The following is a 57671-nucleotide window of genomic DNA, read 5'->3' as shown; positions in this document are numbered from 1 at the left end:
ATTCGTGCACTAGGTAAGATCGCAGACAAAGGCCACCTACTAAAAGGCTTTAAACCAGTTCACTGGTGTACAGACTGTGGCTCGGCACTTGCTGAAGCAGAAGTTGAGTACAAAGATAAAGTTTCTCCTTCTATCGACGTACGCTTTAAAGCGGCCGACGAAGCTGCGCTTTTGTCTAAATTTGAGCTAAGCGAAGGTCATGAAGGCCAGGGCGATATCTCAATTGTTATCTGGACAACAACACCGTGGACACTACCTGCTAACCGTGCGGTATGTCTACGTGACGATCTTGAGTACGTACTTATCCAAACTGAAGGCGACAACCCAGAGCGTATTATCGTGGCTTCTGAGCTAGCGAAAGACGTGATGGATCGTGCTGGTATCGAGCACTTCCACAACCTTGGTTTTGCGAAAGGTGCCGATCTAGAGCTTTCTCAGTTCAACCACCCATTCTACGACTTCACCGTTCCGGCGATCCTAGGCGATCACGTAACGACTGAATCAGGTACTGGTGTGGTTCATACAGCACCTGGCCATGGTCAAGAAGACTTCGCGGTCGGTCAAAAATACGATCTAGAAGTCGCTAACCCAGTAGGTTCAAACGGCGTTTACTTGCCTGATACTGAGCTATTCGCGGGTCAGCACGTATTTAAAGCTAACGATGCCGTTGTAGAAGTACTGAAAGAAAAAGGTGCGCTACTTCATCATCACGCTTACGAGCACAGCTACCCACACTGCTGGCGCCATAAGACGCCAATCATCTTCCGTGCAACACCTCAGTGGTTCGTATCTATGGATCAAGCGGGACTACGTGCTAAAGCACTAGAGTCAATCAAGGGTGTTGAGTGGATGCCTGAGTGGGGTCAAAGCCGTATCGAAGGTATGATTGAAGGTCGCCCTGAGTGGTGTATCTCTCGTCAACGTACTTGGGGTGTGCCAATCGCTCTGTTTGTTCACAAAGAGACGGCAGAACTTCATCCAAACTCGCTAGAGCTGATTGAAAAAGTGGCTCAGCTAGTAGAAGAGAAAGGCATTCAAGCTTGGTGGGATGTAGAAACTGCAGACCTACTGGGCGACGAAGCTGGCCAGTACGAGAAAGTTCTGGATACACTAGATGTTTGGTTCGATTCTGGTGTGACCCACTACTCTGTTGTTGATTCTCGTGAAGAGTTCAATGGCAACAGTGCAGACCTTTATCTAGAAGGTTCTGACCAACACCGTGGTTGGTTCCAGTCTTCGCTAATTTCATCTATCGCGATGAAAGACGAAGCACCATACAAGCAAGTGCTAACGCACGGCTTCGTGGTTGATGGTCACGGCCGTAAGATGTCTAAGTCAATCGGTAACGTTGTTGCGCCAAAAGATGTGACTAACAAGCTAGGTGCAGACATTCTGCGTCTATGGGTAGCATCGACTGACTACACAGGTGAAGTCGCGGTTTCTGATGAAATCCTTAAGCGCTCTGCAGATGCTTACCGTCGTATCCGTAACACAGCTCGCTTCTTCCTGGCAAACCTAAACGGTTTCAACCCAGAAACTGACCTGGTACCAGCAGAAGAAATGGTGGCATTGGATCGTTGGGCGGTAGGTCGTGCACTAGCGGCTCAAGAAGAGATTGTAAAAGCGTACGAAGAGTACAACACGCACGGCGTGACTCAGCGTCTAATGCAGTTCTGCTCTATCGAAATGGGCTCATTCTATCTAGACGTTATCAAAGACCGTCAGTACACAGCGAAACTGGGCGGCCATGCACAGCGCAGCTGTCAGACAGCGCTTTACTACATCGTTGAAGCACTTGTTCGTTGGATGGCACCTATCATGTCGTTCACTGCTGACGAAATCTGGAACGAAATGCCAGCTTCTCTTCCAAATGGAGAAAGCCGTGATAAGTTTGTCTTCACGGGTGAATGGTTCGAAGGTCTATTCGGTCTTGCTGAAGGCGAAGAGCTAAACAACGAGTTCTGGGCTGAAATCCAAACGGTTCGTGATGCAGTGAACAAGCAGCTAGAAGCGGCGCGTAGTGAGAAAACCATTGGTGGTGCACTACAGGCTGAAATCACACTGTTTGCTGATGATGCGCTAATTGCGAAGCTTGGCAAGCTAGAAGATGAGCTACGTTTTGTTCTTATTACGTCTGCAGCAATGGTTAAGCCAATGTCTGAGAAGACAGATACAGCGAAAGCGACAGAGCTAGAAGGCCTATTCGTTGAAGTAGCCGCTACTGAAAACGAGAAGTGTGACCGTTGTTGGCACCACACTCCGGACGTTGGTACGATTGCTGGTCACGAAAAGATTTGTGGTCGCTGCGTATCGAACGTAGACGGTGAAGGCGAAGTTCGTAAGTTCGCTTAATGGTAAGCTAACCGGAACTTTTGAAAGATTTAACAGCCCCAGTTTTTACTGGGGTTGTTTTTATCAGCTAACTGATTGAATATATAATTCATTGAATGTTTGCTACCAAAGGTAGCGAGAAAGGAAACAGATGAGCGAAACGGCAATCACATTTCGACAATCAGGTGTGCGCTGGCTATGGCTAGCGGTAGTGATTTTTATTGCTGATATCAGCATCAAACTCGTGGTCATGGATAACATGGGCTACGGCTGGGCGAATCGAATTGAGATCTTGCCATTTTTCAATCTGCTTTATGTCCATAATTACGGTGCCGCATTCAGCTTTTTGAGTGACCAAGCAGGCTGGCAGCGCTGGCTGTTTACCGGTATCGCGTTTGTCGTCACTGGCATGCTAACGTATTGGATGAGCAAGCTTCCGGCAAAAGAGAAGTGGAACAACATTGCTTACGCGATGATCATTGGCGGCGCAGTGGGTAATGTCTTTGATCGCGTTGTTCATGGCTTTGTTGTCGACTACTTGGATTTCTACTGGGGTAACTATCATTGGCCCGCCTTCAACCTAGCAGACATGGCGATCTGTATTGGTGCGGCGATGATTATTATCGATAGCTTTCGCAATAAAGAGCAAAAGTAGCGCAGATAACGAATAACCTTAAGCGCTGTGCGTTGATATGCACGGCGCTTTTTTATATAACAAGCTAAATGATAAAGAGCTACTGTGCGTAATCAATCAACACAGACTCAATAACACAAGGAAGCCGTAACGTGAGCATCATTTCCAAAGATAGCGCTGTCACCCTACATTTCACCATCAAGCTGAGCGATGGCTCGGTCGCAGATAGCACCCACAATATGGGTAAGCCTGCGAAATTTATTATTGGTGACGGCAGTTTAAGTGAGAATTTCGAAAAGTGCTTGGTGGGTTTGTCATCCGGTGACAACAAAGCGATTGAGTTAAAGGCCGCGGATGCGTTCGGTATGCCAAACCCTGACAATGTTCACCATATGGATCGCGCAAAGTTTGTGGGTGACTCTGAAGTTGAAGTCGGTACAATAATGGCCTTCTCAGGTCCTGATGGCATGGAGATCCCGGGTATCATCACAGACATTGCGGGTGATTCGGTAACGGTAGACTTTAATCACCCGTTGGCAGGGCAAGATGTCACCTTTGAAGTTGAAATTCTCGAAGTAGAATAACGACAAGACAGACCTAGATTAATACGATAAGTAATAGCGGTTCCTCAATGAGTAATGAAATGAAAATTAAACTAGCTAACCCACGTGGCTTTTGTGCGGGTGTAGACCGAGCGATCAGTATTGTTGAGCGCGCGCTTGAGATGTATCAACCGCCAATCTATGTTCGTCATGAAGTGGTACATAACCGTTTTGTGGTTGAAGGTCTTAAGCAGCGTGGTGCGATCTTTGTTGAGGAACTGAGTGAAGTGCCTGATGACAACATTGTGATCTTTTCAGCTCACGGTGTGTCTCAAGCGGTTCGTAAAGAAGCGAAAGCGCGTGAACTGACGGTATTTGATGCCACTTGTCCGCTGGTAACCAAAGTACATATGGAAGTGGCTCGTGCGAGTCGCCGTAATATGGAAGTGGTACTTATCGGTCATGCGGGTCACCCAGAGGTGGAAGGGACAATGGGTCAGTACTCAAGTGAGACTGGTGGCATGTACCTTGTTGAGCGTCCAGAAGATGTTCTAACGCTTGAGGTCAAAGATCCAAGTAATCTTCATTACGTGAGTCAAACCACGCTATCTGTGGATGAAACCGCTGATGTGATTGATAAGCTTCGCGAAGTGTTCCCTGAGATCCAAGGTCCTCGTAAAGACGATATCTGCTATGCAACGCAAAACCGCCAAGATGCGGTTCGTGAACTGGCCGGTGCCGTGGATGTTATGGTTGTCGTCGGCTCAACCAACTCTTCGAATTCAACGCGCCTTAAAGAGCTTGCGGAAAAGCTGGGCACACCGGCATACCTGACAGACACGCCTGATTTGATTGAAGCCGAGTGGTTTGAAGGAAAAGGTTTGGTTGGCGTGACAGCCGGTGCATCCGCGCCAGAAGAGCTAGTCAATCAAATCATAGATAGAATCAAAGCGCTGGGCGCTGATGATGTTGAGGAAGTGTTAGGCCGAGAAGAAAACATGTTCTTTGAGGTACCAAGAGAGCTTCAAGTTAAAGTGGTGGATTAACCCTGAATCCAATCGATTGAATAAAAACGCCGCGTTTTAATCGCGGCGTTTTTGATCGATACTCATTATTGAGTTTCTAGCTATTTGGTTTGCTGGGACAGCAGTGCTTCTGTGGTAGCTAAGCGCCAGGTATTACCCTTATCGGAGCTGACCAGCAATACTGGGTGGTGCTGGAATTGTTGACTGTAACGACTTGGACTACCGGCCAGTATTTCGTTAGGCCAGCGGCGATAGTGCTCGCTAACCACATGAATGCAATCCTTGGCATCAGACAGCAGCTCACACTCTTGTTGACTTGATTTTGAAACACGCAGCATCTGGTTAAACCAAGTATCATCGTTAAAGTTTTGGATCTCATAGGTATACAACAGGTATAGATTCCCGCGTTTATCCTGATGCAGTTTTTGAGTGTAGTTTGAATACTGCTGCCAGTTTGGCATCACGATGACACCTTTGTCTTGCCACTGGTATTGACCATTTGTTTGTGGCGTACCGGCTATCCATTCAAGTCGATAGCCGCTTGGTGCACTTGCAGCGGGCGCTGTGTTGCGCATAACGAGTAAAATGCTGTCATCGCTTTGGATAACTGCGTGTACATAGGTATAGCGCCCTATTGGCTGACCGACGTAATTCACGTTGTTATCGCTGGATGTCTCTTCTGGATAGCGGCCAACGGGCGTTTCTCGTCCGTATGAAAATTTGTCGTTTGCTGTTACGTTGCCCCATAAATTATTTCCATTGTTCCAATCGTTATTGGTTACTGGCTCTAACGAGTAGCGGTGCCAGATCTGGTGGTTGTGAGCACCAGAAATAAAGTGCAATCGTTTTTGGCTGTCGAGCAAAAGGATAGGTTGGTTGTGACCGTCCGGTGTTGCCTCTGAGGTTGAGCCGCTCCAGCCCATAAACAGGACGTCTGCTTGCTCAGTGCCAAGTTGATAGCGGACGTAGTATTGCCCCGTGTTGTAATCAAGACGATTCAGTGCACTCTCATCGTAGCTAATGGCTGCGATATGTAGGGTATTGCCTTCCCAAATGACGGGCTTGCTACCTCGATACAAGCCTAAGTGAATTGGCAGTGATAGCGTCTCTTCTTGCCAATCGAGTTCATCATTACCAATGTCGATTAAGCGAGAGATGGCGTATTCGCTGTTGTTGTTCGATGTGCGGATGAATAGCGGTGCCTGGCTACCATTCCCCACCATTTCAGTTTGTGCTAACCAGTTCTTTTTATAGCCCTGCCAAGTTTGGGTTTGTGCCTGATAGCGGATAGCACCATGGTCGAGTTTGAAAAAGACATCACCATTGTCTTGAAAATACACCTGTTCAATATAACGGTAGCGATAGCCATCTAGCCCATCGGCGTTTTGCCTAAACCCAAACTCTTGCTCCATAGCTCTTAGCGATGTGCTGATCCATTCACCGTTTGGTGTCAATCTCACTAAGTATGAGTCACAGTCGGTACATGGATTGGCGTCGCTATATAGAGATGAATAGACACGGTCATCGTAAGTCAGTGCGTGTAGCGGCTTATTGGTTTTCTCTAGAGTCACCGGATCTTGATGATAGCCAGGCTGACCGTCGCCGACGTTGAACTGATTCATGTTGTTGACGATCATCCATGGTAGGTTATTGGCATCAAAATAGGGACGACCGGGGATGAATCTTGGATTGTAACCATAGCGCTCACGCTCACCATCAAAAATATTCGCGTAGTGAACCGAGGATGAGGCGTCCGAACTTGTCGTGAACTGCGGCGCAGGTTGCGCTGTTTCATCACAATGGTGATCGTATTGGGAGCGAGTCCAGTCTCGGTTGAGATCGGTGAAACTTTGTTGCCAATCGACATCACAACGATTGGTACTTGGTGGCTGCGAAGGCGAATTTCCTGCGCTATTTGATGAATCACAGCCAGAGAGCAAAACACCGGCGCATAGCATTAAAGAGGATGCTAAAAGAGTAGAACGAGACATGTGATATGACACTTATATGAACAAACGTAAAAAATGATTTCCATAGGGGAAAATGGGCTTTACTCATGGGCGTATTTTGGTATCCTACGCCGCGCTACCAGTAGGGTAGTTTTTTCGGAGATAACTATGAACAATACCGACCATCCTCCTAGTATGAAAGGAGAAAAATAGCCTCGCGTCGGTAATTGCGATCTTCGTTCCTACCGTTGAGGTAGGTGTGTTTCCTTTCTATAACATCCTGATATTTTTCTCCTTTACTACTATTGAGTCACTCAATGAGTATGCCTTTTGATGCGTGTTTTGGCTGTGTACATGGCCTGACCTTGGTGCGCCTAGACTATGTCTTCGTACTTAGCATCTGGTCATGCTTTTGGCATTATTTTGTCAATTAGTGAGCCGACTTTCTGATGGTCGTTACCAACGCTAATCGGGAGATTCGCCATGACGGTAATGAGCAATACATATATTGAAAATACAGCACCTCGCTTCTCTGAAGAGGAGATCAGTGCTGCAACGAAAGCATTTCTGCAATACGAAACAGATCAGCAGTTAAACCTGCTTACGGTAATGCCGATCGATGAAGCGGTAGGTGTGCTGCAACACTGTGCCTTAGGACAAGTTCAGTTCTTGATTGAAGAGCTTGATTTGCAAGGGCACGATAAACGCGCAAGACTTTACGCTCACCATTTGGGGTTGATCCACTCAGAAGCGGAGACCACAGGTGGTTACTTGACGACGGGTGTACTCGAACACGTCAAGCAGCGCATAGGATGGATTGTTACCCTAGCACTGCTAGGCATCGTTTCTGGGCTTATCATTGCACAGTACGAAGATACCTTGAGCCAATTAGTACTATTGGCCGTTTACATGCCAGTGATTGCCGCCGCTGGTGGTAATACCGGTACCCAGGCCGCAACTCTTGTGATACGCGCACTGGCAACCGGTGAGCTTCGAAAGAGGCAGTGGTTAGAGGTGCTCTGGAAGGAGAGCCGTGTCGCGGTATGTCTGGCTGCCGCAGTAGCTCTGGTGATGGTTGGGCGTATTCTCGTCTTTGGTGATGTGAATTCTGCTGGCGGCTTTGATATCAACCTTATCGCGATAGCGATAGCGGTGGCGCTGTTTATTCAGGTCACGGTATCGACAACGTTAGGCGGCGTTCTGCCTATCATCGCTCGTGTGTTTAAACTCGATCCTGCAGTACTGGTGAGTCCAGTATTGGCATCGATTGTCGATATCTCAGGTATGTGGATTTACTTTACTGTGGTCAATCATTTCCTAGGTTTATCTTAATTGACCACAACCTACTAAGTCGATATTACGATAATAAAGCGCAGCTACGGCTGCGCTTTATTGTTTGAGCGCTCCAATGAATAACTGTAATCAACTACTTGGCGATAATAGGCCTTCTCAAACTGTGTTAACGGTGACTCCACGGGTTTGCTGTTGGTCGCTTTCTTTGGATGGTAGTCAGTGACAAATTGGACAAACAAACTTTCACGCTCCCCTTTACTGCCAAGACCAAATCCCATCATGTTATAGGTGCCAAATAGAGAGCCGCTTTTTGCCACTAATGCGCCTTTAATCGGTGCCTTTCGCATACTTGAACGATACTTTAACGTGCCATTGTTGCCAGAAACAGGCATGAGTCGAGCTAGCTTGAGTGTGCTGTCGTTGTTGTGGATGTAGCTGAGTACCTCGTGCATTTGACTCGCGGTGACGCGGTTATTACGTGATAGTCCAGAGCCATCTTCCAGCACTGCCAGATCAAGGTTGATACCAGCCTTTTGCTTAATAATGGCTTTTATCGCTTCAGTGCCATTAATAAAGGAGCCTGGCTGGTTAAAATAGCGCATTCCAAGGGTTTTAGTGATGTTATCGGCATACAGGTTATTGGAGTCTTGTAACATCACAGCGAGCAAGTCATTGAGAGGCCGTGAGCGCTGAATAAACAGCGGCTTTTGTCCCTTGATGTTTGGCGTACCCACTTTGACTTCACCGGATAGACTCACGCCGATGCGCGAAAGCTCTGATTTGATGACATCGACGGTAAATTGCTCAGGTGACGAAACGGCAAACTTGAGTGGTATTGGCGACTTTCGCTCAACAGCGCAGCCACTAAGCGAGTATTGATTGTTAGGGCTTACTTCAAGCTGCAGATCGCAATAACTCTGCTCTTGGTAGTCCTTAGAGACGCTCTTAGCGGAGGTCGACGCACTAATAGGTTGATGTGAAGGCACATTGATGCGTGTCGTACCATTCTTATTAGTGTATAACGCGCCTTGAACACAGTTGCCATCAAGCGTAATCGCAGAGGCTGGTGCGCTATAGCAAACGCCAAGAATATCCCAAGGCCAGCCAACACCGCGCTGGTAACCCGTAAACACGCTGTCATCCAACCAAACATTATTAAATCGAGCTCCCACCTCTGATTTGGCCTGTTTTAGCATTGTGGTGAGTGAAGCACGGCTAAATGTTGGGTCACCCGAGTATTTGATAATGAGGTCATTGCCTGAGGTATAGAGTGTGGTCTCAAATCGAAAGCTATCAGGTAGCGCTAGCTTGGCTGCCAGCGCTGTAACGACTTTTAGTGTGCTGGCAGGGGGAAAAAACTGCTCAGTATTGTTCTCAATTAGCGCTTGTTGCGGAGCTGAGAGTGGCGCGATGAGCTGTGCACTGCGGCTTCCGTAAGGGAGGTGTTTGGTTGCATCGACACCGCCTGCAAACGTCGCAGTGGAGAAAATAAGTAAACAGGTGAGCGGGAGTTTGGCTGTCATAGCGAATTCATCAGGATGGGCTTAATTTTTAATGTAGGCTAACAACCTATTAAGTCGAGATAAAGCGTTAAATTTTCGCAAAAAGTCGCTTCGAATAGTCTTCGTACAGTGCAGCGAAACGGACGCAAGTTTGCTCACACTTTCATACTGTCGTCAGCGTGGTTTACCTTGCGAAATCAAAGCCAACTAGGCTATATTGTTGCGTTGCTCTAAAAGAATAACTCTGATTGTTATCAGAAAGAGCACCACAGCCAGTGCCAGCAATAAGTGTTTCCTTATTGGCTCAGAATCCGAATCACAGTGATTTGTATCCACGGATTGATTACACTAGGCTTAATCCAGTTTATTTTTCAAATTGTACTCAGGCTTGCTTGAGTAGGATTTTATTGTCCAAAGGGTGCTTTGGAAAAGAGGTTGTTATAATGGAAAAGGTTCCAATGACTGTACGTGGCGAACAGCAGCTACGTGAAGAGCTAGATCGTCTACTTAAACTTCGTCCACAGATTTCTGAAGCAATTGCAGAAGCTCGTGAACTTGGTGACCTAAAAGAAAACGCAGAGTACCACGCGGCTCGTGAAGAGCAGGGCATCTGTGAAGCGCAAATTCGTGATATCGAGTACAAGCTATCTGTCGCGCAAGTGATTGACGTGACTAAGCTAGACAACACAGGCAAGATCATCTTTGGTTCTACCGTTACTTTGATTGATATCGATACGGATGCTGAGCAAACTTACCAAATCGTGGGTGATGACGAAGCGAACATCAAAGCCGGCCGTATTTCAGTTAGCTCACCAATCGCTCGTGGCCTTATCGGTAAAATGGAAGGTGACGAAGTAACTATCGTGACCCCAGGCGGTCAAAAAGACTTCGAAATCGACAAAGTAGCTTACGTTTAAGCTGCGTTGTTGACTGAAAGGTTGTGAGAAAGTCGCCAAATTGGCGGCTTTTTTTGTGCCTGCATGTTGGTGGTGTTGTCCTCGTTTGGCAAACACACCTTGTCAGAAAAATGAAAAGGCCGCCTAAGCGACCTTTCCCACTTTGAAACAAATTGTTTCTATAAAACCAACTGCTGGGCTAATTACTTGCGTGGCAGTTCGATTTTTTTTTGCTCTGACTGACGGTAAAGAACAAGAGTCTTACCGATAACCTGAACTTTTTCTGCTTTTGTCTCGCGCACAATCGCGTCGATAATCAGCAGTTTAGTTTCACGGTCTTCTGACGCCACTTTCACTTTAATCAGTTCGTGGTGGTCAAGAGCGATTTCGATTTCCGCTAGTACAGCCTCTGTTAGTCCATTTGCGCCCATAAGCACAACGGGTTTAAGTGCGTGTGCTAGGCCTTTTAGGTGCTGCTTTTGTTTGGTGCTTAGGTTCATAACGCGGCCAAATTTATTTACTATTAGGGTTGAAAAGTCGTATTTTAACGCCATCTAATGACGAAGACTATACTTTATTCTAAGGGCATGCCCTTATTGAGTTGGAAATTGAATGAGTAAGCAAAAACATTCGGCCAGTTCGGGTCGTTGGCTAAAAGAGCATTTTGATGATAAATATGCCAATGAGGCCAGAAGAAAAGGCTATCGTTCACGTGCTATCTTTAAGATTGAAGAGATTCAAAACAAGGATAAGCTACTGAAACCTGGGATGACTGTGGTTGACCTTGGTGCTGCTCCTGGTGGGTGGTCTCAGTACGCTGCTAAAGTCGTTGGCGACGAGGGACAAGTGATTGCTTGTGACTTGCTGCCGATGGATCCTATCTCTGGTGTGAGCTTCCTTCAGGGCGATTTTCGTGAAGAAGCGGTGCTTGATGCACTACTAGAAAGAATCCAACCGGATATGGTCGACGTAGTAATGTCAGATATGGCTCCTAACATGGCTGGAAACTTATCTGTTGATCAACCTAGAGCTATGTATCTTGTTGAACTAGCATTAGATATGTGTCATCAAACTTTAGCCCCTGGCGGCAGTTTCGTAGTGAAAGTGTTCCAAGGCGAAGGGTTTGATGATTACGTAAAACAGGTGCGTGAAGCCTTCAAAGTGGTGAAGATTCGCAAGCCGGACTCATCTAGAGCTCGCTCTCGTGAGGTGTTTATTGTAGCTAATGGCTTCAAAGGCTGAACATTAGTTTACAAAGACAAAATTAACAATGTAGCTACAGCCTAAAAACTGTAGTACCCTACCTTTAATTACAATTAGTTATCGAGAGGCTGACACCTTGAGTGACATGGCAAAGAATTTAATTTTGTGGTTAGTCATCGCCGTTGTGTTGATGTCGGTATTCCAAAGCTTCGGACCGGGGGAAAGTAACGGTCGAGCGGTAGATTACACCACGTTCGTACAGGAAGTTGGCAATGGCCAGATTCAGGAAGCTCAATTCAAAGACAGCGAGATAACCTTTACTCGCCGTGGTGGTGGCAGTCGCTTTGTGACTTACATGCCGGTTTATGATCAAAAACTTCTTGATGACCTAATTAACCAAAACGTAAAAGTTTCGGGTACTCCACCAGAAGAGCAGAGCCTGCTAGGCACTATCTTCATCTCGTGGTTCCCAATGATTCTTCTTATCGGTGTCTGGATCTTCTTTATGCGCCAGATGCAAGGCGGCGGTGGCAAAGGCGCCATGTCGTTTGGTAAGAGTAAAGCTCGCATGATGAGCGAAGAACAGATTAAGACCACGTTTGCTGACGTTGCAGGTTGTGACGAAGCAAAAGAGGACGTTAAAGAGCTAGTAGACTATCTACGTGATCCAAGCCGATTCCAGAAACTGGGCGGTAAGATCCCAACGGGTGTTCTAATGGTTGGTCCTCCTGGTACAGGTAAAACGCTCCTTGCTAAAGCCATTGCTGGTGAAGCGAAGGTTCCGTTCTTTACTATCTCAGGTTCTGACTTCGTAGAAATGTTCGTGGGTGTGGGTGCATCTCGTGTGCGCGACATGTTCGAACAAGCGAAAAAAGCAGCACCTTGTATCATCTTCATCGATGAAATCGATGCGGTAGGCCGTCAGCGTGGCGCTGGTGTTGGTGGTGGTCACGATGAGCGTGAGCAAACCCTAAACCAAATGCTGGTTGAGATGGATGGTTTCGAAGGTAACGAAGGTATCATCGTTATTGCAGCAACCAACCGTCCTGACGTACTTGACCCAGCTCTACTTCGTCCTGGTCGTTTTGACCGTCAAGTCGTGGTTGGTCTACCTGATGTACGTGGCCGTGAGCAAATCTTGAAAGTACACATGCGTAAAGTACCTCTAGCGTCAGACGTAGAGCCATCATTGATCGCACGTGGTACACCAGGCTTCTCTGGTGCAGACCTTGCTAACTTAGTTAACGAAGCAGCACTATTTGCGGCTCGCGGTAACAAACGCAACGTATCTATGGTTGAGTTTGAGCTTGCGAAAGACAAGATCATGATGGGTGCAGAGCGCCGTTCTATGGTTCTGTCTGAAGAAACGAAAGAGTCAACGGCATACCACGAAGCGGGTCACGCTATCGTTGGTCGCTTGGTTCCTGAGCACGATCCTGTGTATAAGGTATCTATCATTCCACGTGGTCGTGCGCTGGGTGTAACTATGTACTTACCAGAGCAAGACCGTGTAAGCATGTCTCGCCAGCACCTAGAGTCAATGATCTCAAGTCTATATGGTGGCCGTCTAGCTGAAGAACTTATCTACGGTAAAGACAAAGTATCGACAGGCGCATCAAATGATATCGAACGTGCGACAGACATCGCTCGTAAGATGGTGACACAATGGGGCTTCTCTGAAAAACTGGGTCCTTTGTTGTACGCAGAAGATGAAGGTGAAGTATTCCTAGGTCGTAGCGTTACTCAAACGAAACACGTATCGGGTGAAACGGCTAAGCTGATTGACGAAGAAGTACGTCTCTTGATTGACCGTAACTACGATCGCGCTAGAAAGATCTTAGAAGACAACATGGATATTATGCATGCTATGAAAGATGCTCTCGTGAAATACGAGACCATCGATGCAGGTCAAATTGATGACCTGATGGAGCGTAAAACAGATATTCGTGAGCCAGCAGGTTGGGCTGACCAAGCCGCAGCCCAGCAAGAAAAGGCAGAGGCGAAGCCTGAGCCTAAAGCTGAAGAACCGAAAGTAGAAGAGCCAGCAGCGCCAGCCGCGGACTCAGAAACTAAGGCTGAAAATGTGTCTTCTGAGCCAACTAAGAAAGACTCAGAATAACCACTACTGATTAAGCCCCGAGCCTAGCTCGGGGCTTTTGTCGTTTAAAGCAGTTATGATTTTACAAGCAAACCAGAAAACTCTCTCTCTCGATACACCACAAGTGATGGGTATCGTCAATGTCACCCCTGACTCTTTTTCTGACGGTGGCAAATTCAATTCAGTGGATGCTGCGCTTGAGCAGGTTGTAGCGATGATCGCTTCAGGTGTGACGATTGTTGATATCGGTGGTGAATCAACGCGCCCAGGGGCTCCTGATGTTGAGCTGCAAGAAGAGTTGGCACGAGTTATCCCCGTGATTAGGTCAATACGTGAGCGATTTGGTGTTTGGATTTCCGTCGACACCAGTAAGGCAGAAGTCATGCGCCAAGCCGTAGAGGCCGGTGCAGATATCATCAACGACGTCCGTGCCCTGCAAGAGCCCGGCGCTCTGGAGGTCGCCGCAGCCGCGGGTGTGCCGATCTGTCTTATGCACATGCAGGGGCAGCCGCGCACGATGCAAGCCAACCCTACCTATGAAGATCTTCTGACAGACGTGGCGCAATTCTTACAGGAGCGTATCGCAGCCTGTGAAGCGGTAGGTATTACGCGCGAACAATTAATCTTGGATCCCGGCTTCGGATTTGGCAAAACACTGGAACACAATTATCATCTGCTAGCGCATTTGGACAAATTTCATCAGTTTGGACTGCCAGTGCTTGCCGGTATGTCGCGTAAATCAATGATTTTTAAGCTGCTTGATAAAGTACCTGCGGACTGTTTAGCAGGGAGCTTAGCTTGCGCTACTCTTGCTGCTGCGAAAGGGGCGCAAATCATCCGTGTTCATGACGCGGCTGAAACAGTCGAGGCGGTGAAGATCGTCCAGATGATGCAATCAAATCTATAAAAACGAATAAGGAAATAGAATGTCACAACGACGTTATTTTGGTACCGATGGTGTTCGAGGTAAAGTGGGCCAGTACCCAATCACACCGGATTTTGTACTTAAGCTAGGTTGGGCTGCTGGTCGAGTGCTTGCAAAGCAAGGCACTAAGAAAGTGATCATTGGTAAAGATACGCGTATCTCAGGCTACATGCTGGAATCGGCACTCGAAGCGGGTTTATCGGCAGCTGGGCTTAAAGCGATCTTCACCGGACCGCTGCCAACGCCGGCAGTAGCATATCTTACCCAGACGTTCCGTGCGGAAGCGGGTATCGTGATTTCTGCATCTCACAACCCCTACTACGACAACGGCATTAAGTTCTTCTCATCGGAAGGCACGAAACTGCCTGACGCTATTGAGCTTGCAATTGAAGAAGAGCTGGATAAAGACATCGAGTGTGTTGAATCTTCTGAGCTTGGTAAAGCGAGCCGTCTTAACGATGCTGCTGGTCGCTATATCGAGTTTTGTAAGAGTACTTTCCCACACAACCTAAGCCTTGCGGGTCTAAAAATTGTTATCGATTGTGCGCATGGCGCAACCTACAAAATCGCGCCTTCGGTATTTAAAGAGCTAGGTGCAGACGTTATCGCAATAGGGGTTGACCCAGACGGTACCAACATCAACGCGGAAGTAGGTGCGACAGATGTGCGTGCGCTACAAGCAAAAGTAGTTGAAGAGAATGCAGCTCTTGGTCTTGCTTTTGATGGCGACGGCGACCGCATCATTATGGTTGACCACTTGGGTAACAAAGTGGATGGCGACCAAATCGCTTACATTATTGCTCGTGACGCGCTTCGCTGTGGCGAGCTAAAAGGTGGCGTTGTTGGTACTCTAATGACCAACCTCGGTATGGAAAATGGCCTTAAGCAGCTTGGTATTCCATTTGTACGTGCCGCCGTTGGTGACCGCTACGTAATGGAGCAGTTGCTTGAGCGTGACTGGCGTATTGGCGCAGAAAACTCAGGCCACGTTATCCTACTGGACAAAGTGACGACGGGTGATGCCATTGTCGCTGCGCTGCAGGTACTGGCATCAGTGGTTGGCGCGAAGATGTCACTTAATGAGCTTGCCAGCGGTATGACCTTATACCCACAAGTGCTGATCAATGTTCGTTTCAGTGGCGATGCGAATCCGCTAGAAGCAGACGCTGTGAAGCAGGCGGTTGCAAAAGCAGAAGCCGATCTTGGCGATAAAGGTCGTGTGCTGCTTCGCAAATCGGGCACTGAGCCCTTGTTGCGAGTCATGGTTGAAGGCGAAGATGATGCGCTAGTGAATAAATCAGCACAATACATTGCTGATATCGTAAAAGAAAACTGCTAAGTCTCGACAATTTAGTATGAGCAAGAACCAAATTAGTTCTTTTGGTTCTTGCTTATTTTTTATATGATTACTCGCTTATTCTTATTGGTAATTGTTCTTTTGCCCTTTTTTTGAGCGGTCAGTTGCTCGGCGGAAGATTTTTGTCATTTTTCTCTTGTCAGTCAGTGCGGCATTCGCTAGTATTGCCACCGCCTTCGCTTAGGAGGTCATAGCCAGGTTTTCAATGCGTTCTGCAAGGAAAGCGGCGCTGGCTCAACAATTAGGAACATAGGTGGACACATGATTCAAGTTCTACTTGTGATTTACCTGTTGGCTGCGCTCGGTGTTATTGGCCTAGTGTTGATTCAACAAGGTAAAGGCGCAGATATGGGAGCCTCATTCGGTGCTGGCGCTTCAAACACAGTGTTTGGTGCTAGTGGCTCAGGAAATTTCCTAACCCGAATGACTGCAGTTTTTGCAATCGTATTTTTTGTTATCAGCTTAGTACTTGGCAACATGTACACTCACAAAGGTGAGTCTCAATGGGTTGACCCTACTCAAGGTCAAGTAATTGAGCAAGCAGCTGATACAGCGAGTGATGTTCCAGCTGAAAACAGCGACGAGATCCCTCAATAAGTCGATTGGTTCTAACGAATCAAGAAACTTAGATGCCGAGATGGTGAAATTGGTAGACACGCTAGCATGAGGTGCTAGTGCCTTTGGTGTGAGGGTTCGAGTCCCTCTCTCGGCACCATTATTTATAAACTTGTAATACAGTTTGGTGAGCGTATAATGCTCAGCAAGTCGGACGCGGGGTGGAGCAGCTTGGTAGCTCGTCGGGCTCATAACCCGAAGGTCGTCGGTTCAAATCCGGCCCCCGCAACCAATACTTTCCAAGTGTTGATGGATTGCAAGTTTAGCAGTGTGAAAAAATCACTGCACATCGAGAAAACACCAGCTATGTTTTTAGGGTGTTACTTTTTCTCGATGATCAGGGTCCAGCAACAAAAAACCCCGACTTTCGGGGTTTTTTGTTATTTGCGCTTTTTAAAAGGCAGCAAATACAAGTGCTTGGAATTTAAATTGGGCTATATGCCCTTTTTTTGTTTCTGGAGTGGTTAAATGACTGGTTTAGAAAGACAACTTACAGAATTGCTCGAAGCGCCTGTAGAGGCAATTGGCTACGAGCTTGTTGGTTTAGAGTTCATCCGTGCTGGTGAGCATTCTACCCTTCGAATCTATATCGACCATGAAAATGGTATTACTGTTGATGCTTGCGCAGAAGTAAGTCATCAGGTAAGTGCAGTAATGGACGTCGAAGACCCAATTACGGTGGCTTATAACCTAGAGGTGTCTTCACCAGGCCTAGAAAGACCACTTTTCAAAGCAGCACATTACCAACAGTTTATTGGTCACGAGGTCAGCATCGTGTTGAAAATGGCTGTCGGCAACCGTCGTAAGTGGAAAGGTGTAATCCAATCTATTGATGGCGAGACAGTGACCATCCTTGCCGATGGTACCGAAGAAGAAATGGCGCTAAGCAACATTTCCAAAGCTAACCTTATCCCTAAATTTTAGGTCCCTAATAATAAAAGCTTAGAGGCTAGATAAATGAGTAAAGAAATTTTAGCGGTAGTAGAAGCAGTTTCTAACGAGAAAGCTGTTCCTCGTGAGCGTATTTTTGAAGCGCTAGAGATTGCACTAGCAACCTCTTCTAAGAAAAAACACGAAATCGAAATCGATGTACGTGTTGCCATTGACCGCAAAACAGGTGAATTCGAAACCTTCCGTCGCTGGATGGCAGTAGAAGAAGTTGAATTCCCAACGAAAGAAATTTCTATTGAAGCGGCACAGTACGACGACGAGTCTGTTCAAATTGGTGACTTCGTTGAAGAACAGATCGAGTCAGTAACGTTTGACCGCATCACCACGCAAACGGCTAAGCAAGTTATCGTACAAAAAGTACGTGAAGCTGAGCGCGCGCAAATCGTTGAACAGTTCATCGACAACGAAGGCGATCTAGTGACCGGTGTGGTTAAGAAAGTTAACCGTGACACTATCATCCTAGACCTTGGTAACAACGCAGAAGCCGTTATCCTACGTGATGACCAGCTTCCTCGTGAAAACTTCCGTCCAGGTGACCGTGTACGTGGTCTTCTATACAAAGTGGCTCCAGAAGCTCGCGGCTTCCAGCTATTCATTACTCGTTCTAAGCCAGAAATGCTAGCTGAGCTATTCCGTGTGGAAGTGCCAGAGATTGCTGAAGAGCTTATCGAGCTGAAAGGCGCGGCACGTGATCCAGGTTCTCGCGCGAAGATCGCCGTGAAAACCAACGACAAGCGTATCGACCCTGTGGGTGCGTGTGTGGGTATGCGTGGTGCACGTGTACAAGCGGTTTCTGGTGAGCTTGGCGGCGAGCGTATCGATATCGTTCTTTGGGACGATAACCCAGCTCAGTTCGTTATCAACGCAATGGCGCCAGCAGACGTTGCTTCTATCATCGTTGATGAAGATGCACACGCAATGGACATCGCAGTTGAAGCTGACAACCTAGCGCAAGCTATCGGTCGTAGCGGTCAAAACGTACGTCTAGCCTCTCAACTAACGGGTTGGGAACTAAACGTTATGACGGTTGCAGACCTTCAGAAGAAACACCAAGAAGAAGCATCAGCTTCTATCGAAAACTTTATGAAGCACCTAGACATCGAGCAAGACTTTGCGGAAATGCTTGTTGAGGAAGGCTTCTCTACGCTAGAAGAAGTGGCATACGTGCCAGTTAATGAACTTCTAGAAGTCGACGGCTTAAACGAAGAGCTTGTAGAAGAGCTTCGTAGCCGTGCAAAAGATGCCCTAACAACACTTGCTCTTGCTCAAGAAGAGTCATTCGAAGGTGTTGAGCCAGCAGATGACCTACTAGCACTAGAAGGTCTAGAGCGTGAAATGGCATTCAAACTGGCTGCAAAAGGTGTAGCTACTCTTGAAGACCTTGCAGATCAAGGTGTCGATGAGCTAGAGGGCATTGAAGGGCTAACAGAAGAACGCGCAGGCGAGCTAATCATGGCTGCACGTAACATCTGTTGGTTCGGCGACGAAGAATAATAATCAGCAAGGAGGTAGTTGCATGACAAAACTTACGGTTAAAGCACTTAGCGAAGAGATTGGTACGCCAGTTGAACGCCTAATTGAACAACTTGCTGATGCTGGTCTGAAAAAATCAGAAAGCGATCAGGTGAATGATGAAGAGAAGCAAACGCTTCTTACTCACCTTAAGAAAGAACATGGTGATACATCTGGTGAGTCAGAGCCTACTCGTCTTACGCTTCAGCGTAAAACTCGTAGCACTCTGTCTGTTTCTGCCGGTGGCGGTAAGAGCAAAGATGTACAAGTAGAAGTGCGCAAGAAGCGCACTTATGTCAAGCGCAGTGCGATCGACGAGCAAGCAAAACGTGAAGCTGAGGATGCAGCAAATCGTGAGGCGGAAGAGCGTGCCCAACGTGAAGCCGAAGAGCTAGCCAAACGTGAAGCTGCAGAGAAAGCACAGCGTGAAGCAGAAGAGAAAGCTCAGCGCGAAGCCGAAGAAAAACGTCTAGCAGAGGAAAACGCTAAACGTGAGGCGGAGCAACCTGAAGCAGATACTGCTAAGCGCGAAGAAGCGGAAAAGGCTAAGAAAGAAATGAACGCAAAGAATGCTGAAGCGAAGAAAGAAGCAGACGAACTAAAACGTCGTCAAGAAGAAGAGGCGCAACGTAAGGCGGAAGCTGAAGCGGCTCGTCTAGCTGAAGAAGCTCGCAAACTAGCGGAAGAGAATGCCGCACGCTGGTCTGAAGAAGAGAAAAAATCTAAAGACAACGAAAAAGCAGACTACCACACGACAACCTCTACGTACGCTCGTGAAGCAGAAGATGCTCAAGACCGTAAAGAAGAGAAAGCGCCTCGTCGTCGTAAGAAGAAAGCAAGCCCACAAGAAGACAACCGCGGTGGTCGCGGTGGTCGTAACCAACGTGGTAGAAAAGGCAAACTGGCTAAGCCTACGTCTATGCAGCACGGCTTCGATAAGACCGCTCAAGTTGCTAAGCAAGACGTTGTGATTGGCGAGACTATCGTCCTTTCTGAGCTAGCAAACAAGATGTCTGTTAAAGCAACTGAAGTTATCAAGGTGATGATGAAGATGGGCGCGATGGCGACTATCAACCAAGTTATCGACCAAGAAACTGCACAGCTTGTTGCTGAAGAAATGGGTCACAAAGTTGTTCTACGTAAAGAGAACGAACTGGAAGAAGCGGTACTGTCTGACCGTGATGAAACATCAGAAGCAGTATCTCGTGCACCTGTTGTTACTATCATGGGTCACGTTGACCACGGTAAAACATCGACACTTGACTACATCCGTCGCACTCACGTTGCATCAGGCGAAGCAGGTGGTATTACCCAGCACATCGGTGCATACCACGTAGAAACTGACAACGGCATGATTACCTTCCTTGATACTCCTGGACACGCGGCGTTTACTGCAATGCGTGCTCGTGGTGCTCAAGCGACGGATATCGTTGTTCTAGTTGTTGCTGCGGACGATGGCGTAATGCCACAAACAATCGAAGCGATCCAACACGCGAAAGCGGCTGGCGTTCCTCTGATTGTTGCAGTGAACAAGATCGATAAAGAAGACGCAAACCCAGACAACGTTAAGAACGAACTGGCGCAATACGACGTTATCCCTGAAGAGTGGGGCGGTGAGAACATGTTTGTTCACATCTCTGCGAAACAAGGTACTAACATCGACGGTCTTCTAGAAGCTATCCTACTTCAATCAGAAGTACTTGAGCTAACAGCGGTTGCTGACGGTATGGCATCGGGTGTGGTTGTTGAATCATTCCTAGATAAAGGTCGTGGTCCAGTTGCTACTGTTCTTGTTCAATCTGGTACGCTGAACAAGGGTGACATCGTACTTTGTGGTCAAGAATACGGCCGTGTACGTGCGATGCGTGATGAACTAGGTAAAGAAGTGACGCAAGCTGGTCCATCTATCCCGGTTGAGATCCTTGGCCTATCTGGTGTTCCATCATCAGGTGACGAAGCAACAGTTGTACGTGATGAGCGTAAAGCTCGTGAAGTAGCAAACTACCGTCAAGGTAAATTCCGTGACGTGAAACTTGCGCGTCAGCAAAAAGCGAAACTAGAAAACATGTTCTCTAACATGACTGCTGGTGACGTTGCTGAGCTTAACGTAGTACTGAAAGCCGACGTACAGGGTTCTGTAGAAGCAATCTCTGATTCTCTACTGAAACTGTCTACTGAAGAAGTGAAAGTAAACATCGTTGGTTCTGGTGTTGGTGGTATCACAGAAACTGATGCAGTACTAGCAGCAGCTTCTAACGCTATCATCCTAGGCTTCAACGTACGTGCTGATGCTTCTGCTCGCCGTACTGTAGATACAGAAAACCTAGACCTACGCTACTACTCAATCATCTACCAGTTGATTGACGAAGTGAAACAAGCAATGGGCGGTATGCTTGCTCCTGAATTCAAGCAAGAAATCATCGGCCTTGCAGAAGTACGTGACGTATTTAAGTCTCCAAAACTTGGCGCAATCGCGGGTTGTATGGTAACTGAAGGTACTATCAAGCGTAACAACCCTATCCGCGTACTGCGTGAGAACGTTGTAATCTACGAAGGTGAACTAGAATCTCTACGCCGCTTCAAAGATGACGTTCAAGAAGTTAAGAACGGTTACGAGTGTGGTATCGGCGTTAAGAACTACAACGATGTTCGCGTTGGCGACCAAATCGAAGTATTCGAAATCGTTGAAATCAAACGTACTCTAGACTAATAGACAAAATCGCTACTCAGTATCAAACTTGAGTATTGATGGTTGTTGAATACGCCATGGGGGGCTGGTTATTACCATCCCCCCATTCTTTCTATAGTGAGAAAAGAAATGTCAAAAGAATTTAGCCGCACACAACGTGTTGCGCAGCAACTACAAAAAGAGCTTGCTCTTATCCTTCAACGCGAAGTTCGTGATTCTCGCCTTGGTATGGTGACGATTTCAGACGTAGAAGTGTCTCGTGACCTAGCTTATGCAAAAGTATTCGTTACTTTCCTATGTGTTGGTGAGCAAACCCCAGAATCAAGCATTGCAGCACTTCGTGAGCACGAAGCTCATATTCGTATGATGCTAGGCAAGCGCATTCGCCTACGCCTAACGCCAGAAGTACGCTTCCAATACGACAACACACTTGTCGAAGGTATGCGTATGTCTAACCTAGTGAGCGAAGTGGTTAGCGAAGACAAGCGTAAGCAAGATGAAGCTGGTCGTAGCGAAGAAAATGGTGCTGAGGGAGAAGAGCAATAATGGCTAGACGTCGCAAGGGACGTCCAGTCAACGGCGTTATCCTTCTAGATAAACCTACCGGTATCTCATCGAATGACGCTCTGCAAAAAGTAAAGCGCATCTACTTCGCTGAGAAAGCAGGGCACACCGGTGCTCTTGACCCGCTAGCAACAGGCATGCTGCCAATTTGCTTGGGCGAAGCCACCAAGTTTTCCCAGTTCCTATTGGATTCAGACAAGCGCTACCGCGTTATCGCTAAACTTGGTGAACGCACCAATACCTCTGATTCTGATGGCGAAGTCGTAGAAACTCGCGAAATCAACGTAACGCCTGAGCTTCTTGATGAGTGCATCGACAAGTTCCGTGGTGAGTCTGATCAAGTGCCATCAATGTTCTCTGCATTGAAGTATCAAGGTAAGCCGCTTTATGAGTACGCTCGCCAAGGTATCGAAGTGCCGCGAGAAGCGCGCAAGATCACTGTGTATGAAATCGTTCTACATCGCTTTGAAGGTGATGAAGTGGAGATGGAAGTACACTGCTCGAAAGGTACGTACATCCGTACGATCGTCGATGATTTGGGCGAAATGCTAGGCTGTGGCGCACACGTGACGATGCTGCGCCGTACCGCTGTTGCTAAGTACCCTTATGAGAACATGGTGACCCTTGAGCAGCTTAACGAGCTATTCGAGCAGGCACAGCGCGAAGAGCGTCAGCCGCGCGAGCTGCTTGACCCACTGCTGATGCCAATGGACAGTGCAGTACAAGACCTTCAAGAAGCGAATGTATCGCCTGTGCTTGGTGATTTGCTTCAGCATGGTCAGCCGGTGCAGGTTTCAGGTTTGCCAGTGGATGCGCCAGTGCGTATGACTATGGGTGAAGAGCGTTTGTTTATTGGTGTTGGTGCCATGAATGACGATGGTAAGCTTGCGCCTAAGCGTTTGGTTGTTTTTCGTGAGGAAGAGCAGCAGTAGGGTGTGTTGTAAGGTTGGTGGTTGAGAGCTTTGAAGCTATAGAGCTATAGAGCTATAGAGCTTAAGAGCACCCCTCCTAGCCTCCCCTTATAAAGGGGAGGAACTGCTGGCTCGCTGGCGCATCGCCTAGTTGTTTACGTGCGGTGCGACGATAGGAGCTAGCAGTGGTTCTCCCCCTTAATAACGGGGCGCGTAGCCGGGGGAGTTAGAGGGGGTAGAATGCGAGACTCAAAGTGTCTCCACCTTTTTATCTCGTAACCTCTTGCCTTTAATTAATCCCACCCTTATAATCCCCGCTTCGCGTAGCGGCTGAATCAGAGATTGGCTGCTACAACTTTTAAATCTACTCTTATTAGGAGAGAATTATGTCTCTGAATGCAGAAACTAAAGCAGCAATCGTTGCAGAATACGCACAAGGCGAAGGCGACACTGGTTCACCAGAAGTTCAAGTAGCTCTACTTACAGCTTCTATCAACCACCTACAAGGTCACTTCAAAGCACACAAAGGCGATCACCACAGCCGTCGTGGTCTTCTACGTATGGTTTCTCGTCGTCGTAAGCTTCTAGATTACCTAAAAGGTAAAAACCTAGCTCGCTACCAAGACCTAATCAAACGTCTAGGCCTACGTCGCTAATCAGCGTCTGCATAGAAAGTTTGTTAAAAGGGGCTATATGCCCCTTTTTTGTTGGCTAAATTCTTTAGTTAATAGCAAAACTTCCACTAAGTAGTTTATACTACGTCCCGTCTAAACAGAGTTGTCTAACGCGCATTCGTTTAGCCACAATCTGCTCAGTACATTACAGTCCATTTTGTCGACCGCAGGGTCGCGACTATTCCAAGCACATTTGCTCGCTTTAAGCTGTTTAAAGCAACGAGCTAAGTTTGTTTGAACTAGTCGCGATTTGTAATGCATTGAGCGCACAATCAAATGATCTGGACTTGCTCCAGAAAAAAGGAAATACAATGTTCGAAAAACCAGTTGTTAAGTCGTTCCAATACGGCAACCACACTGTGACGCTAGAAACAGGCGTTATCGCACGTCAAGCTACTGCAGCTGTAATGGTAACAATGGACGATACGTCAGTATTCGTTTCTGTTGTTGGTAAAAAAGAAGCTGTGGAAGGTCAAGACTTCTTCCCACTAACTGTAAACTACCAAGAGCGTACTTACGCGGCAGGTAAAATCCCTGGTGGTTTCTTCAAGCGTGAAGGTCGTCCTTCTGAAGGCGAAACACTGACTGCACGTCTAATCGACCGTCCAATTCGTCCTCTTTTCCCAGACGCATTCAAAAACGAAGTTCAGGTAATCGCGACAGTAATGTCTGTAAACCCGAACGTTCAACCAGACATGGTAACAATGATCGGTACTTCAGCTGCTCTTGCTATCTCTGGTATCCCGTTCAACGGCCCTATCGGTGCAGCACGTGTTGGTCACATTGACGGTCAACTAGTACTAAACCCAAGCAACACTGAGCTAGAAAGCTCTAAACTAGACCTAGTCGTTGCGGGTACTGAAGGCGCTGTTCTTATGGTTGAGTCTGAAGCAGACAACCTAACAGAAGAAGAGATGCTATCAGCAGTGGTTTACGGCCACGACCAACAGCAAGTTGTTATCAAAGCAATCAACGAGTTCGCAGCAGAAGTTGCTACTCCAGCTTGGGATTGGGTTGCTCCACAAGAGAACACGACTCTTAACAATCGCATCGCTGAACTAGCGGAAGCTAAGCTTGTTGAAGCTTACCAAATCACTGAAAAGATGGCTCGTTACGATCGTATCCACGCGATTGCAGCTGAAGTGAACGATGTTCTTCTTGCTGAAGACTCAGAAGCGAATCTTAAAGAAATCCACACTATCTTCCACGATCTAGAGAAGACAGTTGTTCGTCGTAGCATCATCGCGGGTAACCCACGTATCGATGGTCGTGAAAAAGACATGGTTCGTGCACTAGATGTACGTACTGGCGTTCTTCCACGTACTCACGGCAGTTCACTATTCACTCGTGGTGAAACTCAGGCAATCGTAACTGCGACTCTTGGTACGCAGCGTGATGCTCAAATCATCGATGAGCTAACAGGTGAGCGTAAAGATCACTTCCTACTACACTACAACTTCCCTCCATACTGTGTTGGCGAAACTGGTTTTGTAGGTTCTCCTAAGCGTCGTGAAATCGGTCACGGTAAACTGGCTAAACGCGGTATCGCAGCAGTAATGCCTTCTGTTGATGAATTCCCATACACAGTTCGTGTTGTATCGGAAATCACTGAATCTAACGGTTCATCTTCAATGGCTTCTGTATGTGGTACGTCTCTAGCACTTATGGATGCGGGTGTTCCAATCAAGTCTTCTGTTGCGGGTATCGCAATGGGTCTTGTTAAAGAAGGCGACGACTTCGTTGTTCTTTCTGACATCCTTGGTGATGAAGACCACCTAGGTGACATGGACTTTAAAGTAGCAGGTACTAACACTGGTATCACTGCACTTCAAATGGACATCAAGATCGAAGGTATCACTAAAGAGATCATGCAAATTGCTCTTAACCAAGCGCAAGGTGCACGTAAGCACATCCTTTCTGTAATGGATGAAGCTATCTCTGGTGCTCGTGAAGATATCTCTGAGTTCGCTCCGCGTATCCACACAATGAAGATCAGCGCAGACAAGATCAAAGACGTTATCGGTAAAGGTGGCGCGGTTATCCGTCAGCTAACTGAAGAGACTGGTACAACGATTGAGATCGAAGACGACGGTACTATCAAGATCGCTGCGACTGACGGTGACCAAGCGAAAGATGCGATTGCTCGTATCGAAGCTATCACTGCAGAAGTTGAAGTGGGTAAGATCTACACGGGTAAAGTTGCTCGTCTAGCAGACTTCGGTGCATTCGTAACGGTTCTTCCAGGTAAAGATGGTCTAGTACACATCTCTCAAATCGCTCAAGAGCGTGTTGAGAAAGTGACTGACTACCTGAAAGAAGGCCAAGAAGTTCAAGTTAAAGTACTTGAAATCGACCGCCAAGGCCGTGTACGTCTAAGCATGAAAGAAGCGGTAGAACAGCCAGCTGAAGCTGCGAATGAAAAAGCGGCACCTGACGCAGAATAATTCGCATTTCTAGACCATTGCGTCTAAAAGCATGCTATAAAGAGGGGGCAATCGCCCCCTTTTTTAGTGCGCGAAGGAAATTACCTGCTATACCATTAAAGCAGCACGGCAAAAAAATTAATAAAAGCCGTCAGTTACGCTTAGCGATAGCAGGCATTAAGGAGAAGAATATAGTGAAGTGGTTTCGAATCTTAGGATTGAGTTTAGTGGCCGTAGTGACGGGTTGTGCATCCAACTCATCAACGCAAGATCAGCAGTGGTTGAATCCACCGATGGCAGTGCCTTTACAAGCCAATGTTCAATATGAAGTCCAGGTTGCAAGACTGACTCAGCTACTTCAGCGCAGCGATCTCGATAACGATGTGCGCGCGAAAATGCATTTCGAGCGTGGTTCTTATTTCAATAGCCTAGGTATGCGCGATTTGGCGCAGCTTGATTTCAACCAGTCGCTTCAATTAAACCCAGCTCAGCCAGTGGTGTTCAACCAAGTCGGTCAATACTTCACTCAGATCGGTGATTTTGACTCTGCGTATGAAGCGTTTGATTCAAGCTTAGAGCTGGATCCTGCCAACTCTTACGCACTTCGCAACCGTTCTATCGCACTGTACTACGGCGACCGTATTCCTCTAGCGATTGAAGGAATGACGCGTTACTACCAAGAGAATCCATCGGATCCGTACCGAGCGCTGTGGCTTTACATCATTTCTCGCCAAGCGAGCCCATCGGAAGCGGCTATTACGCTAAATAAACAGTATCTTGCTCGCAATAACGACTGGGGCTGGATTTTGGTTGCCTTGATGCTTGACCAAGTGTCAGAAGAGCAAGCATTCCAAGCGATCCTAGCGAGCAGCCGAGACAATAATGTATTGGCAGAGCGTCTGACTGAGGTGTACTTCTACCTTGCTAAGCGTCATCAAATCGACGGTGACTACCCAACCGCCGTCTCGCTCTACAAGCTAGCGATCGCACAAAATGTGTATGATTTTGCAGAGCATAAGTACGCATTCCTAGAGCTCACCAAAATCTTTGAAATTGTTCGCGCTCAGCAAGCAGAAGAAGCGAAGAAACAGCAAGAAGAACAAGCGAACGCAGAACCAAGCGACGCCTAGTTTCTCTCAATAAATCCAATACCTTAAAACACCAGCGATAAGCTGGTGTTTTTTTATGCGTTGCAGTTTACTTCCAATACCTCTAAAATAGTTAGCCAAGCTAATTAATAAATAACGTGAATGTCTATAGAAGTCAATTTAGAGAGAATGGAACGCCTCACTGCTAAGGTTTGGCGCAGTTACTGTAAAGAAGATCCATTATCTCACCTTAGCTTTAATGAATATGACTATCTCAAAACCGTGCAAGCCTCCGAGGAGCCGATTAGGCTCACTGACTTGGCTCGAGAGTTAGAGGTGTCCAAGCCGTCAGCCACCAATATGGTCAAGCGGTTGGAGAAGAAGGGGCTAGTGGAACGTTTAGCGTGTCCAGAAGACGCTCGTGCTAAACGGGTAGTACTGACAGAGAAGGCGCGTATCCCTCTAGCGTCAGAGCTGGAAATTTATAGGGTAGTTGCTGATAAATTAAAGGTGAACCTCACAGACAGCGAGTTTACCGAACTCAATCAGCTTCTAACTAAAGCGTTAAAACCTTAATACCTATTCGTTCTTAATCAACAGTAAGACTCTGAAGAGTCATTTGATAACAAATAATCGTAGTAACGTCGTGATGAATCAAAAATCAATTTACCAACAGTTTTGGCGTTATGCCGTACCTACCGTTGCCGCTATGCTGGTCAACGGCTTATACCAAGTGGTAGACGGCATCTTTATTGGACAGTATATGGGAGGCGACGGCCTTGCGGGCATCAATGTCGCTTGGCCAGTGATTAGTGTCATTCTTGGTCTTGGTATGATGATTGGTGTCGGTACTGGAGCGCTGGCGTCGATCAAACAAGGTGAGAGCGATCTTGTTGGTGCGAAGCAAGCTTTGGCAACCGGTTTAATGGCATTGCTAGCGTTGAGTCCAGTTGTTGCTGTCTTACTTTGGCAATACGCCGACAAGATGATCCTGATTCAAGGCGCACAGGGACGCATGTACGATCTCGCGATGCAGTATCTCGACATCTTGATCGTTGGCGGTGTGTTCACACTCGGCTCAATTGCAGTGCCGTTCTTATTGAGAAACGACGATAGCCCAAATATGGCGACTATCTTGATGGTGCTTGGCGCGGTGATCAATATCGTCCTTGATTACTGGTTTATCGCTATTCTCGATTGGGAGCTTACTGGTGCAGCGCTCGCAACAGCGATAGCTCAAGCTGTGGTGACAGTGTTGGGTGTAGGATATTTCTTTACCTCAAAAGCGAAAATGCGCCTTTCACTGCGTGACTTTAGGTTACAGTGGCCACTGTTACCTAAGATATTCTCCATTGGCGTCACAAGCTTTTTCATGTACGCCTATGGCTCTTTTATGGTAGCACTGCATAACGCTCTGTTTGCGGAGTACGGGTCGATGACCTTGGTCGGTGCATACGCCATCTTGGGTTATATCGTTGCTTTCTATTACCTAATTGCCGAAGGCATCGCTAATGCGATGCAGCCACTATTGAGCTACAACTATGGCGCTCGTCGTGAAGACAACATGCGTAAGCTGTTCAATGTCGCCATGTTCAGTTCCGTACTCGGTGGTGCGGTTTTTGTGGGACTCCTTAACCTGTTTCCTTACCAAGCGGTTTCAGTGTTTAACTCCAGTGAGCCACAACTTATCGAATATACGGTAGTCGGTATCCGCTTGCATTTGTTCTCAATGTTCCTTGATGGGTTCATCGTTGTGGCAGCCGCATATTATCAAGCGATCAGTCACAACCGAAAAGCCCTGTTCGTGACATTAGGAAACATGCTGATCCAACTGCCATTCCTCTACGCCATGCCAAAGCTTTGGGGGGTGAACGGTGTGTGGATAGCGTATCCGCTGTCTAACATCGCGTTGAGTTTGGTGGTTGGAGCCATGATGTGGAAAGACATTCGCAAACTGCGTGCGAATGGCTATGAGACGGCAACGGTTTAACGCCACTGAATTGGAACCTTGCCATTGAAAAAGAGCCTCGCTGATTAGCGAGGCTCTTTGGTTTAGATTTGCTTAATATCGAGGCCAGCAATCTGGTGCCAGTAGCCGTTGCACTGGCGATCGAGCGAGGCTTGTGGATTGCTGCCGTCTTCATTGGCTCTGAAACGATCCACTTCTGCAAAGGTATCCAGTCCAAGTGGGCTCAAACGTGCAACATCAACCAAGCCTTCCATCGATTTAAGGTCGTTGATTAGGTTGTACTGATAACCAGATTGCGTTTGGATTCCGTTTAGATTGAATACTGACTGACCTTCTTGGCTCTCTACTTGAAGGCCTGTCGGGTATTTAATACAGCAGGTTTCGCAGTCATCTTTCGCTCGGTTTTCCGCGCGAGCAGTGAAGCAGCGTGCAGAGTAAGCTAACGGCAGATAACCGTGGCTAAACACTTCTACTTCGAATTGACCGCGGATGCCTAAGTCGTCTGCTTGGTTCATGGCGTTCTCAAGCCACTCTCGTGACAGCTCGACTGGCATACACCAACGAATCATGCCTTGCTTAGCAAACAGCTGCAGCGTGCGGGCGTTGTAGGTGTTGACCGCAGGTCCCACGACAAAGGGTACCTTGCTTTCGCTAGCCAGTTGGATAGCGGACACGTCATTAGCTTCAATCGCAAAGTCACCGTTGTCGATGTACTTTTTCATAATATTTACTTCACTCGGCGCTTCGAGCAGTGCCATAGTGGACAGCACCACTTGCTTACCAGATGCGCTGAGCTCTTTAGCAATATCAAACCAATGAGCAGGTTTCATCTCACGGCGTTTGGAACAAACGCTCTCACCCAAATAGATGATATCGGCAGAGCTAGATTTTGCTTGCTCGTAGAAGCTCTCTACATCTTGCTTTGGCCAAAAGTACAGCAGTGAGCCTAATGCATATTTCATGTCGTTTGCTCCTTATTGCCACTTACGGTGGTAAGCACCGAGAGTGGTTTGTGTACCTTCAGAAACGTTCGCCAGAGCGTTGTCCCAGCTTGGTTTTACCTGGTATTGCTCTGGATTACGTTGGTACATATCAATCGCTTCACGCCAAGTACGAGTCACTTGCTCTACGTAGGCAGGACTGCGTTGGCGGCCTTCAATTTTCACTGATGCAACATTGGCAGCAAACAGCTCAGGTAGCATAGATAAGGTATTCAGGCTGGTTGGCTCTTCAAGAGCATGGTAGCGCTTACGCTCACCATCCACTTCCGCCTCAAATCGGCCTTTACACAAAGTAGGGTAGCCGGCGTTTTCACCTTGTGCGTAGCGGTCAATCAGAATGTCATTTAGACGTGATTCTAAGCCGGTTTCTGTTTCTTGCCAGCGTACATATTTTGCCGGAGAACATGCGCCTACTGTGTTTGGTGATTCGCCTGTCAGGTAAGAAGATAGGTAGCAGCGACCTTCCGACATAATACAAAGGCTGCCGAAGGCAAACACTTCTAACTCGACATCAGAGGTCATGTTTCGAGAGAGCTGTTTTACTTGATGGATCGACAGCACGCGCGGCAGTACGACGCGTTTGACATTGAAGTTCTTGTGATAGAAGTCGATGGCTGCCACGTTGGTCGCTGAGGCTTGAACGGATAGGTGCAGTTCAAGATCCGGATATTTGTTTGCTGCATAATCGAGTACTGCGATATCGGCAACGATCAACGCATCCACACCGAGATCGGCGGCTTGATCGACCGCGTTAGTCCAGCGTTCAAATCCATTCGGGTGAGCGAACGTGTTCAGTGCTATGTGCAGTTTCTTGTTGTGGTCGTGAACATATTGAGCCGCGCGCTCAAGCTTCTTACCTGTAAAGTTAAGACCCGCAAAGTGACGGGCATTGGTGTCGTCTTTAAAGCCGATATAGACGGCGTCGGCACCGCAATCAATTGCCGTTTTTAATGCAGGTAAGTTACCCGCTGGGCATAAGAGTTCCATATGCTCAATACCATAATTCTTTCAGTAGAGCGCATTTTATGAAAAGTTACTGTAGGCGAGTTTGATATAAGGCAGGTTTCGCTTAATAAGCAATGAATTAACACCAAAGAGGTAAGTTTGCTGAAAGGTCAACATCGGGCCTCTTTGGATAACAATTATAACTAGTTTCGGTGGCGACGATTTTGGGCAAATAGCGCTTCCACTTCGTGCTTAGGCTGCGGACGGTGGAAGTGGAAACCCTGAATAGAGTTACAGTTGAGATTTGACAGCAGCGTCGCCTGATGACGCGTTTCCACCCCTTCGGCCACCACAGACAAGTTGAGTGATTTACCTAAGTTGATGATGTTTTCAATCACCGTTAGCTGCTTAGGCAGGGTATCAATATCCATGATGAAAGCGCGGTCGATCTTAAGTTCATCAATAGGGAAATGAGCCAGATACGAGAGCGAAGAATAGCCCGTCCCAAAGTCATCAATCGACAGTGCAAAGCCAAGCTTTTTAATAGAGTTCAGCATTTGCAGCGTGTGTTCGCTGTTGCTCATGACGGCACTTTCGGTCAACTCGAAGGTAATGCAGCTAGGATCGAGTCCAGTGCTGCGCAGTAGGCGCTCCATATAATCAATGAGTTTAGGGTTACCAAACTGCTCTGGGGATAAGTTGATCGCCACGCGACCTGGTAAAATGCCCTGTAGCTTCCAGCGTTTAACGGTAGTAAACACATCGCGCATGACCACGCGGCCAAGACTTTCGATCAAGCCCGCTTGCTCAGCAACTGGGATGAAAGAGGCTGGGCTGATGTAGCCTTCTACAGGGTGCTTCCAACGCACCAGAGCTTCTGCGCCATTGATGCTGAAATCGCGCGCGTTAACTTTAGGCTGATACCAAACCTCGAGGCCATTTTGTTGCAGCGCCTTTTGCAGTTCAATTTCCAGCCATAGACGCATTCGCGCCTCTTTGTTCATCTGGTCATTGAACTTGACTAATCGGTTACGACCGCGCGCCTTGGCTTCGTACATTGCAGTGTCGGCATTTTGCAGCAGGATACGCGCATCATTGCCGTCGTTCGGCGATTGTACGCTACCGATGGAGCAGGCGAGTCGTTTGCTAAAGTGGTGTAGATCGAAGGGCTGATTAATTAAGCCGATGATTTTTTCTGCCAGTTCGTCGGCAGCGATATTGCTATCGGGTTCCGGCAAAATGATGCCAAATTCATCACCGCCTAAGTGAGCGAGCACCGCCTCTTGCGGCAAGTAGCGCTTAAGACGTGCCGACACTTCTTGGATAACTCGGTCACCAATGTGGTGGCCAAGTGAATCGTTAATATTTTTAAAGTTGTCTATGTCCAGATAGAGCATGACAAACGGCGTACCAGCCTCAATAAAATGATCGAGACAGCGGGTAAAACCAAGGCGATTATAGAGTTTCGTTAGCGCATCAATGTTGGCATCTTCGTGACTGGTTTGTGTCACTGGGCTTGGCTTTTCATCTAGGTCTTGCACTAAGATTAAGTGCGCATTGGCACCAAATAAATTCGCAGTGTCGACATGCAACGCCAAGCGTCGTTGGATGCCACAATACTCACTGGTCATAAAGTGCAGTGGCACTTTGGCATTGACCTGATGCAGATCGAGTTGCACTCGCTGGTTATCACTTTCGTTGCGAAGCAAACGCGTGAGTGACTCGCCCAGTAAATCACTTTGGCTTGAGTAACCAAATAGTCGTGCCGACGCTGGGTTGGCTGAGATAATACAACCATCTTCGACTAACAATAGCCCATCAGGAATCAGCTCTGTCAGCTTTAAAAACTTAGTTTCAGACTCTTCGAGTGAACGGGTAATGATCTGTTTTTCAGAGGTATCAATAGCATGAAAAACCACATACTCAACCACACCATTGAGCTCAATGGGAGAGACACTAAAATGCAGGCTAGATTCGATGTCCGATTCGTCGAGTGTGACTTCTGCCTCAATCGACTCACCAAGAAAGGCGCGTTCGTAATAAGGTTTGAGCTGGTGGTAGAAACGGGTGCCAAGTACCTCATGATCATTCATGCCTATGAGGTCGCTGTGAGTAAGTCCGGCCACATCGCAGTAGCGATCATTGACCATCCAATAACGGTGCTCGTCGTCTAAAATAGCAAAAAAGAAGGGGCTATTAGACGTTAACTTAGCAAAGTATTCCTTTAACAATTTGGATGACATCAATGTACTACCAGTTCTCTGAAGCGCTTATATATCAGTAACCCACACACTATAACTGTGATTTATCGGTTAGGAAAGGGTTAAGACAAAAGCAAAAAATTTTTGACGCACAACAGGATTTTTTTTGTACGAATACCGTATTATGGCGTTTCTTAAGTACAAACTAACGGAAAAACCGCGTGTTAGACAAGATTCGTAGTCAACTAGTTAAAAACGCAGCACAAATTTTGCGATCTCCAGTCCATTTTCTGCCGAACAAAATTCAGAATCGTGCCTTGCTTGAAGGACTAAAAACCGTTTTTAAAGAAGCACTTGAGGATGGTGACTTCGAATTTCTTGAAGACAAGTGGTTGAAAGTTCATATTCGTGATCTAAACCTCAGTTGGTACATTTCCTACAGCGATGAATCACTGATTGTTGCCGATTTTGAGCCACAAGAAGATGTCAGCTTCAGCGGTAATCTCAATGACTTAGTTTTGATCGCTGGTCGTAAAGAAGACCCGGATACGTTATTCTTCCAACGCCGCTTAAGTATCGAAGGCGATACTGAGTTGGGTCTAGAAGTGAAAAACTTGATGGACAGTGTCGATCTTGATGCGCTGCCAAAGCCGATGCTATCTGCACTCATGCACTTAGCTGAATTTGTACATAAAGGGTTGCAACCCGACTCTGAGGTGAAAGAGGTGTCCAATGCTTATTCGAACTGAGGCACCTGCCGACATATTGGCGATTGACCGCCTACTGAAGTCGGTGTTTGAAACCGACGCCGAAGCCAATCTGGTCATGGTGCTGCGTGAAAACAGCCGATTAACGCTCTCTTTGGTTGCGTGCAGTGATGAAGGCGAGGTGATTGGTCATGTACTGTTTACACCAGTATCGATAGATGGCGAAGAGCTGTCTTGGCAAGGGCTTGCACCACTTGCTGTGGCGACGTCACACCAAGGTAAAGGTATCGCGAAAGCTTTGGTTAAAGAGGCATTCGAAACGTTACTCGATTTTGGTTATCCTGCTTGTGTGGTGCTAGGTGACCCGAACTACTACTCGAAATTTGGTTTTACCTCTGCCAGTGAGTTTGGCTTAAAGTGCCAGTGGGAAGTGCCAGAGGGCGCATTCCAAGTGCAGTCATTAACCGAACAGACGATTCCAGAGTTATTGGAAGGCAAAACGGGCACCATTGAGTACAGTCCTGAATTCTTAGAGTTGTAATCGACCTCAGCCTAAGTTTGTCGTTAATCGTAGGCCATACCCTTATGGCCTACATACGTTTTTGGAAGGGCTCGTCGTTTGGCTAACCCTATCTGCTCTGTTACACTTCGCTCAATCGCCTCTGACGGCGCAACATCTTTGCTCAACTCTGAGAACAGGCCAATCTATGCATAACCGCACTACGTTACAGTTGATGGGGATCCAGACCTGGGAATTGACACATCCTGAGCGACTACCGCACAGTGCTCAGGCTCGCTTTTCTTTGCCCGAATCTTGTCAGTTGTTACTTGTCTCGCCGATGAAACCACAAGGTGACAAGGTTGCCTTTTTCGAAAAGATCCTCAAAGCGATGAAGCTTGAACTGTCACAGGCGCTGCATATTACGCCGGACATGCTCAGTCAATTGGATGCAGAGCCGATGCCGGGTTGGATTTGGCTTTGTGGCGTTGAATCGGCGCAACAGCGGCTGGGTCAATGGACAGAACAACATGCCAAGCAGCTCAACCAATCACCACGTACTTTAATCTCGCCACCGCTGGCAGAGATAGAAGGTCAAGATGCCCACAAGCGTCAACTTTGGAATCAAATCCGTGCCAAACAGTAATATTAGCTTCACTCAGATGAGTGAAACACACCTTGATGATGTCATCGCGATTGAGCAGCAAGCCCACAGCCACCCTTGGAAAACGTCGATGCTTACTGAGCTAAATGGACGTGGTGCCCACAATGTGGTGATGCTTGAAGATGATAAAGTGGTGGGCTACTTCTACGCTCAGAATGTGGTAGGGGAAGTTTCATTACTCAACGTTGCAGTGTCGCCGCGTCATCAAGGACAAGGTTATGGCCGTCAGTTGATTCAGCACCTATTGGCCTACTGTGAGTCTTGCCAAGCTGACAGCGCTTGGCTTGAAGTGCGTGAAAGTAATAGCGCCGCAGTGTCGCTTTACCTATCAGAAGGCTTCAACGAAGTAGACAGACGCCGAGACTATTACCCAACTGAGCACGGGCGCGAAGACGCAGTCATCATGTGCTATCACTTCATGTTTTCAGTGTAGTGACGGTCGGACGCCGAGGTAGTTCTATTGTCCATCATATATAAAATGTAGCGATAGAAATGATGTTCATCCTTCTGGTTTGTATATAGGTTACATTACCCAGAGTTACTTCGATTACCCTACCAGTGCTTCATACTTCCCAGCAATTATTGATAATCATGGGATTAAAAACATGAAGCACTTTTCTACTCTTTCTGCAGCAATTCTTGCCGCGCTAGCGTTCAATGCGCAAGCTACTGAAGAGCAAACGAATGATCCTGCTGATGTAACTCGCCCACAAACCTACCTAAAATTCGATTCTGGCGCGAAAGGCAAAGATGGCCTAACTCGCTTGCAATTGAACATGGCAGGTTCGTATAACGAGAACATCGGTTACCTAGGTCAATTTGAAACTGATTTTCAAACCAACCTAGACGGACAAGACGGTAAGTCGAAGGACTTTGGTCTGTCTCGTATCCGTGCACGTTACTTCCAAGTACACGCGACTGGCTCAGAAGTGCTTCCTGAAATTGGTTTCTCGCTTGATTACATCAGCTATGGCTCTAACTGGGTAGCGAAACAAAGCGGCACTGAGCAAACGGCAGCAGTCGGTGCGGTCGCGAAAGTGATCACCCCGTTTGAAAACTGGGTTTCTTACCCAAATGTGGCTTTGATGCGTAACGAGTACGACAACGGTCGTTCAGAGAACGGTTGGCAAGCAAACTGGTTCAACTCGTTCTACCTATCAGAGCAAGGTCACTACGTAACAGTGAACCCACAATATGCTAACTACAACAACGCATTCGGTAAGAACGAGCAGTCGCTTGAGCTTAACTTTGAAGGTGGTGTACCGCTAACATCTGACGGCAGTATTTGGGGTAACCTGACCTACTCAGAGCACTTCTTCAAAGCGGGTGGCGAGTCACGCATGAAACACCTTGATGGCAACCGTGAAGTTCGCATTGGTGCGACTTGGTTCTTCTAACCCGGTAGTCAAAACAGTTCCTCTCAACTCTAAGGCAAGGATGCCTTAGTCTCATACTTCAAAAATCCCTTCATTAATAAAATTCATTTATTTTTCAACTTATTTACTGCCTGTTACTGGATCGTTTCCAGTTACTAACTGCTGTCAAATGCGCTCAATCGTTACACTGGTTCACAGTGAAATTTTAACCCTGTTTAATCAATGAGGACGCAGAACAATGTCTATGCCTTTTCAGCTCACAGACAAAGTCGTGGTGTTAATTGGTGGTACTTCGGGTATCGGTGAAGCGATAGCCAAACGTCTAATCAATGCTGGCGCCAAACTGATGATTGCTGGCATCAATGCCAATGAACCAGAATTGCAAACCCTAGAGGCACACTATGTCTATGCCGACGTCACCGATGAGTTTTCATTAAGTGAGTTGATGGCGATTGCGTTTGAACGTTTTGGGCAAATTGATGTACTGGTGAACTGTGCGGGCTCGACCAATGGTTACAGCACCATTATGGAATCCAAAAAGTCCGAATATAACGCCAACTTTGAAGTCAACGCGCTGGGTACTGCACTCACCATTAAACATGCGGTGCCATACATGCCAAAGGGCAGCAGCATTATTAATATCGCTTCTGTGGCGGGTACTCAAGGGGTGCCATATCTTGGCGCGCTTGCCAGCTCTAAATGGGCGGTGTTAGGCATTACCCAAACCGCGGCACTTGAGCTTGGCACTAAGCAAATTCGCGTCAATGCCGTGTGCCCAACCTCTGTTGATACCCCGCGCGCTTACGCGTCAGGCGGTGAGCCTCAGCTTCGAATGGAAAAACGTGCAGTACCACTTGGGCGCATTGCGAAGCCAGAGGAAGTCGCGGCGGTGGTGCACTTTTTAGCGTCAGAAGACAGCAGTTTTGTGAATGGTCAGTCGATTGGTGTCGACGGCGGATTTAGCGCAGGCATGAGTATCGATGCTTACAACCAGCTTGCGCAGTAGGAGAGTAGAATGAACAAGTTAAGTCTAATTATTGGTGCCTGTTTGATGATGCTAAGCTCGATGAGCTTTGGTTACTACTGTGATCAAGAAGCCGAAGGTGCTGTCGTTGGTGCAGTCGATGGTGCGGTTACAGGTGCGATTGTTGGCGGCATTGTTGATGGCAGTGATGGTGCAAAAACGGGAGCCTTAATCGGCGGCGGCGCTGGCGCGGTTGGCGGTGCAATTGATGGCGCGTATTATGAAGCTGAGTGCGAAGTAGCCACCGATGTGATCATTGAAGATGAGTACATCGCAGAAGAATACTTGGCCGAAGAGTATATCGAAGAAGAGTACATTGCCGAAGAAGTGGTGGCAGAAGAGATCATTGAAGAAGAGTACATCGCGGAAGAGATAGTCGAGGAGCAAATCGAAGAGGACTATCTTGAAGAGGCGTATGAAGATGATATCTACGATTACTAGCTCGCACTGACTGTCAACCTAATGAACCGTAAACTAAAAAGAGAGCCGTTTGGCTCTCTTTTGCTATCTACTATTTGCTTCCTTTGGATTACAAACGAGCAAGCCCTTCAAGCAGCTTGTTCTTAATCGCGGGGCTGGAGATAAACGCACCTAGGTAGCGCTCTTCATTGCCCTCAAAGTCAGGACGGATTTGTAGCATCTCTTTGTAGCTGGCTTGAGCTTGTTTGAACTCGCCTTTGTACACTTGAATCACAGCTTTCAGCATCGGTACCCAGAATAGGCGGCGTAGCGACAGCTTACTGATGGATTTTTCCGCGCCGTCAAAGTCGTCTTGCATGATTTTGTACACCACAGAAACCAATGAAAACCACGGCGGGCGGAATGGGTTGAGCGCTTTGGAGTTTTCTAGAAGCTCAAGGCCGCGTTCAAACTCTCCCGCCATGCACAATGCCCAGCCACATAGGCCAATTTGATAGGCGGCATTCGGGTTGATAGCGAGTACTTTATCAACGGTTTCGATAATGCCGCTCACATCGTCTTTTAGCTGATACGCCATCAGCATCGCCATTTGTGCTTCTTGGTTGCTTGGTTCAAGCTCCACGGCACGACGAGCGTGATTCAGACCGGTTTCTACTGCATTGTCTACCTGTCCCATACCGAGCATTTCGGCATCGAAATAGAGCACGGCCAGCATGGCATGTAGCAGGGCAATATCCGGTTCGTTTTGCACCGCGCTTAGTAGTGCCTGCATCGCTTGCAGGTGGGTATCTTCGGTCAGTGTCATGAGGTAATGACGATAGCGCAAGGTTGCTTCGTACGTCGACAGATGCTCAATCTTTTTCTGATTGCAGCTGGCGTAGATCTCACGGTGGATAATGCCAAAGCTTGAAGCAAGCTCAGCGACGATTTCGGCGATGATGTCATCTTGCACAGAGAACAAATCGTCGGTGGCTAAATCGCAGGTGTACTTCTCAGCCCAGACTTGCTCACCGCTGTCAGTGCGATAAAGCTTAGCGTAAATGCGTACCTTGTTGCCAAGGGCTTGCATAGTGCCTGAGGTGATAAAAGAGACATTGAGTTTTTCGCCCAGACCTTTTACGTCAGCAGAGGTGCGAGGGTCGATATTGGTGTCACCCAGCGCGTGCATCGATACCACTTTAAGCATGTCAAAACGGGCTAGCTCAGTGGCAAGCTCTTCACCAAAACCTTCGGCGAAGAAGCGCTTCTCGGCATCATCGGAGAGCGACAAAAACGGCAGTACAGTCAGAGTTGGGTTGAGTGCCTTATTGGTGTCACCCACCATTTGGGCTAGTGTAGTTGATTGACGTGCCGCTTGAGGGATCTGCGGGGTAAAAATCGGGCTATAACGACCTTTAGGGATCGATAGCACCAACGGGTCGTTTACCCCTTCCGTTAGGTAATAGGTTTCAAGTGTGCGGCGAACACGCCCCGCTTGAATACGTACAATTGGGTCAGCTTGGTGATCAAAGTCGGCATCACGATCAAACACTTCGGTCGCGATGGTGAACTGTTTGAGTCGATCTCCATTGCCCGCCAAAGTCTGTTCGACGACGAAAGAGAGTAACTGCTTCATCTTCGGGCTTTGGTCGAACGCTTTACTGGAAAGAATACGATTAAGTTGATCCTTCACACGGGTTTGATTTTCTTCGATTCGAATATCTAATGGAGCTTGTTCTGACACCGTTTCTGACTCTCTTTTTGTAGGATCTGCGTATTTTGCCACTTTAGGACATTGAAAAATAGTAACGAGTTCACTTCTTGATGAAAAACTAGATATCACTCGCTACTCATACCAATATAAAGGTATGCATGCCGTTAAAATAATAACCTAAACCATGGACTTATCACTACTAACTATAGACGAGCTAAATGCTTACAGCGAGCGGATAGGCTGACATTTTTACTAAAAAATGCCGCTAACTCAGTGGCTTTTGTTACCTAAACGTGATTATTATGTAACTATCAATACTCAGTGATATTGTGCGTTTTGCGTGCAAGGAGAGGTCATGGAAAAGACGAATAGTAAGATATTTCTGGCAGCTATTTCAGCCTTATGTGTTTCTACAAATGTAGGGGCGATGCAGCAATTCATTGACCCCAAAGACGGTATGTTCGATGCCAGTCAATGGGTGTTGGACAATGCTATTGGTTTTATGCCGGTACCTATCATCATCACTGATCCTGCGGTCGGCGTCGGTGGTGGTGCTGCAATGTTGTTTTTCCATGAGTCTGAAAAGCGCAAGCAGCTTCGTAAAGAAAACCCTGATGAAGTCGTTGGATTGCCACCTAGCGTGACAGCGGTCGCTGCCGCGGGAACCGAAAATGGCTCTTGGCTCACAGGAGCGTTTCACTTTGGCTCTTGGCAGGAAGATGCGTGGCGTTACCAAGGCGGTCTATTTTACGGCTCGTTCAACTTAAAGTATTACCAAGGCGATGTGCCGTTCGATTTCAACATCGATGGTCTCTACTTTATGCAAGATATCGATTATCGGATTGCCGGCAGCAATTGGTTTGTCGGTGCGAAATACTCACTTCTTTCTTCTAAAAGTACATTTGATATAGGCAATGCCATTCCGGGTATCCCACCGATCGATTTCGATCTTGAAGACGCTGGTGTCGAATTAAAAGTGACTTACGATAGCCGCGATACGATCTTTACCCCTAATGATGGCCTAAAAGCGAAATTCAGTACGGATTTTCACAATACAGCCTTTGGCGGCGATGTGGATTACCAAAAAGCGCGAGCTCAGGTGAATTACTTTGCGCCAGTGCGAGAGGATCTCATCATCGGTGTGCGTGGCGACTATCAAACGGTGAGCGACGATGCGCCATACTATGCACGTCCTTTTATCAATATGCGTGGTATTGCCGCGATGCGCTACCAAGGCCAAGACATGGCCTTGGCTGAGCTTGAAGCTCGCTATGATGTGACGCCACGTTGGTCGATTGTTGGGTTTACAGGAACGGGTAAAGCAGTTGAGGATGGTCAGAGTTTTTCTGATGCGGAGTATCAAAGCGTTGTCGGTGGTGGTTTTCGCTATTTAGTTGCGCGCCAACTGAATATGAGGGTGGGTGTCGACGCAGCTAAAGGGCCAGAAGAGTGGGCGTACTATATTACCGTCGGCCATGCTTGGCAGTTATGATCAAAAAAGTGGGCTGGAAGGCTCCAGCCCCAAAATCATCGTGACGATGATTCTTGCGGCGCAGCAGTTAACTTCAGAGACAAAGCCTCCCATATCAATCAGCTGTCCGGAGATAAGACGGCCTGAGGGAAACTAGTGATTGAGAATCAAAGCTAGATCGGTGAAAATAGCGCCCATTATTTTTTCGACGCCTTCGAGTAGTGGTTGAGCCAATGCCTTCAAACGCTATTCTACAAATCAAGAAGATCGAGATTCATGTCAAATCCTCAATTTTTGCAACAAGTTTCTAAGCGTAGAACGTTTGCGATCATCTCTCACCCGGATGCGGGTAAAACCACCATTACTGAAAAAGTACTGTTATTCGGAAACGCGATTCAGAAAGCAGGTACAGTAAAAGGCCGTGGCAGTGCACAGCACGCGAAGTCGGACTGGATGGAAATGGAAAAAGAGCGTGGTATCTCGGTAACAACTTCCGTGATGCAGTTTCCATACAACGACTGCTTGGTAAACCTTCTCGATACCCCAGGACACGAAGACTTCTCGGAAGATACTTATCGTACACTAACGGCGGTAGACTCTTGCTTGATGGTTATCGACGCTGCGAAAGGTGTCGAGGATCGTACTCGTAAACTGATGGAAGTTACCCGTCTTCGCGATACGCCTATCGTTACCTTCATGAACAAACTCGACCGTGACGTTCGTGACCCAATGGAAGTATTGGACGAAGTAGAAAGCGAACTTGGCATGATGTGTGCGCCAATCTCTTGGCCAATTGGTTGTGGTAAAGAGTTTAAAGGTGTTTATCACATCCACCGTGACGAAACGATTCTTTACGAATCTGGCCACGGTCACGAAATCCAAGAAGTACGCATCATCAAAGGTCTTGATAACCCAGATCTTGATGAAGCCGTAGGTGCTGATCTCGCAGAGAGCGTGCGCGAAGAGCTTGAGCTAGTAATGGGCGCATGCCCTGAGTTTGACCTAGAGTCATTCTTAAAAGGCGAACTGACGCCAGTTTACTTCGGTACTGCTCTTGGTAACTTCGGTGTTGACCACATGCTAGATGGTCTGACTAAGTGGGCTCCAGCGCCACAAACACGTCAAGCAAATGAGCGTGACGTTGAAGCAACAGAAGACAAGTTCTCTGGTTTCGTATTTAAGATCCAAGCAAACATGGATCCTAAGCACCGCGACCGTATCGCCTTCATGCGTATCGTATCAGGTACCTACAAGCAAGGTATGAAGATGAACCACGTTCGCACTGGTAAAAACGTCAGCATCTCTGACGCAGTAACCTTTATGGCGGGCGACCGTGCGCGAGCAGAAAATGCTTATGCTGGTGATATCATTGGTCTTCACAACCACGGTACTATCCAGATTGGTGATACCTTCACTCAAGGTGAATCACTGAAGTTCTCTGGCATTCCAAATTTCGCACCGGAGCTATTCCGCCGTATTCGCCTAAAAGATCCATTGAAGCAGAAGCAGCTACTGAAAGGTCTGGTTCAGCTATCTGAAGAGGGTGCAGTACAGGTATTCCGTCCACTACAGAACAACGACCTGATCGTTGGCGCGGTTGGTGTGCTTCAGTTTGACGTGGTTGTTGCGCGTCTAAAATCTGAGTACAACGTTGAAGCGATCTACGAGAGCGTGAACGTTGCGACAGCACGCTGGATTGAGTGTGATGACGATAAGAAGCTCGAAGAGTTCAAGCGTAAGAACCAAACCAACCTAGCGTTGGATGGTGGCAACAACCTAAGCTATGTTGCACCGACTATGGTGAACTTGAACCTAGCGCAAGAGCGTTTCCCAGATGTTAAGTTCCGTGCGACGCGTGAGCACTAATGCTGGTTGATTGAATGGGAAAGCCGCTCGGGAGAGCGGCTTTTTTTGTTTGGCGAGTGGGGGGAGTTAAGAGCCTACCCCTCCTAGCCTCCCCTTATAAAGGGGAGGAACTACTGGCTCGCTAACGCGTCGCCTGACTATAGTTGTTCAGCGATGCGACGATAGGAGCGAGCCCGAGGTTCTCCCCCTTAATAAGGGGGAGTTAGAGGGGGTAAACGCGAAGCGTTAGCAGCGCTCTACTCACGCTCCTTAGTATAAGGCACCCCAATCGCCTTAGGCGCCACCGCCTTACCAATAAACCCAGCCAACAAGAACACCGTCAACACATACGGAATCGCTTCAATCGCTTGTACAGGAACTGGGAAATCACCAATCGATACACCCTGCATACGAATCGCTAATGCGTCTAAGAAGCCAAACAGCAAACACGCAGCCATTGCCGTAAACGGTCGCCATTTACCAAAGATAAGCGCCGCCAGAGCCATATAGCCCTTACCTGCACTCATGTTAGGAATGAACTGCGCCGTTTGTGCTACAGACAAATAAACGCCACCGATACCCACCAGTACGCCACAAATAGCGACCGCAGCATAACGCATACGAACCACTGAGATACCCGCGGTATCAACGGCTGATGGTGACTCGCCTACCGCGCGCAGACGAAGTCCAAAGCGCGTCTTAAATAGCAGGTACCAGCAAGCTGGGACGATGAACACCACCATGTAAACCAGAATCGAGTGACCACTGATAAGCTCTGAGTAAAGCAGACCAAGCACAGGCACATCCGCAACCGCATCAGCACCCGGGAAGGTGATAGGCGCAAATCGTGCGTCGCCAGATAGTGCTGGTGTTTGACCACCTTGTTGGAACCAGTGACGACCAAGGGTAATGGTGAGACCGGCAGCGAGGATGTTGATTGCCATACCACTGACCACTTGATCTCCGCGGTGGGTGATCGAAGCAAAGCCGTGGAGCAGGGCAAGTAACACAGATACGCCAATGCCTGCAAACAGACCAAGCCAAGCCGAGCCAGTAATATGTGCCATAGCTGCACCAGCAAACGCCGACGCGAGCAACTTGCCTTCTAGAGCGATGTTAACGATACCCGAGCGTTCACAAAACATACCGGCAAGTGAGGCAAGGATAAGCGGGGTTGCCACACGCATTGTGGCATCAAGCATGAGAATAATCGTTTCAAACATAATCAAGCGACTCCTTTCTCTGCTTGTTGTTCAGCTTGTTTTTTGCCGAACAGTTTGAGGTAGGTTCTCTCTAGAGAAGGACGGAACATGTGCTCCAGTGCGCCAGAGAATAGGATCACCAAACCTTGCAGTACCACAACGATGTTTCGGTCAACACCGTACTCAAAGCTCAGCTCCGCACCGCCTTGGTATAAGAAGCCGAACAGCAAGCTTGCCAGCAGTACACCTACCGGGTGGTTACGACCCATAAGTGCGACAGCGATACCGGTAAAGCCAAAGCCTTCAACGAAGTTCAGCTTGATTTGGTGCAGTTCACCTTGAAGTACGTTGAGGCCAAAGAAGCCTGCCAACATGCCAGAGATAAGCATGGTTAAGATGATGATTTTCACATACTTGATGCCTGCGTAATCAGCAGCTGATGGGTTAGAGCCCACAGAGCGGATTTCGTAACCCCAGCGTGAGTGCCACATCAGTAGCCACACAAACACACAGCATAAAAGAGCAAAGATAAAGCTCAGGTTCATTGGGCTTGGTGCCATCTCAATCCCAACGACCGCGAGGATCTCATGCATCTTTGGTAGCCAACTTGAAACTGCAAAGACACGGCTTTCTGTTGCCATTGTCGTTTCTGGCTTGAGGATATCGACCAACAAATACGCCATCAGCGATGAGGCAATAAAGTTAAACATGATGGTGGTGATCACGATGTGTGAGCCGCGTTTGGCTTGTAAGTAAGCAGGGATAAATGCCCAAGCTGCGCCAAATAAGCCGCCGACAACAATCGCTACCGGAAACACAATATACCAAGGGGCATATTCGCCTAAGGTGAGACAGATAAGACCGACACCGAGGCCACCAATGTAAGCTTGACCTTCACCACCGATGTTAAACAGACCCGCGTGAAACGCGACGGCAACAGCAAGTCCGGTAAAAATAAAGCCTGTGGCGTAATACATGGTGTAGCCAAAGCCTTCGGCGTAGCCAAAGGCACCCGTCCACATCACTTTTGCGGCATCAATCGGATTGATGTCGATATACATAAACAGCAGGGCAGACACTAGGAACGCCACCAACACGTTAATCGCTGGTAGCAGAGCCACGGTTACCCAAGCTGGAACTTTTGCTTGGCTCATGCACTTTCTCCTTGTGGCTGATCGGCGGCTGCCGATTTAAGGTGGTCAGGCATGATGTTTGCCATCATAAGACCTAAGGTTTTCTCATCGGCATCTTTAATCGAAACTTCGCCGACAATCGCGCCATCGAACACGACCAGAATTCGGTCAGAAAGGCTTAAGATTTCATCAAGCTCTACCGAGACTAAAAGTACTGCCTTATCGGCATCACGCGCTGCAATGATTTGCTGGTGGATGTATTCAATGGCGCCGATATCAACCCCACGGGTTGGCTGTCCGACCAAAAGCACATCCGGGTTTTGCTCCATTTCACGGGCAATCACCAGTTTTTGCTGGTTACCACCGGAGAAGTTAGCGGTTTTCAGAGTGGTGTCGTTAGGACGCACATCCCACTTATCCATGCTCGCCTGACAGCTCTCTTTGATGGCCTGCTTGTCTTGCAAAAGACCTTTGTTGTATTGCGGCAGGTGATGGTAGCCAAGGATATAGGCTTCCTGCGCTTCGAACTTGTTGATAAGCCCTTGTTTGTGGCGATCCTCTGGAATATGCCCCACACCAATCGCGCGAACTTGCTGCGGATCGAGCATGGTGTGCTTATCAATGTGGCTGCCGTTGATGTCAATGCTCCCAGAATAAGGCTGGAGGATGCCGGAAAGCAGGGCGAGTATTTCTGATTGCCCGTTGCCAGAAACACCAGCGATACCGACGACTTCGCCTTGACGCACTCCGAAGCTCACGCTTTTCACGCGCTCGACGCCTGCGTCATCGAAGTACTGTAAGTTGTCGACTTTGATCAGCTCTTTCTTTGGAGTGGCTTCTGACTTATCGACTTTGAGGCGAACTTTGCGTCCCACCATCAGCTCAGCCAGTTGCTCTTTATTGGTGTCGGCGGTAACAACATGCTCTACCATCGCCCCTTGGCGCATAACGGAGATGTTATCGGTGATCGCCAATACTTCACGCAGCTTGTGCGTGATGATCATAATAGTGGTGCCTTGCTGACGCAGTTTGTCGAGGATCTTAAATAAGTGATCCGCTTCTTGAGGAGTAAGCACGCCGGTTGGCTCATCGAGGATCAAGATCTTTGCTCCGCGATAGAGCGCTTTTAAGATTTCCACTCGCTGCTGAAGACCTACCGGAAGCTCGCCAACAATGGCGTCTAAAGGGACTTCCAAACCATAATCTTCGGCCAGTGCTTTGAGTTTCTTCTTAGCCTTGCCAAGACTCTCTTGTAGCTTCCATCCATCTTCAGCGCCGAGAACAATGTTCTCGAGTACGGTAAAAGTTTCCACCAACATAAAGTGTTGGTGCACCATGCCGATGCCTGCCTTGATGGCTTCTTGAGAGTTCGCTGGCTTGTAACGTTCGCCATTGACGGTCATCTCGCCTGCATCTGCGTGGTAAAAACCGTAAATAATACTCATAAGAGTGGACTTGCCTGCACCATTTTCACCAATGATGCCGTGAATCGTGCCTTGCGGAACTTTGAGATCGATAGTTTTGTTGGCGTGCACCGCGCCAAATCGCTTATCGATCTGCTTGAGTTCGATGGCAATAGGTTGTCCATGTGTCACTAGATACTGCCTTATAATTATACGCCGCTGCTTGAGGGCAACGGCGTTGTTATGGTTGCCTAGGTTATTGATAAAAATACCAATCCTAGACCTTCATTCTGAATGAGAAGTCGTTAGATGTTACATGTGTTGTCAGACATGTAGTCGTGAACGGCGATTTTGCCTGATACGATGTCAGCTTTAAGACCGTCTAGGTAAGTCTTCATTTCTGGTGTGATCAGATCTTTGTTGTAGTCATCGTATGCCCACTCAACCGCACCTTCTTTAAGACCTAGTACCTTGATGCCAGCTTCCCAATTGCCTTGCTCTGCATCTTCCCATGTGTTGTAAGCGGCAACGCCTACTTTCTTAACCATTGAAGTCAGCATAGTGCCTGGTTGTAGGTGGTTTTGGTTTGAGTCAACACCGATAGCGAAGTTGCCCGCATCTTTCGCTGCTTGGTAAACACCCATACCTGTGCCGCCAGCTGCTGCGTAAATAACGTCAGCGCCTTTAGAGAACTGTGATTTCGCAAGCTCAGAGCCTTTTGCTGGGTCAGCAAATGCTGCTGGCGTAGAGCCAGTCATGTTTTGGAAGGTTTCGATTTGTGGGTTTGCGTATTTCGCACCTTGGCGGTAGCCACACTCGAACTTACGAATCAATGGGATATCCATACCACCAACGAAGCCTACTTTATCTGTCTTAGACGCTTTAGCGGCAAGCGCACCCACTAGGAATGAACCTTCGTGCTCTTTAAAGACGATAGATTGAACGTTTGGCTTGTCGACTACCATATCGATGATAGTGAATTGAATGTCTGGGAATTCAGTCGCGACTTTTTCAACAGCAGATGCCATGTTAAAGCCGACCGCCACGATTGGAGTGAAACCACGGCTTGCTAGACGGCGTAGGCCTTGCTCGCGCTGTGCTTCATTCTGTGGTTCAAATTCACGTACTTTGATGCCTTTGTCTGCATTGAAAACTTTAACACCGTTTTGGAATACAGCTTCGTTAAACGATTTGTCGAATTTACCGGCTGTATCGTAAACCACTGCTGGTTTTGCTGCGAATGCACCAAAAGAAGTTACTGCCACTGCAAGTGCAGACATTTTTAGAATAGTTTTTTTCACGATCAATTCCCTTATAGTGTCGAATGATGGGGCATCATTGACGTTTCGATAGGCTAGGCGATGTCCAAATTACTCGTGCCTAGAAAGTAGTCGTTTGTAAATATATGAACAGTCATGCTGATAGCAAACCGTTCAGTTTACAAACAATGTGCGACATTTTATCGTTTGCGTGTGCAAAAAAAACGCCTTGCATGGCAGCATTGAGGTGTAAGTCACAACTTAGTGACAAAACACTAACTATTACAGCTATTCTTTGTATATCGAAGCGCAACATCTTGTTATTGCAATCGATTACAATGTTTTTAGATGAAGGAGCGGAGCATCATGTTGAAGTTGTTCAAGAGATGGCTTGCTAGATATGATCAATGGTGTGAGTCACTTGGTTTAACACCAGAAAATAGGCGCAGTTGTGTGCCATACAAGAAAGAGCCGCAAGACGATGATAGATAGTCACTGTCATTTAGATTTACTTGCACAGCAAAAAGATTTGCAGCAAGTGCTCAGCGATGCGAAACAGCAAGGGGTCGAGAAAATCATTGTCCCTGCTATTAATGAAAGTAACTGGGCAGCCGTTCAAATACTTAGTGAGCAGAATGAAGACATCTATTACGCACTCGGCTTTCATCCACAGTTTCTCGATGGGTTGAGTGAACACAGTCTGGATAATTTGGCCTCAAGGGTTGTCTCTTCAGTGCCTGAAAAGTGTGTCGCTATTGGTGAATGCGGTCTGGATTTCTACCATGGCCGGGAAAATGAAACGCTGCAAAAACAGTATCTCAACGCTCAGATTGATATTGCTAACCAGAGCCAATTGCCGATTTTACTCCATTGTCGAAAAGCGCATCAGGATTTGGTGGCGTTATTAAAACGCAATCCTCCTAAATATAGTGGTGTGGTTCATGGATTTAGCGGTAGCGTTCAACAGGCAATGGATTTCATCAAATTGGGGTTAAAAATCGGTGTTGGCGGTGTGATCACGTATCCAAGAGCGAAGAAAACACGCGCTACTATCGCCGCGATTCCGTTGGAAAGTTTGTTAATAGAAACGGATGCCCCTGATATGCCATTAAGTGGTTATCAAGGGCTTCCTAACGAACCCAAAATGGTAAACATGGTGCTAACGTCTTTAATTGAGCTGCGAAATGAATCTGGGCAAACGGTTGCCTCACAGTTATCAAATAATGGCAAATTGACGTTTAGATTTTGTGACTAAAAATGCGTTAATTTGTGAATTAGAAATCGTTTGCACTTGCTTTTTGTGATCTAGGTCGCAAACTTTAGTGTATCCCCCATGTGTTCAGGACGAAAGTGTGAGGGGGGTACTACTTTCTTTTCTGTGGGTTTGTATAATCGCCCCCGCTTTTGAGCTTCAAATTTTGTTACACGCCAAATTATTAATTATAAGGAAGTCATAAACTATGAGCCTGTTTATGAGCCTGGTTGGTATGGTCGCACTTATTGCAATCGCAGTACTGCTTTCTGACAACCGCAAAGCTATTAATATCAGAACCGTGGCTGGCGCATTCGCTATCCAATTTGCACTAGGTGCATTCGTTCTTTACGTTCCATGGGGACAAGAAGTACTACGCAGCTTCTCTGACGCTGTATCTAACGTTATCAACTACGGTAATGACGGTACGTCATTCCTATTTGGTGGCCTAGTATCAGGTAAAATGTTTGAAGTATTCGGCGGCGGCGGTTTCATCTTCGCTTTCCGTGTACTACCTACACTAATCTTCTTCTCTGCGCTTATTTCTGTACTTTACTACCTAGGTGTTATGCAGTGGGTTATCAAGATTCTTGGTGGCGGCCTGCAAAAAGCACTAGGTACTTCTCGTGCGGAATCTATGTCAGCAGCAGCTAACATTTTCGTAGGTCAAACAGAAGCACCTCTAGTGGTACGTCCTTTCGTACCTAAGATGACGCAATCTGAACTATTCGCAGTAATGTGTGGTGGTCTAGCTTCTATCGCTGGTGGTGTACTAGCAGGTTACGCATCAATGGGTGTGCCAATCGAGTACCTAGTTGCAGCATCATTCATGGCAGCACCAGGTGGTCTTCTGTTTGCTAAAATCATCAAGCCAGAAACTGAAGAGCCAGTTGATCAGCTACATGACATGAGTGCAGAAGGCGAAGACAAGCCAGCTAACGTTATCGACGCAGCAGCGGGCGGTGCATCAGCAGGTCTTCAACTAGCACTTAACGTAGGTGCAATGCTAATCGCATTCATCGGCCTTATCGCACTAGTTAACGGTATGCTTGGTGGCATCGGTGGCTGGGTTGGTATGCCTGAACTACGTCTAGAAATGATTCTAGGTTGGTTGTTCTCGCCACTAGCATTCCTACTAGGTGTGCCATGGTCTGAAGCGACTATCGCGGGTGAGTTCATCGGTATGAAGACCGTTGCGAACGAATTCGTAGCATACTCTCAGTTTGCCCCTTACCTAAGCGAAGCAGCGCCAGTTGTTCTTTCTGAGAAAACTAAGGCAATCATCTCATTCGCTCTATGTGGTTTTGCGAACCTATCTTCTATCGCAATCCTACTAGGTGGTCTGGGTAGCCTTGCGCCTAAGCGTCGCGGTGATATCGCTCGCATGGGTGTGAAAGCAGTAATCGCTGGTACGCTATCTAACCTGATGGCTGCAACGATTGCAGGCTTCTGTCTAACTCTAGCTGGCATGTAATTGCTCGCGTTAGGTTAAACAGTATATAGACGCCATTATAAATCGCCCCGTAGCAAGAGATTGCTGCGGGGCTTTTTTGGTTTTTGGGGACCAGAAAACCTCAATAGTCCTTTTGGGATAAGGGATGAATGATGGACAACGGAACTTTTTTGAGATACAAACCGTTTGCGTTTTAATCAGTACTACCGTTTTAGATATCGCTCCTATACTGTATAGGCTACTCAGTAACTCGTGATGTTTTTTCTTTATTGCAGACTCATGGGTTATACAGCCAGAGCCAGTTCTCACCCAGATAGGAATCAGGTGATCTTAACGAGCAGGTACTGTGCGGTGACAAGGATAGCAATTGGTAAGGCAGTGAGTTTGCCCTACCGAGTCTTCAAGGAACCAAGTCCGTTCATTTATTGCTGACGTGTTTGTCAGATAATTAATTGAATATATTGACCGGAGATAGAAATGAGCGATTTAAAATCAGCAGCTCTACGTGCACTTAAACTTATGGATCTAACCACGCTAAATGACGACGACACAAACGAAAAAGTGATCGCACTGTGTCACGACGCGAAAACCGCTGTGGGTAACACAGCAGCGATCTGTATTTACCCTCGCTTTATTCCTATTGCTAAGAAAACCCTTCGCGAACAAGGTACGCCAGAAGTACGTATCGCGACGGTAACGAACTTCCCACACGGCAACGATGACATCGAAATTGCTGTAGCAGAAACCAAAGCAGCAGTTGCTTACGGCGCAGACGAAGTAGACGTAGTATTCCCATACCGCGCACTTATCGCTGGCAACGAAGAAGTGGGTTTTGAGCTAGTGAAACAGTGTAAAGAAGCGTGTGGCGACATTCTTCTGAAAGTGATCATCGAAACCGGCGAGCTAAAAGAAGAAGCTCTGATCAAGAAAGCATCAGAAATCTGTATCAAAGCAGGCGCTGACTTCATCAAAACCTCAACAGGTAAAGTGCCAGTTAACGCAACGCCAGAATATGCTCGTATGATGCTAGAAGTTATCCGCGATATGGGCGTAGCAAAGACAGTTGGTTTCAAACCTGCTGGCGGCGTACGTACTGCAGAAGATGCAGCAGCGTACCTAGCAATGGCAGACGACATCTTAGGCGCAGACTGGGCAGACAACATGCACTACCGCTTTGGTGCATCAAGCCTACTGACCAACCTACTGAATACATTAGAAGTAACTGACGAGACGGCGGATCCTAGCGCTTACTAAGTTACTTTGCGGGAGTGTAGGTCGTTGGTTCTGCGCTTTCACCCCCTCTAGCTCCCCCTTATTAAGGGGGAGAACCACTGCTCGTTACTGACGTAACGTTGCACTTTTTTATAAGGCGATGCGAAAGCGAGCCAGTGGTTCCTCCCCTTAATAAGGGGAGGCTAGGAGGGGTAAAATCCACCACTCCCAAATCCCGCAACTTCTACCCTACACTTATTCTGTACTTCAGCACTTCGCTGTGGAGGCTCTAATGTATTTACCACAAGAAATTATTCGTAAAAAACGCGACGGTCATGAACTGAGCGCGGAAGAGATCAACTTCTTCATTCAAGGCGTTGCGAAAGACACGGTATCAGAAGGTCAAATTGCAGCATTTGCGATGACCATCTTCTTCAATGAAATGACCATGCCAGAGCGTATTGCACTGACTTGCGCCATGCGTGACTCTGGCATGGTTATCGACTGGAGCCATATGAATTTTGGCGGGCCGATTGTCGATAAGCATTCAACCGGTGGTGTTGGTGATGTGACGTCGCTAATGCTTGGCCCAATGATTGCCGCTTGCGGTGGCTTTGTCCCTATGATTTCTGGTCGTGGCCTTGGCCACACAGGTGGTACGCTGGATAAACTGGAATCTATTCCGGGTTACAACATTACGCCGACCAATGATGTGTTTGGTGAAGTGACCAAAGATGCTGGTGTTGCGATTATTGGTCAGACTGGCGATCTTGCGCCAGCAGACAAGCGTGTTTACGCAACTCGTGATATCACCGCAACAGTGGATAATATTTCGCTTATCACAGCGTCAATCTTGTCGAAGAAGCTAGCCGCAGGCCTAGAATCTCTGGTTATGGATGTCAAAGTGGGCTCGGGCGCTTTCATGCCAACCTATGAAGCATCGGAAGAGCTGGCGAATTCTATTGTTGCTGTTGCTAATGGTGCGGGTACTAAGACGACGGCTATCCTGACCGATATGAACCAGGTACTCGCATCGTCTGCGGGTAATGCTGTTGAAGTGCGGGAAGCAGTGCAGTTCCTAACGGGTGAATACTGTAACCCACGCTTGTACGCAGTGACCATGGCGCTATGTAGTGAGATGTTGGTACTGGCTAAGCTTGCAGAAGATACAGAGCAAGCAGAAGCTTTGCTTAACGAGGTACTCGATAACGGCAAGGCGGCTGAGTGTTTTGGCAAAATGGTGAAAGGTCTTGGTGGCCCAGCTGATTTTGTTGAAAACTACGACAACTACCTAGAAAAAGCAGAAATCATTAAGCCGGTGTTTGCAGATGCCGAAGGCATTGTTTCTGCTATGGATACGCGCGCAATCGGCATGGCAGTAGTAGGTATGGGCGGTGGTCGCCGCGTAGCTACTGATGCTATCGATTACGCGGTCGGTTTCGACCAATTCATTAGGCTTGGCGAAACGGCAAACCAAGACAAGCCACTCGCGATGATTCATGCTCGCAGTGAAGCTCAGTGGCAAGAGGCGGCAAGTGCGCTGAAAGCGGCGATTACTGTCTCAGATGAACCTTATACAGAAACGCCTTGTGTATACCGCCATATTCGTGCGGAAGACCTAGCATAAGGACGGAGAGAAAGTTATGAAACGTGCATTTATTTTAGTGTTAGATTCTTTTGGCATTGGCGCTACCGCGGATGCGGACAAATTTGGTGATGTCGGCTCGGACACAATGGGTCACATTGCAGAGCAGTGTGCGAAAGGTCTGGCTGACAACGATCAGCGCAGCGGCGAATTGAAGCTTCCAAATCTTTCTAAACTAGGCTTAGCGATGGCTCATAAAGAGTCAACCGGTAAGCTTGCTCTTGGTCTTCGCGACGACGTTGAGATCATCGGTGCTTACGGTCACGCGGCTGAGCTATCTTCTGGTAAAGATACTCCGTCAGGTCACTGGGAAATTGCCGGTGTTCCAGTTCTGTTTGACTGGGGCTACTTCACTGACAAGCAAAACAGCTTCCCGAAAGAGCTGACTGACCGCATTCTTGATCGCGCGGGCCTTGATGGCTTCCTAGGTAACTGTCACGCATCAGGCACGCAAGTGCTGGATGACCTAGGTGAAGAGCATATGAAGACAGGGCAACCTATCTTCTACACCTCTGCAGACTCGGTATTCCAAATCGCGTGTCATGAAGAGACTTTCGGTCTTGACCGCCTACTAGATCTTTGCCAAATTGCCCGAGAAGAGCTAGAGGATTACAACATTGGCCGCGTGATTGCGCGCCCATTTATCGGTGCGGGTAAAGGCCAATTTGAGCGCACGGGTAACCGTCGCGACCTGTCTGTTGAGCCGCCAGCGCCAACAGTGCTGACTAAGCTTGTTGAAGAGAAGCAGGGCGAAGTGGTCTCTATCGGTAAGATTGCCGATATCTACGCCAACTGCGGTATCACTCAAAAAGTGAAAGCAACCGGTATTCCTGCGCTTTTCGAAGCGACGAAAGAGCAAATCCAAAAAGCAGGTGATAACACCATCGTTTTCACTAACTTTGTCGACTTTGATTCCGCATACGGCCACCGCCGTGATGTGGCAGGTTATGCTGCAGCGCTTGAGTACTTTGACTCACGCATCCATGAAGTCATTGAACTGATGCAAGAAGACGATGTGCTGATTCTAACAGCGGACCACGGCTGCGATCCAACATGGCAGGGTACTGATCATACTCGTGAGCATATCCCGGTTATTGTCTACGGCCAAAAAGTACCAGCAGGTTCTTTGGGTCTTCGTGACAGCTTTGCTGATATTGGTCAAAGCCTTGCAAGCTACTTTGGTACATCCTCAATGGATTACGGGAAGAACTTCCTATAATTAACAGCGGCTGAGTACCTTAGGTGCTTAGCCGTATCTTGCTCCAACCCTAAAATTTACACGAACAACATAAAGGAAAAAATAATGGCAACTCCTCACATTAATGCGGAAATGGGTGATTTTGCTGACGTAGTATTGATGCCGGGTGACCCACTACGTGCAAAATACATCGCGGATACCTTCTTAGATGACGCTGTACAAGTGTGTGATGTTCGTAATATGTACGGTTACACAGGCACTTACAAAGGTCGTCGTATCTCAGTAATGGGCCACGGCATGGGTATCCCTTCGTGCTCAATCTACGTGACTGAACTTATCAAAGACTTTGGTGTGAAAAAAATCATCCGTGTGGGCAGCTGTGGTGCGGTAAGCGAAGACATTAAAGTACGCGACGTTGTTATCGGCATGGGCGCATGTACTGACTCGAAAGTGAACCGTATTCGCTTCAAGAACCATGACTTTGCAGCAATCGCTGACTACAAAATGGTGAAAAACGCGGAAGAAGCAGCAAAAGCACGTGGTATCGACGTAAAAGTGGGTAACCTGTTCTCAGCAGAGCTGTTCTACACGCCAGATCCAGAAATGTTCGACGTGATGGACAAATACGGCATTGTTGGTGTGGAAATGGAAGCGGCAGGCATCTACGGTGTTGCTGCAGAATATGGCGCGAAAGCTCTGGCTATCTGTACCGTTTCAGACCACATTAAAACGGGTGAGCAAACCACATCTGATGAGCGTGCAACGACGTTCAACGAAATGATGGAAATTGCACTGGATTCCGTTCTTCTGGGTGACGCTGAGTAATTTAGTGTTCCTTCTGAATAGAAAAAGCCTCGCGAATGCGAGGCTTTTTTAGTTTTGACTACTATTTTGTTAAGGCTGCTTGAGCAATAGGTTTTCGCCTTTATTCTTTGGCTGCTTGCGAAGCAGCACCATCAGCAATAGTCCACATAAGAAACTCATTAAGATCATCATGTACATAAAGCGATCACTCTTGCGGTAGTGATGATCAGAGATAGCGGTCACTTTACCTGTCTCAAAGGTAATGCGCACGAAGCCAATAATGGTGTTGTCGTTGATGATCGGTTCGACGAGCTGCTGACGGCCGATACTCGCAGTAGACAGCGGGGTATCGAGTCCCAACACGTCACGAACCGTCTTTGCTGCATCACTGGCTGCAACTTTGACCCCTTCCGAATCATAGACGGTCGCATCAAGTACTAGGCGCTCGCTAGCAAGTTGGTTGGTCAAGGCTCCAAGTCGCTCTTGATCTTGGTCGATCAGCATCTGTCTTGCCGATTGCGAGGCCTGAGAAATCAGAACTTTGGAGAGAACTTCGAGCTGATTGGCTTGAATACGCTCGTTGCCTTTACTGATCAGCACACTATTGGTGGTGATAAAAAACACCATGGCACCAATCAGACAAAGCGCGACTAAGCGTAAAAAGTTTCTAAACGAAAACAGTGAACCATCCATAAAAGTGCAAAAGTACTAAGAAATGACGAATTGGTTCATATTGATGCTTGCACAACTAAATTGCAATAGGTAACGTTTTGGGAGCACATTTAAAGGAAGGATTAGCCATGGATGCTATTAAGCCGCTTGCAATCAGTAAGCGTATTCCACTTAAACAACGATTCCCAGAGACGCTTCTCGCTCATTCTTTAGAGCGACGTACAGCAACATGGATTGTGTACGCACAGTACCTGTCGACAGACATGTTCAACGATTTGGACTTTTACATTGGAGAAACCACTCGCATTTTAGATATTTGGCAAGTCGGTCGTTATGAGGTTGCGCTAATGGAGGGCAACTTAACTGCTGAGCATAGCCAAATATTGGATGAATTGAATGTCGATTACGCACGCTTGTGCGACGTACCTGATCTCAACAAGCCAGGCGTTATTGTGCTGGATATGGATTCTACCGCGATTCAAATCGAGTGTATTGACGAGATCGCGATACTTGCTGGCGTTGGTGAGCAAGTCTCTGAGGTGACAGAGCGCGCGATGCAGGGTGAGTTGGACTTTGAGCAAAGCTTACGTCAACGTGTCGCCGCGCTAAAAGGCGCCGATGAGTCAATTTTGGCCGAGGTTCGTGAGTCACTGCCATTGATGCCAGAGCTTCAAGAGATGATCAAAACGCTGCAAAGCTATGGCTGGAAGACGGCAATTGCCTCTGGTGGTTTTACTTACTTTTCGGATCATCTCAAAGAGATGTTGAACTTGGATTTTGCCCAGTCTAATACACTAGCAATCAAAGAAGGCAAGCTATTAGGTGAAGTCGTGGGTGATGTGGTATCGGCTCAAACCAAAGCGGACATCTTGCTAGATCTCGCCGAAGAGTATGATGTTGAAGCACATAACACTATCGCCGTAGGGGATGGTGCCAATGACTTAGTAATGATGGGCGCAGCAGGACTTGGCATCGCTTATCATGCGAAACCAAAAGTGGAAGCGCAGGCTCAGGTAGCGATCAGGCACGCAGGTTTAGGCGGGATTGTTTGTATTCTTTCGGGGCTGCTGGCAAGGCAGAAAAAAATCGGTTGGTAAGCTTGAGCTTATCCAGTAAAGCTTATAAAAACGGCCCTAGCAGGGGTAATGCTTGTAAGTTAAGAAGCTAACACCTTTTAGAAGGCCTAGTCGCATAGCGACTGGGCCTTCTTTTTACCGCTCTTGGATAGCTCCTATCTCGCCTTTCTGGCAACGTAAAACTCTCAGCCATATCTAGGATATAGTTCATCACCTCCGGGATTCTTCCAGGTGCGACGGCAGGAAGGAGTTGTAACTGTCCTATTAAGAACAACGAAGCTTGTTTAAAGCCTATCTGGTAAGGCATTACCTTGTTTTGGTCGTAGGCCATTTGGCACATTAAGAACCGAAGTAAGTTATATAGG

At 47.5% G+C, this 57671-nt stretch carries 50 protein-coding genes, 2 tRNA genes and 1 pseudogene (1 of these 53 running past the window's edge); 40 read left to right on the top strand and 13 right to left on the bottom strand.

Going from position 1 to position 57671, the window contains the following annotated elements:
• The 4 genes from ileS to ispH form a co-directional block, all read left to right on the top strand.
• Positions 1 to 2352: the 3' portion of an isoleucine--tRNA ligase gene (gene ileS, locus L4C42_RS06255; RefSeq protein WP_353496995.1), read on the top strand. 495 nt of this gene lie to the left of the window's left edge; only the last 2352 of its 2847 coding nucleotides appear in the window; its start codon lies beyond the left edge, outside the window; the stop codon is at positions 2350 to 2352.
• 130 nt (positions 2353 to 2482) lie between these two features.
• Positions 2483 to 2986 (top strand): signal peptidase II, encoded by a 504-nt coding sequence (lspA, locus tag L4C42_RS06250; RefSeq protein WP_042473570.1) that lies wholly within the window; start codon positions 2483 to 2485, stop codon positions 2984 to 2986.
• Between the two features lie 131 nt (positions 2987 to 3117).
• Positions 3118 to 3549: an FKBP-type peptidyl-prolyl cis-trans isomerase gene (gene fkpB, locus L4C42_RS06245; protein WP_353496994.1), complete on the top strand. Its 432-nt coding sequence runs from the start codon at positions 3118 to 3120 to the stop codon at positions 3547 to 3549.
• A gap of 47 nt (positions 3550 to 3596) precedes the next feature.
• Positions 3597 to 4553: a 4-hydroxy-3-methylbut-2-enyl diphosphate reductase gene (ispH, locus tag L4C42_RS06240; protein WP_081935933.1), complete on the top strand. Its 957-nt coding sequence runs from the start codon at positions 3597 to 3599 to the stop codon at positions 4551 to 4553.
• A gap of 80 nt (positions 4554 to 4633) precedes the next feature.
• Here the strand turns inward: ispH and L4C42_RS06235 are convergent, their stop codons facing one another.
• Positions 4634 to 6523 carry a BNR-4 repeat-containing protein gene (locus tag L4C42_RS06235; RefSeq protein ID WP_429759822.1) on the bottom strand — a complete coding sequence of 630 codons (1890 nt, stop codon included), beginning with the start codon at positions 6521 to 6523 and terminating at the stop codon, positions 4634 to 4636.
• 441 nt (positions 6524 to 6964) lie between these two features.
• On the opposite strand from L4C42_RS06235, the gene L4C42_RS06230 reads away from it, so the two are divergent.
• Positions 6965 to 7813, top strand: coding sequence for a magnesium transporter (locus L4C42_RS06230; protein ID WP_429759820.1), 849 nt, complete (start codon positions 6965 to 6967; stop codon positions 7811 to 7813).
• Positions 7814 to 7857: 44 nt separating this feature from the next.
• Here the strand turns inward: L4C42_RS06230 and dacB are convergent, their stop codons facing one another.
• Positions 7858 to 9297 (bottom strand): serine-type D-Ala-D-Ala carboxypeptidase, encoded by a 1440-nt coding sequence (dacB, locus tag L4C42_RS06225; RefSeq protein WP_429759818.1) that lies wholly within the window; start codon positions 9295 to 9297, stop codon positions 7858 to 7860.
• A 422-nt stretch (positions 9298 to 9719) separates the two neighbouring features.
• On the opposite strand from dacB, the gene greA reads away from it, so the two are divergent.
• Positions 9720 to 10193, top strand: a complete 474-nt coding sequence (gene greA / locus L4C42_RS06220) for a transcription elongation factor GreA (RefSeq protein WP_353496990.1) — start codon at positions 9720 to 9722, stop codon at positions 10191 to 10193.
• Positions 10194 to 10375: 182 nt separating this feature from the next.
• Here the strand turns inward: greA and yhbY are convergent, their stop codons facing one another.
• Positions 10376 to 10672 carry a ribosome assembly RNA-binding protein YhbY gene (yhbY, locus tag L4C42_RS06215; protein ID WP_042473875.1) on the bottom strand — a complete coding sequence of 99 codons (297 nt, stop codon included), beginning with the start codon at positions 10670 to 10672 and terminating at the stop codon, positions 10376 to 10378.
• Between the two features lie 112 nt (positions 10673 to 10784).
• Between yhbY and rlmE the strand changes: the two genes are divergently transcribed.
• The 17 genes from rlmE (at position 10785) to L4C42_RS06130 (ending at position 29172) form a co-directional block, all read left to right on the top strand.
• Complete coding sequence (rlmE, locus tag L4C42_RS06210) at positions 10785 to 11414, top strand: 23S rRNA (uridine(2552)-2'-O)-methyltransferase RlmE (RefSeq protein ID WP_353496988.1); 630 nt, start codon at positions 10785 to 10787, stop codon at positions 11412 to 11414.
• 106 nt (positions 11415 to 11520) lie between these two features.
• The gene (ftsH, locus tag L4C42_RS06205) at positions 11521 to 13494 is read left to right on the top strand and encodes an ATP-dependent zinc metalloprotease FtsH (RefSeq protein WP_353496987.1); all 1974 of its coding nucleotides are present in this window, start codon (positions 11521 to 11523) and stop codon (positions 13492 to 13494) included.
• Between the two features lie 55 nt (positions 13495 to 13549).
• Complete coding sequence (gene folP, locus L4C42_RS06200) at positions 13550 to 14380, top strand: dihydropteroate synthase (protein WP_429759815.1); 831 nt, start codon at positions 13550 to 13552, stop codon at positions 14378 to 14380.
• Positions 14381 to 14399: 19 nt separating this feature from the next.
• Positions 14400 to 15737, top strand: coding sequence for a phosphoglucosamine mutase (gene glmM, locus L4C42_RS06195; protein ID WP_353496985.1), 1338 nt, complete (start codon positions 14400 to 14402; stop codon positions 15735 to 15737).
• A gap of 279 nt (positions 15738 to 16016) precedes the next feature.
• Complete coding sequence (gene secG, locus L4C42_RS06190; RefSeq protein WP_353496984.1) at positions 16017 to 16352, top strand: preprotein translocase subunit SecG; 336 nt, start codon at positions 16017 to 16019, stop codon at positions 16350 to 16352.
• A gap of 34 nt (positions 16353 to 16386) precedes the next feature.
• Positions 16387 to 16470: transfer RNA gene (locus L4C42_RS06185), tRNA-Leu, on the top strand.
• A 55-nt stretch (positions 16471 to 16525) separates the two neighbouring features.
• Positions 16526 to 16602, top strand: a tRNA-Met gene (locus tag L4C42_RS06180).
• A 236-nt stretch (positions 16603 to 16838) separates the two neighbouring features.
• The gene (gene rimP, locus L4C42_RS06175) at positions 16839 to 17294 is read left to right on the top strand and encodes a ribosome maturation factor RimP (protein WP_353496983.1); all 456 of its coding nucleotides are present in this window, start codon (positions 16839 to 16841) and stop codon (positions 17292 to 17294) included.
• A gap of 33 nt (positions 17295 to 17327) precedes the next feature.
• Positions 17328 to 18815 (top strand): transcription termination factor NusA, encoded by a 1488-nt coding sequence (nusA, locus tag L4C42_RS06170; protein WP_353496982.1) that lies wholly within the window; start codon positions 17328 to 17330, stop codon positions 18813 to 18815.
• Between the two features lie 22 nt (positions 18816 to 18837).
• The gene (gene infB / locus L4C42_RS06165) at positions 18838 to 21543 is read left to right on the top strand and encodes a translation initiation factor IF-2 (protein ID WP_353496981.1); all 2706 of its coding nucleotides are present in this window, start codon (positions 18838 to 18840) and stop codon (positions 21541 to 21543) included.
• A gap of 108 nt (positions 21544 to 21651) precedes the next feature.
• Positions 21652 to 22068 (top strand): 30S ribosome-binding factor RbfA, encoded by a 417-nt coding sequence (gene rbfA / locus L4C42_RS06160; RefSeq protein WP_103879120.1) that lies wholly within the window; start codon positions 21652 to 21654, stop codon positions 22066 to 22068.
• On the top strand, positions 22068 to 23018 hold the full coding sequence (gene truB / locus L4C42_RS06155; RefSeq protein WP_353496980.1) for a tRNA pseudouridine(55) synthase TruB: 951 nt from the start codon (positions 22068 to 22070) through the stop codon (positions 23016 to 23018). The genes rbfA and truB overlap by 1 nt, the downstream gene beginning before the upstream one ends.
• A gap of 365 nt (positions 23019 to 23383) precedes the next feature.
• Entirely contained in the window at positions 23384 to 23653 is a 270-nt protein-coding gene (gene rpsO, locus L4C42_RS06150; protein WP_005380094.1) for a 30S ribosomal protein S15, read from the top strand.
• 329 nt (positions 23654 to 23982) lie between these two features.
• Entirely contained in the window at positions 23983 to 26115 is a 2133-nt protein-coding gene (pnp, locus tag L4C42_RS06145; protein WP_353496979.1) for a polyribonucleotide nucleotidyltransferase, read from the top strand.
• A gap of 173 nt (positions 26116 to 26288) precedes the next feature.
• Positions 26289 to 27224: a lipoprotein NlpI gene (nlpI, locus tag L4C42_RS06140; RefSeq protein ID WP_112459596.1), complete on the top strand. Its 936-nt coding sequence runs from the start codon at positions 26289 to 26291 to the stop codon at positions 27222 to 27224.
• A gap of 120 nt (positions 27225 to 27344) precedes the next feature.
• Positions 27345 to 27758 carry a MarR family winged helix-turn-helix transcriptional regulator gene (locus tag L4C42_RS06135; protein ID WP_353496978.1) on the top strand — a complete coding sequence of 138 codons (414 nt, stop codon included), beginning with the start codon at positions 27345 to 27347 and terminating at the stop codon, positions 27756 to 27758.
• A 73-nt stretch (positions 27759 to 27831) separates the two neighbouring features.
• Positions 27832 to 29172, top strand: coding sequence for an MATE family efflux transporter (locus L4C42_RS06130; RefSeq protein ID WP_353496977.1), 1341 nt, complete (start codon positions 27832 to 27834; stop codon positions 29170 to 29172).
• 62 nt (positions 29173 to 29234) lie between these two features.
• Here L4C42_RS06130 and L4C42_RS06125 read toward each other — a convergent pair whose 3' ends face one another.
• The 3 genes from L4C42_RS06125 to L4C42_RS06115 all read right to left on the bottom strand — a co-directional run bounded on the left by L4C42_RS06125 (position 29235) and on the right by L4C42_RS06115 (position 33340).
• The gene (locus L4C42_RS06125; RefSeq protein WP_353496976.1) at positions 29235 to 30113 is read right to left on the bottom strand and encodes a U32 family peptidase; all 879 of its coding nucleotides are present in this window, start codon (positions 30111 to 30113) and stop codon (positions 29235 to 29237) included.
• Positions 30114 to 30125: 12 nt separating this feature from the next.
• Entirely contained in the window at positions 30126 to 31139 is a 1014-nt protein-coding gene (gene ubiU, locus L4C42_RS06120; protein ID WP_353496975.1) for a ubiquinone anaerobic biosynthesis protein UbiU, read from the bottom strand.
• Positions 31140 to 31300: 161 nt separating this feature from the next.
• Positions 31301 to 33340 (bottom strand): putative bifunctional diguanylate cyclase/phosphodiesterase, encoded by a 2040-nt coding sequence (locus L4C42_RS06115; RefSeq protein WP_353496974.1) that lies wholly within the window; start codon positions 33338 to 33340, stop codon positions 31301 to 31303.
• 179 nt (positions 33341 to 33519) lie between these two features.
• Between L4C42_RS06115 and ubiT the strand changes: the two genes are divergently transcribed.
• The 7 genes from ubiT (at position 33520) to L4C42_RS06080 (ending at position 38009) form a co-directional block, all read left to right on the top strand.
• Positions 33520 to 34047 (top strand): ubiquinone anaerobic biosynthesis accessory factor UbiT, encoded by a 528-nt coding sequence (gene ubiT / locus L4C42_RS06110; RefSeq protein WP_353496973.1) that lies wholly within the window; start codon positions 33520 to 33522, stop codon positions 34045 to 34047.
• The gene (locus tag L4C42_RS06105; RefSeq protein WP_353496972.1) at positions 34031 to 34546 is read left to right on the top strand and encodes a GNAT family N-acetyltransferase; all 516 of its coding nucleotides are present in this window, start codon (positions 34031 to 34033) and stop codon (positions 34544 to 34546) included. Before ubiT ends, L4C42_RS06105 begins: the two co-directional genes overlap by 17 nt.
• 166 nt (positions 34547 to 34712) lie before the next feature.
• Positions 34713 to 35150: a DNA polymerase III subunit psi gene (locus L4C42_RS06100; RefSeq protein ID WP_353496971.1), complete on the top strand. Its 438-nt coding sequence runs from the start codon at positions 34713 to 34715 to the stop codon at positions 35148 to 35150.
• A gap of 16 nt (positions 35151 to 35166) precedes the next feature.
• Complete coding sequence (rimI, locus tag L4C42_RS06095) at positions 35167 to 35601, top strand: ribosomal protein S18-alanine N-acetyltransferase (protein ID WP_353498728.1); 435 nt, start codon at positions 35167 to 35169, stop codon at positions 35599 to 35601.
• 172 nt (positions 35602 to 35773) lie between these two features.
• Positions 35774 to 36565 carry a hypothetical protein gene (locus tag L4C42_RS06090; protein ID WP_353496970.1) on the top strand — a complete coding sequence of 264 codons (792 nt, stop codon included), beginning with the start codon at positions 35774 to 35776 and terminating at the stop codon, positions 36563 to 36565.
• A gap of 217 nt (positions 36566 to 36782) precedes the next feature.
• Entirely contained in the window at positions 36783 to 37550 is a 768-nt protein-coding gene (locus L4C42_RS06085; RefSeq protein WP_353496969.1) for an SDR family NAD(P)-dependent oxidoreductase, read from the top strand.
• 9 nt (positions 37551 to 37559) lie between these two features.
• Positions 37560 to 38009, top strand: a complete 450-nt coding sequence (locus tag L4C42_RS06080; protein WP_353496968.1) for a YMGG-like glycine zipper-containing protein — start codon at positions 37560 to 37562, stop codon at positions 38007 to 38009.
• Between the two features lie 88 nt (positions 38010 to 38097).
• Here L4C42_RS06080 and L4C42_RS06075 read toward each other — a convergent pair whose 3' ends face one another.
• A complete protein-coding gene (locus tag L4C42_RS06075; RefSeq protein ID WP_353496967.1) occupies positions 38098 to 39711 on the bottom strand; it encodes a transmembrane adenylate cyclase in 1614 nt (537 codons plus the stop codon).
• Between the two features lie 325 nt (positions 39712 to 40036).
• On the opposite strand from L4C42_RS06075, the gene L4C42_RS06070 reads away from it, so the two are divergent.
• Positions 40037 to 41173, top strand: coding sequence for a BamA/TamA family outer membrane protein (locus tag L4C42_RS06070; RefSeq protein WP_353496965.1), 1137 nt, complete (start codon positions 40037 to 40039; stop codon positions 41171 to 41173).
• A gap of 255 nt (positions 41174 to 41428) precedes the next feature.
• Positions 41429 to 43018 (top strand): peptide chain release factor 3, encoded by a 1590-nt coding sequence (gene prfC / locus L4C42_RS06065; protein WP_353496964.1) that lies wholly within the window; start codon positions 41429 to 41431, stop codon positions 43016 to 43018.
• 236 nt (positions 43019 to 43254) lie between these two features.
• Here the strand turns inward: prfC and L4C42_RS06060 are convergent, their stop codons facing one another.
• The 4 genes from L4C42_RS06060 to L4C42_RS06045 form a co-directional block, all read right to left on the bottom strand.
• Positions 43255 to 44220 carry an ABC transporter permease gene (locus L4C42_RS06060; RefSeq protein WP_418641981.1) on the bottom strand — a complete coding sequence of 322 codons (966 nt, stop codon included), beginning with the start codon at positions 44218 to 44220 and terminating at the stop codon, positions 43255 to 43257.
• A 2-nt stretch (positions 44221 to 44222) separates the two neighbouring features.
• Complete coding sequence (locus tag L4C42_RS06055) at positions 44223 to 45353, bottom strand: ABC transporter permease (RefSeq protein ID WP_353496962.1); 1131 nt, start codon at positions 45351 to 45353, stop codon at positions 44223 to 44225.
• Entirely contained in the window at positions 45350 to 46927 is a 1578-nt protein-coding gene (locus tag L4C42_RS06050; RefSeq protein WP_353496961.1) for an ABC transporter ATP-binding protein, read from the bottom strand. Before L4C42_RS06050 ends, L4C42_RS06055 begins: the two co-directional genes overlap by 4 nt.
• A 113-nt stretch (positions 46928 to 47040) precedes the next feature.
• On the bottom strand, positions 47041 to 48036 hold the full coding sequence (locus L4C42_RS06045; protein ID WP_353496960.1) for a BMP family lipoprotein: 996 nt from the start codon (positions 48034 to 48036) through the stop codon (positions 47041 to 47043).
• A gap of 306 nt (positions 48037 to 48342) precedes the next feature.
• On the opposite strand from L4C42_RS06045, the gene L4C42_RS06040 reads away from it, so the two are divergent.
• From L4C42_RS06040 to deoD, 7 genes are all read left to right on the top strand, one after another.
• Positions 48343 to 48486, top strand: a complete 144-nt coding sequence (locus tag L4C42_RS06040) for a DUF5363 family protein (protein WP_489686898.1) — start codon at positions 48343 to 48345, stop codon at positions 48484 to 48486.
• Positions 48476 to 49249: a TatD family hydrolase gene (locus L4C42_RS06035; RefSeq protein WP_353496958.1), complete on the top strand. Its 774-nt coding sequence runs from the start codon at positions 48476 to 48478 to the stop codon at positions 49247 to 49249. The genes L4C42_RS06040 and L4C42_RS06035 overlap by 11 nt, the downstream gene beginning before the upstream one ends.
• Before the next feature lie 205 nt (positions 49250 to 49454).
• A complete protein-coding gene (locus L4C42_RS06030) occupies positions 49455 to 50720 on the top strand; it encodes a NupC/NupG family nucleoside CNT transporter (RefSeq protein WP_353496957.1) in 1266 nt (421 codons plus the stop codon).
• Between the two features lie 456 nt (positions 50721 to 51176).
• Positions 51177 to 51953: a deoxyribose-phosphate aldolase gene (gene deoC / locus L4C42_RS06025; RefSeq protein ID WP_353496956.1), complete on the top strand. Its 777-nt coding sequence runs from the start codon at positions 51177 to 51179 to the stop codon at positions 51951 to 51953.
• A 250-nt stretch (positions 51954 to 52203) separates the two neighbouring features.
• On the top strand, positions 52204 to 53538 hold the full coding sequence (gene deoA / locus L4C42_RS06020; protein WP_429759798.1) for a thymidine phosphorylase: 1335 nt from the start codon (positions 52204 to 52206) through the stop codon (positions 53536 to 53538).
• A gap of 16 nt (positions 53539 to 53554) precedes the next feature.
• Positions 53555 to 54775: a phosphopentomutase gene (locus tag L4C42_RS06015; RefSeq protein WP_418641983.1), complete on the top strand. Its 1221-nt coding sequence runs from the start codon at positions 53555 to 53557 to the stop codon at positions 54773 to 54775.
• Positions 54776 to 54859: 84 nt separating this feature from the next.
• Complete coding sequence (gene deoD, locus L4C42_RS06010) at positions 54860 to 55579, top strand: purine-nucleoside phosphorylase (protein ID WP_353496953.1); 720 nt, start codon at positions 54860 to 54862, stop codon at positions 55577 to 55579.
• A 69-nt stretch (positions 55580 to 55648) separates the two neighbouring features.
• Here the strand turns inward: deoD and L4C42_RS06005 are convergent, their stop codons facing one another.
• Complete coding sequence (locus L4C42_RS06005; RefSeq protein WP_353496952.1) at positions 55649 to 56251, bottom strand: YtjB family periplasmic protein; 603 nt, start codon at positions 56249 to 56251, stop codon at positions 55649 to 55651.
• A 107-nt stretch (positions 56252 to 56358) separates the two neighbouring features.
• Between L4C42_RS06005 and serB the strand changes: the two genes are divergently transcribed.
• Positions 56359 to 57327: a phosphoserine phosphatase gene (gene serB / locus L4C42_RS06000; protein ID WP_418641984.1), complete on the top strand. Its 969-nt coding sequence runs from the start codon at positions 56359 to 56361 to the stop codon at positions 57325 to 57327.
• 67 nt (positions 57328 to 57394) lie between these two features.
• Here the strand turns inward: serB and L4C42_RS05995 are convergent.
• Positions 57395 to 57671, bottom strand: a pseudogene (locus tag L4C42_RS05995) (IS4 family transposase); the annotation flags it as partial.

Origin of the sequence: Vibrio wakamikoensis, from assembly GCF_050337275.1 — a bacterium.
GTDB lineage: Bacteria > Pseudomonadota > Gammaproteobacteria > Enterobacterales > Vibrionaceae > Vibrio > Vibrio chaetopteri.
Note: the sequence above shows the minus strand (reverse complement) of the source record. Positions and strands in the feature narration are given on the sequence as shown.

Bases quoted from the DNA above. Each gene is read 5' to 3' on its own strand.
- lspA (WP_042473570.1), top strand. From the start codon at position 2,483: ATGAGCGAAACGGCAATCACATTTCGACAATCAGGTGTGCGCTGGCTA.
- ispH (WP_081935933.1), top strand. From the start codon at position 3,597: ATGAGTAATGAAATGAAAATTAAACTAGCTAACCCACGTGGCTTTTGT.
- L4C42_RS06235 (WP_429759822.1), bottom strand. From the start codon at position 6,523: ATGTCTCGTTCTACTCTTTTAGCATCCTCTTTAATGCTATGCGCCGGT.
- L4C42_RS06230 (WP_429759820.1), top strand. From the start codon at position 6,965: ATGACGGTAATGAGCAATACATATATTGAAAATACAGCACCTCGCTTC.
- dacB (WP_429759818.1), bottom strand. From the start codon at position 9,297: ATGACAGCCAAACTCCCGCTCACCTGTTTACTTATTTTCTCCACTGCG.
- greA (WP_353496990.1), top strand. From the start codon at position 9,720: ATGGAAAAGGTTCCAATGACTGTACGTGGCGAACAGCAGCTACGTGAA.
- yhbY (WP_042473875.1), bottom strand. From the start codon at position 10,672: ATGAACCTAAGCACCAAACAAAAGCAGCACCTAAAAGGCCTAGCACAC.
- rlmE (WP_353496988.1), top strand. From the start codon at position 10,785: ATGAGTAAGCAAAAACATTCGGCCAGTTCGGGTCGTTGGCTAAAAGAG.
- ftsH (WP_353496987.1), top strand. From the start codon at position 11,521: ATGGCAAAGAATTTAATTTTGTGGTTAGTCATCGCCGTTGTGTTGATG.
- folP (WP_429759815.1), top strand. From the start codon at position 13,550: ATGATTTTACAAGCAAACCAGAAAACTCTCTCTCTCGATACACCACAA.
- glmM (WP_353496985.1), top strand. From the start codon at position 14,400: ATGTCACAACGACGTTATTTTGGTACCGATGGTGTTCGAGGTAAAGTG.
- secG (WP_353496984.1), top strand. From the start codon at position 16,017: ATGATTCAAGTTCTACTTGTGATTTACCTGTTGGCTGCGCTCGGTGTT.
- rimP (WP_353496983.1), top strand. From the start codon at position 16,839: ATGACTGGTTTAGAAAGACAACTTACAGAATTGCTCGAAGCGCCTGTA.
- nusA (WP_353496982.1), top strand. From the start codon at position 17,328: ATGAGTAAAGAAATTTTAGCGGTAGTAGAAGCAGTTTCTAACGAGAAA.
- infB (WP_353496981.1), top strand. From the start codon at position 18,838: ATGACAAAACTTACGGTTAAAGCACTTAGCGAAGAGATTGGTACGCCA.
- rbfA (WP_103879120.1), top strand. From the start codon at position 21,652: ATGTCAAAAGAATTTAGCCGCACACAACGTGTTGCGCAGCAACTACAA.
- truB (WP_353496980.1), top strand. From the start codon at position 22,068: ATGGCTAGACGTCGCAAGGGACGTCCAGTCAACGGCGTTATCCTTCTA.
- rpsO (WP_005380094.1), top strand. From the start codon at position 23,384: ATGTCTCTGAATGCAGAAACTAAAGCAGCAATCGTTGCAGAATACGCA.
- pnp (WP_353496979.1), top strand. From the start codon at position 23,983: ATGTTCGAAAAACCAGTTGTTAAGTCGTTCCAATACGGCAACCACACT.
- L4C42_RS06135 (WP_353496978.1), top strand. From the start codon at position 27,345: ATGTCTATAGAAGTCAATTTAGAGAGAATGGAACGCCTCACTGCTAAG.
- L4C42_RS06130 (WP_353496977.1), top strand. From the start codon at position 27,832: ATGAATCAAAAATCAATTTACCAACAGTTTTGGCGTTATGCCGTACCT.
- L4C42_RS06125 (WP_353496976.1), bottom strand. From the start codon at position 30,113: ATGAAATATGCATTAGGCTCACTGCTGTACTTTTGGCCAAAGCAAGAT.
- ubiU (WP_353496975.1), bottom strand. From the start codon at position 31,139: ATGGAACTCTTATGCCCAGCGGGTAACTTACCTGCATTAAAAACGGCA.
- L4C42_RS06115 (WP_353496974.1), bottom strand. From the start codon at position 33,340: ATGTCATCCAAATTGTTAAAGGAATACTTTGCTAAGTTAACGTCTAAT.
- L4C42_RS06105 (WP_353496972.1), top strand. From the start codon at position 34,031: ATGCTTATTCGAACTGAGGCACCTGCCGACATATTGGCGATTGACCGC.
- L4C42_RS06100 (WP_353496971.1), top strand. From the start codon at position 34,713: ATGCATAACCGCACTACGTTACAGTTGATGGGGATCCAGACCTGGGAA.
- rimI (WP_353498728.1), top strand. From the start codon at position 35,167: ATGAGTGAAACACACCTTGATGATGTCATCGCGATTGAGCAGCAAGCC.
- L4C42_RS06090 (WP_353496970.1), top strand. From the start codon at position 35,774: ATGAAGCACTTTTCTACTCTTTCTGCAGCAATTCTTGCCGCGCTAGCG.
- L4C42_RS06085 (WP_353496969.1), top strand. From the start codon at position 36,783: ATGTCTATGCCTTTTCAGCTCACAGACAAAGTCGTGGTGTTAATTGGT.
- L4C42_RS06080 (WP_353496968.1), top strand. From the start codon at position 37,560: ATGAACAAGTTAAGTCTAATTATTGGTGCCTGTTTGATGATGCTAAGC.
- L4C42_RS06070 (WP_353496965.1), top strand. From the start codon at position 40,037: ATGGAAAAGACGAATAGTAAGATATTTCTGGCAGCTATTTCAGCCTTA.
- prfC (WP_353496964.1), top strand. From the start codon at position 41,429: ATGTCAAATCCTCAATTTTTGCAACAAGTTTCTAAGCGTAGAACGTTT.
- L4C42_RS06060 (WP_418641981.1), bottom strand. From the start codon at position 44,220: ATGTTTGAAACGATTATTCTCATGCTTGATGCCACAATGCGTGTGGCA.
- L4C42_RS06055 (WP_353496962.1), bottom strand. From the start codon at position 45,353: ATGAGCCAAGCAAAAGTTCCAGCTTGGGTAACCGTGGCTCTGCTACCA.
- L4C42_RS06040 (WP_489686898.1), top strand. From the start codon at position 48,343: ATGAAGGAGCGGAGCATCATGTTGAAGTTGTTCAAGAGATGGCTTGCT.
- L4C42_RS06035 (WP_353496958.1), top strand. From the start codon at position 48,476: ATGATAGATAGTCACTGTCATTTAGATTTACTTGCACAGCAAAAAGAT.
- L4C42_RS06030 (WP_353496957.1), top strand. From the start codon at position 49,455: ATGAGCCTGTTTATGAGCCTGGTTGGTATGGTCGCACTTATTGCAATC.
- deoC (WP_353496956.1), top strand. From the start codon at position 51,177: ATGAGCGATTTAAAATCAGCAGCTCTACGTGCACTTAAACTTATGGAT.
- deoA (WP_429759798.1), top strand. From the start codon at position 52,204: ATGTATTTACCACAAGAAATTATTCGTAAAAAACGCGACGGTCATGAA.
- L4C42_RS06015 (WP_418641983.1), top strand. From the start codon at position 53,555: ATGAAACGTGCATTTATTTTAGTGTTAGATTCTTTTGGCATTGGCGCT.
- deoD (WP_353496953.1), top strand. From the start codon at position 54,860: ATGGCAACTCCTCACATTAATGCGGAAATGGGTGATTTTGCTGACGTA.
- L4C42_RS06005 (WP_353496952.1), bottom strand. From the start codon at position 56,251: ATGGATGGTTCACTGTTTTCGTTTAGAAACTTTTTACGCTTAGTCGCG.
- serB (WP_418641984.1), top strand. From the start codon at position 56,359: ATGGATGCTATTAAGCCGCTTGCAATCAGTAAGCGTATTCCACTTAAA.